Source organism: Bradyrhizobium sp. Unk1 (assembly GCF_059512345.1).
Window position 1 is genome coordinate 56,816 of record NZ_JCAMOP010000010.1, and the last position, 57,671, is coordinate 114,486.

At 64.5% G+C, this 57,671-nt stretch carries 42 protein-coding genes and 1 pseudogene (2 of these 43 running past the window's edge); 20 read left to right on the top strand and 23 right to left on the bottom strand.

Annotation, left to right across the window (positions count from 1 at the left end):
* A protein-coding gene (locus tag AC5ZFO_RS14730) for an MFS transporter (protein WP_282522469.1) crosses the window boundary here: on the bottom strand, nt 1-528 show its beginning. Its footprint begins 810 nt before the window's first position; 528 of the gene's 1,338 nt are visible here — the first part of the coding sequence; the start codon lies at nt 526-528; the stop codon falls past the left edge of the window.
* Nucleotides 529-674: 146 nt separating this feature from the next.
* Between AC5ZFO_RS14730 and AC5ZFO_RS14735 the strand changes: the two genes are divergently transcribed.
* The 4 genes from AC5ZFO_RS14735 to AC5ZFO_RS14750 are packed head-to-tail and all read left to right on the top strand — an operon-like array spanning nt 675 to nt 5,273.
* Nucleotides 675-1,328 carry an ABC transporter ATP-binding protein gene (locus AC5ZFO_RS14735; protein WP_282522470.1) on the top strand — a complete coding sequence of 218 codons (654 nt, stop codon included), beginning with the start codon at nt 675-677 and terminating at the stop codon, nt 1,326-1,328.
* The gene (locus AC5ZFO_RS14740; RefSeq protein WP_282522471.1) at nt 1,325-3,787 is read left to right on the top strand and encodes an FtsX-like permease family protein; all 2,463 of its coding nucleotides are present in this window, start codon (nt 1,325-1,327) and stop codon (nt 3,785-3,787) included. The genes AC5ZFO_RS14735 and AC5ZFO_RS14740 overlap by 4 nt, the downstream gene beginning before the upstream one ends.
* Nucleotides 3,777-4,859 carry a lipocalin-like domain-containing protein gene (locus AC5ZFO_RS14745; protein ID WP_496122194.1) on the top strand — a complete coding sequence of 361 codons (1,083 nt, stop codon included), beginning with the start codon at nt 3,777-3,779 and terminating at the stop codon, nt 4,857-4,859. The genes AC5ZFO_RS14740 and AC5ZFO_RS14745 overlap by 11 nt, the downstream gene beginning before the upstream one ends.
* A 27-nt stretch (nt 4,860-4,886) precedes the next feature.
* Nucleotides 4,887-5,273, top strand: a complete 387-nt coding sequence (locus tag AC5ZFO_RS14750) for an MAPEG family protein (protein WP_282522473.1) — start codon at nt 4,887-4,889, stop codon at nt 5,271-5,273.
* A 159-nt stretch (nt 5,274-5,432) separates the two neighbouring features.
* Here the strand turns inward: AC5ZFO_RS14750 and AC5ZFO_RS14755 are convergent, their stop codons facing one another.
* The 3 genes from AC5ZFO_RS14755 to AC5ZFO_RS14765 form a co-directional block, all read right to left on the bottom strand.
* Nucleotides 5,433-6,626: an ABC transporter substrate-binding protein gene (locus AC5ZFO_RS14755; protein ID WP_496122195.1), complete on the bottom strand. Its 1,194-nt coding sequence runs from the start codon at nt 6,624-6,626 to the stop codon at nt 5,433-5,435.
* 291 nt (nt 6,627-6,917) lie between these two features.
* Nucleotides 6,918-10,088: an efflux RND transporter permease subunit gene (locus AC5ZFO_RS14760; protein WP_282522474.1), complete on the bottom strand. Its 3,171-nt coding sequence runs from the start codon at nt 10,086-10,088 to the stop codon at nt 6,918-6,920.
* Nucleotides 10,085-11,308 (bottom strand): efflux RND transporter periplasmic adaptor subunit, encoded by a 1,224-nt coding sequence (locus AC5ZFO_RS14765; RefSeq protein WP_496122196.1) that lies wholly within the window; start codon nt 11,306-11,308, stop codon nt 10,085-10,087. Before AC5ZFO_RS14765 ends, AC5ZFO_RS14760 begins: the two co-directional genes overlap by 4 nt.
* A gap of 499 nt (nt 11,309-11,807) precedes the next feature.
* Here AC5ZFO_RS14765 and AC5ZFO_RS14770 point away from each other — a divergent pair, with 499 nt between their 5' ends.
* The 7 genes from AC5ZFO_RS14770 to AC5ZFO_RS14800 all read left to right on the top strand — a co-directional run bounded on the left by AC5ZFO_RS14770 (nt 11,808) and on the right by AC5ZFO_RS14800 (nt 20,368).
* On the top strand, nt 11,808-12,962 hold the full coding sequence (locus tag AC5ZFO_RS14770) for an iron-containing alcohol dehydrogenase (protein WP_282522476.1): 1,155 nt from the start codon (nt 11,808-11,810) through the stop codon (nt 12,960-12,962).
* An 18-nt stretch (nt 12,963-12,980) separates the two neighbouring features.
* Nucleotides 12,981-14,531 carry an AMP-binding protein gene (locus AC5ZFO_RS14775; RefSeq protein ID WP_496122197.1) on the top strand — a complete coding sequence of 517 codons (1,551 nt, stop codon included), beginning with the start codon at nt 12,981-12,983 and terminating at the stop codon, nt 14,529-14,531.
* A 365-nt stretch (nt 14,532-14,896) separates the two neighbouring features.
* On the top strand, nt 14,897-16,495 hold the full coding sequence (locus AC5ZFO_RS14780; RefSeq protein WP_496122198.1) for an ABC transporter substrate-binding protein: 1,599 nt from the start codon (nt 14,897-14,899) through the stop codon (nt 16,493-16,495).
* Between the two features lie 32 nt (nt 16,496-16,527).
* The gene (locus AC5ZFO_RS14785; RefSeq protein ID WP_282522479.1) at nt 16,528-17,475 is read left to right on the top strand and encodes an ABC transporter permease; all 948 of its coding nucleotides are present in this window, start codon (nt 16,528-16,530) and stop codon (nt 17,473-17,475) included.
* Between the two features lie 9 nt (nt 17,476-17,484).
* Nucleotides 17,485-18,378: an ABC transporter permease gene (locus AC5ZFO_RS14790; protein ID WP_282522480.1), complete on the top strand. Its 894-nt coding sequence runs from the start codon at nt 17,485-17,487 to the stop codon at nt 18,376-18,378.
* Nucleotides 18,378-19,385: an ABC transporter ATP-binding protein gene (locus AC5ZFO_RS14795; RefSeq protein ID WP_282522481.1), complete on the top strand. Its 1,008-nt coding sequence runs from the start codon at nt 18,378-18,380 to the stop codon at nt 19,383-19,385. Before AC5ZFO_RS14790 ends, AC5ZFO_RS14795 begins: the two co-directional genes overlap by 1 nt.
* Nucleotides 19,382-20,368: an ABC transporter ATP-binding protein gene (locus tag AC5ZFO_RS14800; RefSeq protein WP_282522482.1), complete on the top strand. Its 987-nt coding sequence runs from the start codon at nt 19,382-19,384 to the stop codon at nt 20,366-20,368. The genes AC5ZFO_RS14795 and AC5ZFO_RS14800 overlap by 4 nt, the downstream gene beginning before the upstream one ends.
* Here AC5ZFO_RS14800 and AC5ZFO_RS14805 read toward each other — a convergent pair.
* The 8 genes from AC5ZFO_RS14805 to AC5ZFO_RS14840 form a co-directional block, all read right to left on the bottom strand.
* Nucleotides 20,340-21,152, bottom strand: a complete 813-nt coding sequence (locus AC5ZFO_RS14805) for a hypothetical protein (RefSeq protein ID WP_282522483.1) — start codon at nt 21,150-21,152, stop codon at nt 20,340-20,342. The two genes, AC5ZFO_RS14800 and AC5ZFO_RS14805, sit on opposite strands and share 29 nt — an antisense overlap.
* 248 nt (nt 21,153-21,400) lie before the next feature.
* Nucleotides 21,401-23,377, bottom strand: coding sequence for an acetyl/propionyl/methylcrotonyl-CoA carboxylase subunit alpha (locus AC5ZFO_RS14810; RefSeq protein WP_282522484.1), 1,977 nt, complete (start codon nt 23,375-23,377; stop codon nt 21,401-21,403).
* Nucleotides 23,374-24,990, bottom strand: coding sequence for an acyl-CoA carboxylase subunit beta (locus AC5ZFO_RS14815; RefSeq protein ID WP_282522485.1), 1,617 nt, complete (start codon nt 24,988-24,990; stop codon nt 23,374-23,376). The genes AC5ZFO_RS14810 and AC5ZFO_RS14815 overlap by 4 nt, the downstream gene beginning before the upstream one ends.
* A 114-nt stretch (nt 24,991-25,104) precedes the next feature.
* Complete coding sequence (locus AC5ZFO_RS14820; protein ID WP_028155241.1) at nt 25,105-25,971, bottom strand: beta-keto acid cleavage family enzyme; 867 nt, start codon at nt 25,969-25,971, stop codon at nt 25,105-25,107.
* 201 nt (nt 25,972-26,172) lie between these two features.
* Nucleotides 26,173-26,973, bottom strand: coding sequence for a helix-turn-helix domain-containing protein (locus AC5ZFO_RS14825; RefSeq protein WP_496122199.1), 801 nt, complete (start codon nt 26,971-26,973; stop codon nt 26,173-26,175).
* A gap of 193 nt (nt 26,974-27,166) precedes the next feature.
* Complete coding sequence (locus AC5ZFO_RS14830; RefSeq protein WP_282522487.1) at nt 27,167-27,823, bottom strand: glutathione S-transferase family protein; 657 nt, start codon at nt 27,821-27,823, stop codon at nt 27,167-27,169.
* The gene (locus AC5ZFO_RS14835) at nt 27,823-28,986 is read right to left on the bottom strand and encodes an acyl-CoA dehydrogenase family protein (RefSeq protein ID WP_282522488.1); all 1,164 of its coding nucleotides are present in this window, start codon (nt 28,984-28,986) and stop codon (nt 27,823-27,825) included. The genes AC5ZFO_RS14830 and AC5ZFO_RS14835 overlap by 1 nt, the downstream gene beginning before the upstream one ends.
* A 123-nt stretch (nt 28,987-29,109) precedes the next feature.
* Nucleotides 29,110-30,246 (bottom strand): acyl-CoA dehydrogenase family protein, encoded by a 1,137-nt coding sequence (locus AC5ZFO_RS14840; protein WP_282522489.1) that lies wholly within the window; start codon nt 30,244-30,246, stop codon nt 29,110-29,112.
* Between the two features lie 265 nt (nt 30,247-30,511).
* Here AC5ZFO_RS14840 and AC5ZFO_RS14845 point away from each other — a divergent pair, with 265 nt between their 5' ends.
* Together AC5ZFO_RS14845 and AC5ZFO_RS14850 are read left to right on the top strand one after the other, a co-directional pair.
* Nucleotides 30,512-32,062: an acyl-CoA synthetase gene (locus AC5ZFO_RS14845; RefSeq protein WP_496122200.1), complete on the top strand. Its 1,551-nt coding sequence runs from the start codon at nt 30,512-30,514 to the stop codon at nt 32,060-32,062.
* Nucleotides 32,063-32,150: 88 nt separating this feature from the next.
* Nucleotides 32,151-33,371, top strand: coding sequence for an ABC transporter substrate-binding protein (locus AC5ZFO_RS14850; protein ID WP_282522491.1), 1,221 nt, complete (start codon nt 32,151-32,153; stop codon nt 33,369-33,371).
* 79 nt (nt 33,372-33,450) lie between these two features.
* Here AC5ZFO_RS14850 and AC5ZFO_RS14855 read toward each other — a convergent pair whose 3' ends face one another.
* Nucleotides 33,451-34,221 (bottom strand): helix-turn-helix domain-containing protein, encoded by a 771-nt coding sequence (locus AC5ZFO_RS14855; RefSeq protein WP_282522492.1) that lies wholly within the window; start codon nt 34,219-34,221, stop codon nt 33,451-33,453.
* 187 nt (nt 34,222-34,408) lie between these two features.
* On the opposite strand from AC5ZFO_RS14855, the gene AC5ZFO_RS14860 reads away from it, so the two are divergent.
* The 5 genes and pseudogenes from AC5ZFO_RS14860 to AC5ZFO_RS14880 all read left to right on the top strand — a co-directional run bounded on the left by AC5ZFO_RS14860 (nt 34,409) and on the right by AC5ZFO_RS14880 (nt 41,009).
* On the top strand, nt 34,409-36,673 hold the full coding sequence (locus AC5ZFO_RS14860) for a marine proteobacterial sortase target protein (RefSeq protein WP_496122201.1): 2,265 nt from the start codon (nt 34,409-34,411) through the stop codon (nt 36,671-36,673).
* Nucleotides 36,674-36,845: 172 nt separating this feature from the next.
* Nucleotides 36,846-37,415, top strand: coding sequence for a class GN sortase (locus AC5ZFO_RS14865; RefSeq protein ID WP_282522640.1), 570 nt, complete (start codon nt 36,846-36,848; stop codon nt 37,413-37,415).
* A gap of 42 nt (nt 37,416-37,457) precedes the next feature.
* Nucleotides 37,458-37,601: pseudogene (locus AC5ZFO_RS14870) on the top strand (glycosyltransferase); the annotation flags it as partial.
* 213 nt (nt 37,602-37,814) lie between these two features.
* Complete coding sequence (locus tag AC5ZFO_RS14875) at nt 37,815-40,034, top strand: acetate--CoA ligase family protein (protein WP_496122202.1); 2,220 nt, start codon at nt 37,815-37,817, stop codon at nt 40,032-40,034.
* Between the two features lie 144 nt (nt 40,035-40,178).
* On the top strand, nt 40,179-41,009 hold the full coding sequence (locus tag AC5ZFO_RS14880) for an MlaD family protein (RefSeq protein ID WP_282522496.1): 831 nt from the start codon (nt 40,179-40,181) through the stop codon (nt 41,007-41,009).
* Nucleotides 41,010-41,186: 177 nt separating this feature from the next.
* Here AC5ZFO_RS14880 and AC5ZFO_RS14885 read toward each other — a convergent pair whose 3' ends face one another.
* From AC5ZFO_RS14885 to urtA, 9 genes are all read right to left on the bottom strand, one after another.
* Nucleotides 41,187-44,129, bottom strand: a complete 2,943-nt coding sequence (locus tag AC5ZFO_RS14885) for an autotransporter outer membrane beta-barrel domain-containing protein (RefSeq protein WP_496122203.1) — start codon at nt 44,127-44,129, stop codon at nt 41,187-41,189.
* Nucleotides 44,130-44,510: 381 nt separating this feature from the next.
* Nucleotides 44,511-45,551, bottom strand: coding sequence for an aliphatic amidase (locus AC5ZFO_RS14890; protein WP_063979998.1), 1,041 nt, complete (start codon nt 45,549-45,551; stop codon nt 44,511-44,513).
* 55 nt (nt 45,552-45,606) lie between these two features.
* A complete protein-coding gene (locus AC5ZFO_RS14895; protein WP_282522498.1) occupies nt 45,607-45,984 on the bottom strand; it encodes an FmdB family zinc ribbon protein in 378 nt (125 codons plus the stop codon).
* A 93-nt stretch (nt 45,985-46,077) separates the two neighbouring features.
* On the bottom strand, nt 46,078-47,307 hold the full coding sequence (gene fmdA, locus AC5ZFO_RS14900) for a formamidase (RefSeq protein ID WP_282522499.1): 1,230 nt from the start codon (nt 47,305-47,307) through the stop codon (nt 46,078-46,080).
* Nucleotides 47,308-47,335: 28 nt separating this feature from the next.
* Nucleotides 47,336-48,025: an urea ABC transporter ATP-binding subunit UrtE gene (gene urtE / locus AC5ZFO_RS14905; RefSeq protein ID WP_071909047.1), complete on the bottom strand. Its 690-nt coding sequence runs from the start codon at nt 48,023-48,025 to the stop codon at nt 47,336-47,338.
* Nucleotides 48,026-48,277: 252 nt separating this feature from the next.
* Nucleotides 48,278-49,033 (bottom strand): urea ABC transporter ATP-binding protein UrtD, encoded by a 756-nt coding sequence (gene urtD / locus AC5ZFO_RS14910; protein WP_007615920.1) that lies wholly within the window; start codon nt 49,031-49,033, stop codon nt 48,278-48,280.
* Between the two features lie 64 nt (nt 49,034-49,097).
* Entirely contained in the window at nt 49,098-50,240 is a 1,143-nt protein-coding gene (urtC, locus tag AC5ZFO_RS14915; protein WP_282522500.1) for an urea ABC transporter permease subunit UrtC, read from the bottom strand.
* Nucleotides 50,241-50,258: 18 nt separating this feature from the next.
* On the bottom strand, nt 50,259-51,185 hold the full coding sequence (gene urtB / locus AC5ZFO_RS14920; protein ID WP_014491162.1) for an urea ABC transporter permease subunit UrtB: 927 nt from the start codon (nt 51,183-51,185) through the stop codon (nt 50,259-50,261).
* A 124-nt stretch (nt 51,186-51,309) separates the two neighbouring features.
* The gene (urtA, locus tag AC5ZFO_RS14925) at nt 51,310-52,569 is read right to left on the bottom strand and encodes an urea ABC transporter substrate-binding protein (RefSeq protein WP_282522501.1); all 1,260 of its coding nucleotides are present in this window, start codon (nt 52,567-52,569) and stop codon (nt 51,310-51,312) included.
* 171 nt (nt 52,570-52,740) lie between these two features.
* Here urtA and AC5ZFO_RS14930 point away from each other — a divergent pair, with 171 nt between their 5' ends.
* Together AC5ZFO_RS14930 and AC5ZFO_RS14935 are read left to right on the top strand one after the other, a co-directional pair.
* A complete protein-coding gene (locus tag AC5ZFO_RS14930) occupies nt 52,741-56,112 on the top strand; it encodes a hybrid sensor histidine kinase/response regulator (protein ID WP_282522502.1) in 3,372 nt (1,123 codons plus the stop codon).
* A complete protein-coding gene (locus AC5ZFO_RS14935; protein WP_282522503.1) occupies nt 56,096-57,022 on the top strand; it encodes a response regulator in 927 nt (308 codons plus the stop codon). The genes AC5ZFO_RS14930 and AC5ZFO_RS14935 overlap by 17 nt, the downstream gene beginning before the upstream one ends.
* A gap of 235 nt (nt 57,023-57,257) precedes the next feature.
* Here AC5ZFO_RS14935 and AC5ZFO_RS14940 read toward each other — a convergent pair whose 3' ends face one another.
* On the bottom strand, nt 57,258-57,671 hold the 3' portion of the coding sequence (locus tag AC5ZFO_RS14940; protein WP_282522504.1) for a flavin-containing monooxygenase. The gene runs 1,089 nt beyond the window's last position; the window shows 414 of its 1,503 coding nt (coding positions 1,090-1,503); its start codon lies off the right edge, out of view; the stop codon is at nt 57,258-57,260.

Consider the following 57,671-nt stretch of genomic DNA (forward strand, 5'->3'; position numbering starts at 1 on the left):
ATTGACGATGACCCAGTTCAACGCCGGCACGGCCAGGATGACGCCGAAGGCCGAGCCTTGCGACAGGATCGCGGTCGGCAGCGTGCGCTTCTCGTCGGGGAACCATTTGTAGATGGCATGGGCTGCGACCGAGAAGGCAGGTCCCTCGCCCGCGCCGAGCACGATGCGGCAGATCAGAAGCGTGGTGAACGAGACGGTGCCGACCATCGGGAACTGCGCCAGCGCCCAGATCACCGCCAGCGTCAGCAGCACCCAGCGCGTCGGCACCTTGTTGACGATGAAGCCGACCACGATGGCCGAGATCGAGAACAGGAAGAAGAACGAGGAGCCGAGCAGGCCGAATTGTTCGGCATCGAGCTTCAAATCGGTCATGATCGGCACGCCGGCGAGACCGACGACGATCTTGTCCGCGAAGTTCACCACCATGAAGAGAAAGAGGAGAAAAGTGACGGTCCAGGCGCCCTTCGGCGTTGCCTTGGCTTCCCCTGCCGTCCTGCCCGCAACGTCGGGCGTTCCCTGAGCGCTCATCATTCTCCCCGTATGTCTTTTTGTCGGCACGTTTTTGATTTGGCCGTCTTGGGAGCTAACAACGGCTTCAAGGCCAACGCAACCCCGGCATTTCCACGGCAAGTGTGCTACGCAGCATTGAGTTAATTCCGTCCGGCGCATTGACCTTGCTGAGCATCCGAAACCTCTCAAAGACCTTCTCCTCGGCCGGCGAGCCGGTCCATGTGCTGCGCGGTGTCGATCTCGACCTCCAGGCCGGCGAGCGCGTCGCGCTGACCGGCGAGTCCGGCAGCGGCAAGAGCACGCTGTTGCACCTGATCGCGGGTCTCGACGCGGCCGACAGCGGCACAATTCGCCTGGAGGACACCGAGGTCACCAAGCTCTCGGACGCGGGCAGGGCCGAGCTGCGGCGCGACCGCATCGGCCTGGTTTTTCAGCAGTTCAATCTGATCCCGAGCCTCTCGGTCGCCGACAATCTGGCCTTCCAGGCGCGGATCGCCGGCCGTCACGATGCGGCATGGTCAAAGGAGCTGATCGAGCGGCTCGGGCTCGGCAATCTGCTCAAGCGTTATCCAGAGCAATTATCAGGCGGCCAGCAGCAGCGGGTCGCGATCGGCCGGGCGCTGGCGACAAAGCCGTCGCTGCTGCTCGCGGACGAGCCGACCGGCAATCTGGACGAGGATACCGCCGACGACGTGCTGGCGCTGACGCGCGATCTCGTCACGCGCACCGGCTGCGGCTTCCTGATGGTGACGCACAGCCTGCATCTCGCCGGCACGCTCGACCGCCACGTCACCTTGCATGCGGGGCGGATCGCATGAGGCGCGCGCTGTGGGTCCTCGCGGTGCTGCTGAGCCACTGGCGACGGCACAAGATGCAGTTCGCGACGCTCCTGATCGGGCTGATCGCGGCGACCGCACTGTGGAGCGGCGTACAGGCGATCAACCAGCAGGCCCGCAATGCCTATGATCGCGCGGCGGCGACGTTCGGCGGCGTGCGCACGGCGATGCTGGTGGCGCCTGATGCCGCGACCTTTTCGCAGGAGCTGTTCATAAAACTTCGCCGCGCGGGCTGGCCGGTCTCGCCGGTGCTGGAAGGCCGCGTCCAGGTCAATGGGCGTTCGGTGCGGCTGCTCGGCATCGAGCCGGTGACGATGCCGGCCGACGTCGGCAACGCGCCGCGCCTCGGCGCCTCGGATTTGAGCAGTTTTGTTGCGTCGCCCGGCCAGACATTGGTGGCGCGGGAGACGCTGAGCGATCTGCAGGAACAGGAAGGCGCGGCACCGCCGATCAGCAGCGGCGCAAAACTGCCGCCGCTGCGCGTGCTGCCGCAGCTCGTGTCCGGCGTACTCGTCGTCGACATCGGCGTCGCGCAGCGGCTGCTGAACAAGCCGGACCAGGTGTCGCGGCTTTTGGTCGGCAAGCCCAGGGGCAAGCCAGCGCCGCTGGCGAGCGTCGTTGGCGAGCAGTTGCAGCGGGTCGAGCCGAATGCGGAGACGGAGCTGGAGCGCCTCACCGACAGCTTCCATCTCAACCTGACCGCCTTCGGCCTGCTGTCCTTCTTCGTCGGTCTCTTCATCGTCAACTCCGCCGTCGGCCTCGCCTTCGAGCAGCGGCTGCCGATGCTGCGCACGTTGCGGGCCTGCGGCGCCTCGGCGCGTCTGGTCAACACCGTGCTGGTGGTCGAGCTGGTGGCACTGGCGCTGGTCGCAGGGCTGATCGGGCTCGCCTGCGGCTATTTCATCGCGGCTGCGCTGCTGCCCGACGTCGCGGCGTCGCTGCGCGGGCTGTATGGCGCGCAGATCCCGGGCCAGCTCACACTGCGCTCCGAATGGTGGCTTGCCGGTATCGGCATCAGCATTGCGGGTGCACTCGTGGCCGCCGCGACCAGCCTGATCAAGGCGATCAGGATGCCGGTGCTGGCGACTGCCCAGCCGTACGCCTGGCAGCAGCGGCAGCGCCGCTGGCTGGTCCTGCAGAGCGGCGCGGCCTGCGCCGTGTTTGCGGTCGCGCTGTTGTTGCTTCACTACGGACAGTCGCTGATTGCGGGATTCGGCGTGCTCGGGGCGCTGATGCTGGGCGCGGCGCTGATCCTGCCGGCATTCCTCGAGATCATCCTGCTCGTTGGCCAGCGCTGGGCGAAGGGGCCGCTGGCGCTGTGGTTCTGGGCGGACAGCCGGCAACAGCTCTCCGGCTTGTCGCTGGCCCTGATGGCGCTACTGCTCGCGTTGGCCGTCAATGTCGGCGTGTCCACCATGGTGGAGACCTTCAGCCGTACCTTCGTCGGCTGGCTCAACGGGCGGCTTGCCGCCGACGTCTACATCAGCGCCTCCGACAATGCGCAAGGCGTAGCGATCCGGGGCTGGCTGAAGGAGCGCAGCGACGTGCAGGCGATCCTGTCGGGCGGACGCGCCGATACGCAGGTGCAGGGCCAGCCGGTGGAGCTGCTCGGCCTGCCCGATCACGCGCTCTATCGCGAACGCTGGCCGCTGCTGGAGACCGCGCCGCGCGCCTGGACCCAGCTCGTGCCGGGCAATGCCGCCTTCATCAGCGAGCAGTTGAGCCGCCGCCTCAACGTCCGCGTCGGCGATGTCATCGAGGTGCCGGCACCGGGTGGCACCTGGGAGCTCGACATCGCCGGCATCTATGCCGATTACGGCAACCCCAAGGGGCAGCTCGCGGTGAATGTCGCGGCGTTGATCCGGCACTTCCCGCAGACGCCGCAGACGCGGATCGGCCTGATCGTCGCGAAGGAAAATATCCCCGGCCTGATCGCAGCTTTGCAGAAGCAGTTCGCGCTCGACGACCGCAGCGTCGCCGACCAGGCGACCGTGAAGGCGGAATCGATCCGGATCTTCAACCGCACCTTTGCGGTGACGTCGGCGCTGAATGCCTTCACGCTCGGCGTGGCCGGGATCGCGCTTTTGACCAGCCTGCTGACGCTGGCAAACTCGCGCCTGCCGCAGCTCGCGCCGCTGTGGGCGATCGGCATCACGCGGCCGCGCCTTGCCGCGATCGAATTGACCAAGACATTGTCGGTTGCGCTGTTCACCTCGCTGCTGGCCGTGCCGCTCGGATTGCTGGTGGCGTGGTGCCTGATCGTGATCGTCAATGTGAAGGCGTTCGGCTGGCGGCTGCCGTTCCACGTGTTTCCGCTGCAGCTGGTCGAGCTGGTCGCGGTCGCGCTGGTCGCTTCGCTGCTTGCCGCCCTGCTGCCGATGATACGACTGGCGCGGATGCAGCCGGCGAGCCTCGTCAAGGTGTTTGCCAATGAGCGCTGACAGGATTTCGCGGCGCGCCTTCGCCGGCGGTATCGCCGCCCTCGCGGCTGCACGCCGCGCCGGCGCGCAAGGCTATGCCGGGCTCGGCGAGACCGCCGACGGCTTTGCGAAGGTGACACCGGGAAAGACGTTCAGCTTCCCGGCCGATCACGGCCCGCATCCGGAGTTCCGCATCGAATGGTGGTATCTCACGGCGAACCTCGTCGATAGCAGCGGTGCGGCCTGCGGCCTGCAATGGACGCTGTTCCGCCAGGCGGCGCAGCCGGGCCCGCAAGGAGAGGGCTGGGCCAATCAGCAGATCTGGATGGCGCATGCGGCAGTGACGCGCGCCGAGACCCACCGCTTCAACGAGGTGTTTTCCCGCGGCGGCATCGGGCAGGCCGGCGTCACGGCAAAGCCATTTGCGGCGTGGATCGATGATTGGGAGATGAAGGGTTTTGAGCGCACCGACGATCGCGCCCTGGCACCGCTGGCGCTGAAAGCATCGGGCCCCGACTTCAGCTACGCGCTGACGTTAGAGGCCGATCGACCGGTGGTGTTGCAAGGTGATCACGGTTACAGCCGCAAGTCCGAGCGCGGGCAGGCGTCCTACTATTACAGCCAGCCGTTCTACCGCGCGCGCGGCAGCCTCATGATCGACGACAAATCCGTCGATGTCTCGGGCCAGGCCTGGATGGACCGCGAGTGGAGCAGCCAGCCGCTCGATGCCGACCAGACCGGCTGGGACTGGCTGTCGCTGCATCTCGCATCCGGCGACAAGCTGATGCTGTACCGGCTGCGCCAGAAGGACGGCCAGGACTATCCATTCGGCAATTGGATCAGCGCCGCGGGCGACACGCAGATGATCGCGGGTGGCGATATCCAGATGAGTCCGAAAGCGACCGCCGAGATCGCGGGTCGCAAGCTTCCGGTGGAATGGCAGATCGCGATCCCCTCACGATCGCTCTCGATTGCCTGCAAGCCGCTTAATCCAAAAGCCTGGATGGGGACAGGCTTCTCCTATTGGGAAGGGCCAATCAGCTTTGCCGGCACGCATGACGGCGTTGGCTATCTCGAGCTGACCGGCTATTGAAGCGCGACCTCCTCAGAAGGATCCGCGATGTATCATCTCACCGCCCTCGTCACACTGCTGGCGATCGCATTTTATATGTTCACCTGCATCAACGTCTCGCGCTCGCGCACCAAGACCGGTGTCAAGGTGCCGGCGATGTCGGGCCACCCTGATTTCGAGCGCGCCTTCCGCATCCAGGCGAACACGCTGGAATGGATGCCGGTCTTCCTGCCGGCGCTCTGGCTGTTCGCGATCTATGTCGGCGACGCCATTGCAGCCGGGATCGGCGCGGTCTGGATCATCGGCCGCATCGTCTACTTCATCGGCTATTCGAAGGCGGCGGCAAAGCGCGGCCCGGGCTTTGCGATCCAGGGCATCGCAGCGATTGCGCTGTGGGCGGGGGCATTGGGGGCGGTGGTGTTGCGGATGGTGTGAGGGGGCGGCATCACGTGCGCCCGTGTCCCGGGCGCGGTGCAGCGTGTAACGCTGCGCCGCTGAACCGGGACCCAGTCTGGCCGCGACCCGTGGAGAAGTGTGGGTCCCGGCCCTGCGCAGCAGCGTTTCACGCTGCAGCGCGTCCGGGACACGAGAGCCTCACTTCGTCAGCGGGCAGCCGCTGTCCTTGGCGGCGAAGAACGCCTTGTCGCCGGGGACGGTTGCGAGCAGCTTGTAATAGTCCCACGGCTTCTTCGATTCCGACGGCTTCTTGACCTCGAACAGATACATGTCGTGGACCATGCGGCCGTTCTCGAGCACCTTGCCGCCCTGCGCAAAGTCGTCGTCGACCGGCAGCTCCTTCAGCTTCTTGGCGACCGCGTCAGGGTCCTTGGTGCCGGCGGCCTTGACCGCCTTGAGATAGCTCAGCGTCGCCGAATAGGTGCCGGCCTGGATCATGTTCGGCATCCGGCTGGTGCGCTTGAAGAAGCGTTCGCCGAAATGGCGGGTGCGGTCGTTGAGGTCCCAGTAATAGCCCTCGGTCAGCACCAGGCCTTGCGCGGCCTGCAAGCCGAGACCATTCACCTCGGCGAGCGTCATCAGGAGGCCGGCAAGCTTCTGGCCGCCGGAGACGATGCCGAACTCGGCCGCCTGCTTGATCGAGTTGGTGGTGTCGAGGCCGGCATTGGCGAGGCCGACGATCTTCGCCTTCGAGCTCTGCGCCTGGAGCAGGAAGGAGGAGAAGTCCGACGAATTGAGCGGCACGCGGACAGAGCCGGCCACCTTGCCGCCATTGGCGGTGACGATCTCGCTGGTGTCCTTCTCCAGCGCATAGCCGAAGGCGTAGTCGGCCGTGAGGAAGAACCAGGTGTCGCCGCCCGCTTTCGTCAGCGCGCCGCCGGTGCCGACGCCGAGCGCACGGGTGTCATAGGCCCAGTGGAAGCCGTAGCGCTGGCAGGCATCGCCGGTGAGGCGCGAGGTCGCGGCGCCGACGACGATGTCGATCTTCTTCTTTTCCTTGGAGAGCTCATGGATCGCGAGCGCGACCGAGGAGGTTGTCAGCTCCGTGATCATGTCGACGTTCTCGACGTCGTACCAGCGCCGCGCGATCGAGGTGGCGAGATCCGGCTTGTTCTGGTGATCGGCGGTGACCATCTCGATCTTCTGGCCAAGCACTTCGCCGCCGAAATCCTCGATCGCCATCTTGGCGGCTTCGACCGAGTATTTGCCGCCGTAGTCGGCATAGACGCCGGACTGATCGTTGAGAATGCCGATCTTGACGCCTTGGGCGGAGGCCGGCGCAGCGAGCAACAGAGCAGACGTTGCGACAGCGGCCAAAAGTGCTGATTTCATATGTTGGCTCCCAGCAGTTTTCTGTTTTGAAATCGCGCGGATACTAGTGAAGAACCCCGCGCCTGCCCATCCATTTCATGTTGGTCGTTAGTATGGAGGATGGTGCGACAAATCGAGCTGTCGTCCCGGGGCGCGCGTAGCGCGAGCCCGGGACCCATAACCACAGGGAGAGATTTGGCGAAGACTCGTGGTTACGAGCTTCGCCCCATCTTTCTTCCTGGGGGTATGGGTCCCCGCCGACGCGGGGACGACAGCGGGGGGTGTGGATACGCTGGCGGCCGCCACCGACAATTAGGGGGCCACCACCTCCGGCTTCTTCCCCTCGTTCCGCCCCTCCGCCAGGTTCCGCACCACCACATAGAAGATCGGGGTGAACAGCAGGCCGAACAGGGTGACGCCGATCATGCCGAAGAACACGGCGACGCCGACCGCTTGCCGCATCTCCGAGCCGGAGCCGGACGAGATCACCAGCGGCAAGACGCCCAGGATGAAGGCGAAGGACGTCATCAGGATCGGCCGCAGGCGCAAGCGGCAGGCGTCGATCACGGCCTCCAGCCGCGGCTTGCCTTCTTTCTCGATGTCGCGTGCGAACTCGACGATCAGGATCGCGTTCTTTGCAGCTAACCCCACCAGAACGACGAATCCGATCTGGGTGAGGATGTTGACGTCCTGCCCCATGATGCGCACGCCGATCGTGGCCGCCAACAGGCACATCGGCACGATCAGGATCACCGCGAATGGAAGCGTCCAGCTGCCATATTGCGCGGCGAGCACGAGATAGACGAACAGCACGCAGATCGGGAACACGAGCAGGCCCGCATTGCCGCCGGTGACCTGCTGGTAGGAGAGGTCAGTCCATTCGAAGGTGAAGCCGCTCGGCAAGATATCGTCCGCGAGCTTCTTGATGGTGTTGAGCGCCGTGGTCGAACTGACGCCCGGCGCTGGCTCGCCCTGGAGCTCTGATGCCGCATAGAGATTGTAGCGCGCGACACGGTCGGGACCGGAGACGTCCTTGAACTCGACCACGCTGCCGAGCATCACCATGTCGCCGGAGGCGTTGCGCGTACGCAGGCGCGAGAGATCGCTTGGTTCTTTCCGGAACGGGAAGTCCGCCTGCGCCGTGACGTGATAGGTGCGGCCGAACAGGTTGAAGTCGTTGACATAGGTCGATCCGAAATAGGTCTGGATCGTATCGTTGATGTTGGCGATCGGCACCCCGAGCTTCTGCGCCTTGGTCCGGTCGATGTCGACGAAGAGCTGCGGGGTGTTGGCCGAGAACGGCGAGAACACTGTGGGGCCGAGCAGCAAGGGCGATTTGCGCGCCGCGGCGACAAGCTCGTCGGTGGCCGCGGCGAGCAGCTCCGGCCCGCGGCCTTGGCGGTCCTGAATGCGGATGGTGAAGCCGCCGCCGGTGCCGATGCCGGGCACGGCCGGCGGCGGAATGACGATGATGAACGCGCCCTGGAGCACGGCGAGCCGCTTGCGCAGCTCGGCCGTGATGGCGTTCGCCGTCAGCCCCTTCTTCAGCCGCGCTTCGGGCTCGTCGAACACCGGAAACAGCGCCGCTGCGTTGCCCTGCTGCGTGCGCGTGGCCCCCGAGAATCCGGCGAAAGCGGCGACGCGGACGATGCCGGGCGTGTCCAGCGAGATCCGCTCGATCTCACGCACAATTTCCGTGGTGCGCGCCAGCGACGCGGCGCCGGGCAATTGGACGGAGATGATGACATAGCCGCGATCCTGCGCGGGAATGAAGCCCTGCGGTGTGGTCGCGATCAGCCAGCCGGCGCTGCCGATCAACACAACGTAGATCAGGATCATCACCACGGCGTGCCGGATCACGAAATTGGCGAGGCCGGCGTAGCCGTGCGAGAGCCGGTCAAACACGCGGTTGAACACACCAGTGAAGCCGTTCCAACCACGCGCGATCAGATTCCACGCGGCAGGTGGCCGCTTCTCTGCGTGGGGCGTGAGGATCAGCGAGGCCAGTGCCGGCGACAGCGTCAGCGAGCAGAAGCAGGAGATCGCGGTCGCAACTGCGATCGTGACGGCGAATTGCTGGAAGAACTGGCCGGAAATGCCGCCGATGAATGCGGTCGGCACGAACACCGCGCATAGCACCAGCGCGATCGAGACCAGCGCGCCGCCGACCTCCTCCATGGTCTTGAGCGCGGCATCGCGCCGGCTCAAACCGTGCTCGAGATGCCGTTCGACATTCTCGACCACGACGATGGCGTCGTCGACCACGATGCCGACGGCGAGCACGAGGCCGAACAAAGTGAGGTTGTTGATGGAGAAGCCGAGCGCCGCCATCACTGCAAACGTGCCGACCAGCGAGACCGGAATCGCAATGATGGGAATGATCGCCGGCCGCCAGCCCTGCAAGAACACCAGCACCACGATGACCACCAGCAGCATGGCCTCGTAGATGGTCTTGATCAGCTCGTGGACCGATTGCGCGATGAACTCGGTCGGGTTGTAACCGATATTGTAGTCGAGGCCCTTCGGAAAGCTCTCCTTGAGCTTCGTCATCGTGTCGGAAATACTTTTCGCAGTCGCGAGCGCATTCGATCCCGGCCGCTGCGTCACCAGCATGGCAACCGCCGACTTGCGCAACAGGAAGCTGTTGGTGGAATACGCGAGAGCACCAAGCTCGATGCGCGCGACGTCGCGCAGCCGCACCGTGCGGCCGTCGGAGCCGGCCTTGATCAGGATGTCCTCGAACTGCTTCTGGTCCTTCAAGCGCCCGGTGAAAACGAGGTTTGGCTGGAAGGCGCGGTCGGCGATCGGCGGTTCGGCGATCTGGCCGCCCGCGATCTGGACGTTCTGGGCACGGATCGCGGCCAGCACCTCGGTCGAGGTCAGGCCGAGATTGGCGATACGGTCGGGATCGAGCCAGAGCCGCATCGAATAGTCGCGTGCGCCGAAGATCTGGATATCGCCGACGCCGTCGATCCGCAGCAGCTGGTCACGGACCTGGAGCAGCGCGTAATTCGAGATGTAGAGCTGGTCGAACGTATCGTCCGGCGACAGCATGAACACGACCATCAGGATGTCGGGCGAGTTCTTGCGCGTGACGACGCCGTTGCGCTGCACTTCGTCCGGCAGTTGTGGCTGTGCGATCGCGACGCGGTTCTGCACCAGCACCTGCGCCTTGTCGAGGTCGGTCCCGAGCTTGAAGGTGACGGTGATCGTCAATTGCCCGTTCGAGGTCGCCTGGCTGTAGAGATACAGCATGTCCTCGACGCCGTTGATCTGCTGCTCGATCGGAGCTGCGACGGTGTCGGACACGGTCTGCGCCGAGGCGCCGGGGTATTGCGTGGTGACGACGACGGTCGGCGGCACCACTTGCGGATATTCGGAGACCGGCAGCGTGGTATAGGCGAGCGCGCCGACGATCAGCAGCACGATCGACAGCACCATCGCCAGGATGGGCTGGTTGATGGAGAGACGGCCAAGGTTCATGACTTGTCACCGGGCTTGCCGCCGGCTGGCGCGGGAGACGGAGCGACCTTGGCGCCGACGCGGGCGCGCTGGATGCCGTTGACGATGACGCGGTCCTCCGCCTTCAGCCCCTCGCGGATCACGCGCAGGCCCTCATCGAGCGGACCGAGCACCACGGGGCGCGCCTCGACGGTGTCGTCCGGCTTCACGACGAACACGATCTTGCGGGACTGGTCGGTCGCGACCGCGACGTCGGGAATCAGCAGCGCCTCATAGGGCGCGCTGCCGATCAGCCGGACGCGGCCGAACTGGCCGGGCAGGATCGAGAGATCGGTGTTCTTGATCACGGCGCGGCTGCGCAGCGTGCCGGTTGAGACATCGAGGCGGTTGTCCAGGAAGTTGATGGTGCCCTCATGCGACGGCTTGGTCTCGCCGGCGAGCGTCACCTGCACCGGGTTCGCGGTGTCGCGCGAGCTCGGACGGCGGCCTTCGAACCACAGCTTGCTGTATTTGATGAAGGTCGCCTCATCCATGTCGAAATAGACGTAGATCGGATCGAGCGCGACGATCGAGGTGAGCAATGTCGAGGTGCCGGTATCGCTGCCCTGCACGAGATTGCCGGGGCTGACGAGATGGCGACTGACGCGGCCGGTGAGCGGCGCGGTCACATGGGTGAACTCGATATTGAGCCGGGCAGCCTTCAGCGCGCCTGCGGCCTGCGTCTCCGCGGCATGCGCCGCCTGCAGGGCCTGGCGGCGCTGGTCAACGGCCTGCTCTGAGACCGCGCTGGTCTGGACCAGGTTCAGACCACGGTCGAGCTCGCGCTTGGCAAGCTCCACCTTGGCACGCGCGTCGGACAACTGGCCGTCCGCCTGCTCGGCCACCGCCTCGAACGGGCGCGGGTCAATGACGTAGAGCAGGTCGCCCTGATGCACGATCGCGCCGTCCTGGAACTCGACAGAGTTGACGAAGCCGCCGACACGGGGGCGCACCTGCACCTCCTCGACCGCCTCGAAGCGGCCGGTGAACTCGTCCCAATCGGTGACGGTGCGCTTGACCGGCTGGGCGACGGTCACCGGCGCGGGCGGTGGCGCCGACGCTTGCGTGGCGGGCTGCCCACAACCGGCGAGCGCGAACGCCGCTGCGAGAAGGCCGGCAATTGCATAAGGCATTGCGCAGGGCCGGGTCTGAACGAAATCGTGCTTTTTGACAAACTGCTCGCTTCCGTCCGGTCCAGTCATCCCAGGTCCTCGCATAAGAGCCGCCGAAAAACGCAGGGTACGCCTCTACCCGCGGGCGCCACAAGATGGTTGGCAATGATGAACTCTTCAAGACCGATGCACGCGCAATGCTTCGAAGAATGCCCTGGCCTGATGGCGGGTTGACAGGAAGAGTGATGATGGCAAGCGGCCGCTGATGCGCGTCGGTGCGCAAGCTTGGCGATCAAGGCGCACGCTCACCACCCTCCCCTGGAGGGGTCCGGGACGAGCGTACCTCGCCCGTGGGTCGGCTCACATGGAGCGCAAGCGAAATGTGAGACGGGGTGGGGTGATGGTCTCTCCGCGTTGAGCAGTGCCCGTGTTGAGAGATCACCCCACCCCGCTCGCGCTACGCGCGATCGACCCTCCCCCTCCAGGGGAGGATAAGAAGGCCGCCAGCGTCTTCGCACATGACGGACACCGTCCGCTCGGCTAGATTGCTCGTAGAAAAACAAAGCCGAATTGTCCTGGGAGGACAGGCGTGCACCAGGGACGTGTCGTTTACGGCGCGATCGAGGAGGTCGTGTTCGGCCATCCCGCGGCCGAGGCCGTCGTTGCGCAGATGGACCGGCTGGGAACGCGCCGCGCCTTCCTGATGGTCTCGGGCACGCTGAACCGGCAGACCGACGAAATCACGAAGATCAAAGACGCGCTCGGCGCGCGTTGCGCCGGCCTGTTCGACGCCATGCCGGCGCACACACCGCGCGAGGCGGTGATCGCGGCGACCAATGCGGCGCGCGAAGTGAACGCCGACCTGATCGTCACCGTGGGCGGCGGCTCGATCACCGACGGCGCCAAGGCGGTGCAGCTCTGCCTTGCGAACGGCATCGACGACGTCGACGGCATCGAGCGCATCCGCGTCCACAAGGGCGTCGCGCCCGAGATGACCGCCCCTGACGTGCGGCAGGTCAGCGTGCCGACCACGATCGCCGGCGGCGAGTTCAGCGCGATCGCCGGCGTCACCGACCGCGGCGCGCATGTGAAGCAGATGCTGCGGCATCCGCTCACGGTGCCGCGCGCGACCATCCTCGATCCCGCCATCACCGTGCACACGCCGGAATGGCTGTTTCTCTCGACCGGCATCCGCGCCGTCGACCATTGCGTCGAGGCGATCTGCTCGCGCGAGACGCACCCTTATGCCGATGCGCAGTCGGTGAAGGGCCTTGCCATGCTCGCCGACGCGCTGCCGCGGGTGAAGGCCGACCCTGCCGACCTCGACGCCCGCATGGATGCGCAGATCGGCACCTGGCTGTCGATGGGCGCGCTCGCCGCCGGCGTGCCGATGGGCGCGAGCCACGGCATTGGCTATGTGCTGGGAGCGGCCTTCGACGTGCCGCACGGCTACACCTCCTGCATCATGCTGCCGGCGGTGATGCGCTGGAATGCGCGCGACAACGCCGAGCGCCAGATGATCGTCGCCGCCGCGATGGGTTTTCCCGGCCACAACGCCGGCGACGTGCTCGATGCCTTCATCCGCTCGCTCGGCATGCCGCGCAGCCTCGCCGACGTCCGCGTCTCGCCCGAGCATTTCGACGCCATTGCCGAACAGGCGATGCGCACGAACTGGATCCCGCGCAACCCGCGCAAGATCGACGGCCCCGCCGACATTCGCGAAATCCTGCTTCTCGCCGCATAATTTCAAGCCGGAGGACTGATGTATCCAGGTCAGCATGCCCGTCTACGCCCGCTCCAGCCCGCCTTCATCATGGCTGCGACCGGCGAGGCCGTCACCTATCGCGAGCTCGATGCGCGCAGCAACCGCCTTGCGCAACTGTTTCGCAAGCACGGCTTGAAGCGGCTCGACCATTATTCGATCTTCATGGAGAACAATTCGCGCTACCTCGAAGCCTGCGGTGCGGGCGAGCGCTCCGGGCTGTACTACACCTGCATCAACTCGTTCCTGACGCCGGGCGAGCTCGCCTATCTCCTCGTCAACAGCCAGTCGAAAATCCTGATCACCTCCGTTGCGAAACTCGACATCGCCCGCGAGGCGATCAAGGCCTGTCCGGACATCAAGCTCTGCATCGTCGCCGACGGCCCCGGCGAGAGCGACCGCATCGTCGGCCTCGCCGAGGTGACCGCCGACCTGCCCGAGGCTCCGATCGCCGATGAATGGCTCGGCACCGCCATGCTCTATTCATCCGGCACGACCGGACGGCCGAAAGGCATCCTGCGCCCGCTGCCGGAGGAACCGCCAAAGCACAATCTGCCGCTGTTCGATTTCCTGACAAAACTTTGGCACTACCGCGAGGGCATGGTCTATCTCTCGCCTGCCCCGCTCTATCACTCCGCGCCGCAAGCCGCGGTGAACCTCACGATCCGCATGGGCGGCACCGTGATCATCAAGGAGACGTTCGATCCCGAACGTTATCTCCAGCTCGTCCAGCAATGGGGTATCACCCACACTCAGCTGGTGCCGACGATGTTCTCGCGCATGCTGAAGCTGCCGGAGGAGGTGCGCGACCGCTACGACCTGTCGTCGCTGGAGATTGCGATCCACGCCGCAGCGCCCTGCCCGGCATTGGTCAAGGACGACATCATCAAATGGTGGGGGCCGATCATCCACGAATATTACGGCGCGACCGAAGGCCTCGGCTTCACCGCCTGCAACAGCGAGGAATGGCTTAGCCACCGCGGCACCGTCGGCAAGGTGCTGCTCGGCGACCTCCACATCCTCGACGAGAACATGAGGGCGTGCCCGATCGGCACGCCGGGCCAGGTCTGGTTCAAGACGGCATCGTCGTTCGAATATTTCAACGACCCCGAGAAGACCAGGGAGGCGCGCTCGGCCGACGGCAGCATGAGCACGGTCGGCGACGTCGGCTATGTCGACGAGGATCGTTTCCTCTATTTGACCGACCGCGCGACCTTCATGATCATCTCCGGCGGGGTGAACATCTATCCGCAGGAATGCGAGAACCTGCTGATCACCCACCCGAAGGTCGCCGATGCCGCGGTGTTCGGCGTGCCCAATCCCGATCTCGGCGAAGAGGTGAAGGCGGTGGTGCAGCCGATGCCCGGCGTCGTGCCGGGCGAGGCGCTCGCCGAAGAACTGATCGCCTTCTGCGGCCAATCGCTGTCGCGGCAGAAGGTGCCGCGCTCGGTCGATTTCGAGAAGGAACTGCCGCGGCTGCCGACGGGCAAGCTGTACAAGCGGCTGCTGCGGGACCGCTATTGGGGGAACAAGACGTCAAGGATCGTGTGAGCCCCACTGTCGTCCCGGGGCGCGACGAAGTCGCGAACCCGGGACCCATAACCACCGGCGGGAGTCGTCGCGCGAGCAGGTAACTCCGAGTCATCATCAAACGACTTCCTGTGGTTATGGATCCCGGATCTGCGCTTCGCTTGTCCGGGACGACGGCGAAGTTTGTTGAGGCAGCTGCGCGCACAGGAACCATCCCTTCGCACCTGCACTCTCACATGAAGAGAGTGTGAACGCCTGCGGCCTTCCGTCATCCGAATTGTCGAGGCGGCGAGCGGCCTTGCCGGTTGCCTCGCTGCACGCGCGTCGCTATCGTCTGACAAACAGGCCGCAAAGGCCCAAAAGACGAATGTCCAGGGAGGATGAGCATGCGGAGCGTGTGGGCGCTCGCCGCAGTGGCGGCGCTATCTGTGCTGACGGCCTCGACCACCACGCTCGCCGGCGGGCCCAAACAGGGCGGAATCCTGCGGATGTACCACCGCGACAGCCCCGGCAACGCCTCGATCCATGAAGGCGCGACCTACTCGCTCAATGTTCCCTTCATGCCCGTGTTCAACAACCTCGTCATCTACAAGCAGGACGAGGCGCAGAACAGGATGGACAACATCATTCCGGAACTCGCCGATAGCTGGGCCTGGGTCAACGACAACAAGACGCTGACCTTCAAGCTGCGCCCGGGCGTGAAATGGCATGACGGCAAGCCGTTCACCTCCGCGGACGTCAAATGCACCTTCGACATGTTGATGGGCAAGTCGCAGCAGAAGTTCCGGCAGAATCCGCGCAAGACCTGGTACGAACAGGTCAACGACGTCTCCACCAACGGTGACCTCGAAGTTTCCTTCAACTTGAAGCGGCCGCAGCCGTCGCTGCTGGCCCTGCTCGCCTCGGGCTACACGCCGGTCTATCCCTGCCACGTCTCGCCCGGCGACATGCGCACGCACCCGATCGGCACCGGCCCGTTCAAATTCGTCGAGTTCAAGGCCAATGAATCGATCAAGCTGACCCGCAATCCCGATTATTGGCGCGAGGGGCGGCCCTATCTCGACGGCATCGAGTTCACCATCATCCCGAACCGTTCGACCGCGATCCTCGCCTTCGTCGCGGGCAAGTTCGACATGGCGTTCCCGACCGAAGTGAGCATTCCGCTGTTGAAGGACGTCAAATCGCAGGCGCCGAACGCGGTCTGCGTGGTCGAGCCCAACAATGTCGCCACCAACATCATCGTCAACTCGTCTGCGCCGCCGTTCGACAATATCGACATCCGCCGCGCCATGGCGCTGTCGCTCGACCGCAAGGCGTTCATCTCGATCATGTTCGAGGGCCAGGGCGATGTCGGCGGCACCATGCTGCCGCCACCGAACGGGCTGTGGGGCATGCCTAAGGAGATGCTCGAGAGCATTCCCGGTTACGGCCCCGATGTGAACGCCAACCGCGAGGAAGCCAGGAAGCTGATGCAGAAGGCCGGCTACGGGCCGGACAAGCATCTCGCCGTCAAGGTCTCGACCCGCAACATCCCGGTCTATCGCGATCCCGCGGTGATCCTGATCGACCAGCTCAAAAGCATCTATATCGACGGCGAGCTCGACGTGGTCGAGACCGCGAACTGGTTCCCGAAGATCGCACGCAAGGACTACATGCTCGGGCTCAACCTGACCGGCAACGCCGTCGACGATCCCGACCAGTCGTTCTACGAGAACTATTCCTGCGGCTCCGAGCGCAACTACACCAATTACTGCAACAAGGAGATCGAAAAGCTGTTCGACGTGCAATCGCAGGAGACCGACGTCAACAAGCGCAAGAAGCTGGTGTGGGACATCGACAAGAAGCTGCAGGAGGACGTCGCCCGCCCGATCATCTTCCACGCGCGCACCGGCTCCTGCTGGCAGCCCTATGTCAAGGGCGTAACGGTGATGTCGAACAGCTCCTATAACGGGTATCGCTACGAGGACGTCTGGATGGACAAGTAGCGCAGGCGGACGGTTTCGACAGGAGGCGATGCATGTTTGCCTATCTGGTGCGGCGCCTGTTCCTGATGCTCGTGACCCTGTTCGGGATCTCGGTCGTCATCTTCTTCCTGCTGCGCATCGTGCCCGGCAACATCGTCGACATCCTGTTTGCCGCGGCCGGCTATGTCGATCCCGCCGACAAGGCCAATCTGGAGAAGGAGCTCGGCATCGACCAGCCGCTGGTCGTGCAGTACTGGCACTGGATCAGCGGCTTTCTGCGCGGCGATTTCGGCTACTCCTATGTTTCGGAGAAGCCCGCGCTTCAGGAGATCCTGCCGCGGATCCCGATCACCGCGCGGCTTGCCGGGCTGGCGCTGTTGTTCTCGGCGTCGATCGGCATTCCGCTCGGCGTCATCAGCGCGGTGAAGCAGGGCACACGGCTCGATTACGCGTTGCGCGTCGTCAGCCTCAGCGGATTGTCGCTGCCCTCGTTCTGGCTCGGCCTGCTGATCCTCACGGCGTCTGTGGCGATGTTCAACCAGATGCCGATCTTCAATCCCAATCCGCAGACCTGGCTGGAGGCATTCGCAACCTACGCCGTGCCGGCCGCCGCCGTCGGCTTCCGCAGCGCGGCGCTGACCATGCGCATCACCCGATCCTCGATGCTCGAGGTGCTGCGGCAGGACTATATCCGCACCGCGCGTGCCAAGGGGGCGTCCGATGCGGCCGTGAACTATCATCACGCGCTGAAGAACGCGATCCTGCCCGTCATCACCGTGATCGGCATCGAGGCCGCGTTCCTGATCGGCGGCCTGATCGTGACCGAGACCGTGTTCAACATCCCCGGCGTCGCACGCTTCCTGGTCGAGGCGATCCGCTGGCGCGACTACCCGATCGTGCAGAACCTCGTGATGCTGATTGCGGTCGTGGTGGTGAGCGCGAACTTCATCGTCGACATGCTCTACGCGGTGTTCGATCCGCGCATCCGGTATACGGATTAGGAGATCAGCTTGACCGCGATTGACTATGATCTCGAACTGAGGCGGGCCGGCGCACATGCGACTGGCGGTTGGCGGCGCGTGCTGTATTTGGCGCAGCGGCATGTGCTGGGCGCGGCCGGACTGATCATCATGACGCTGTTCGTGTTCACGGCGATCTTTGCCGACTTCATCGCGCGCTACGATCCCCTGACCATCGACGCCGCCCGTGCGCTGGCGCGGCCGAGCGCGACGCACTGGATGGGCACGGATTCCTTCGGCCGCGACGTGTTCAGCCGCATCATCCACGGCGCGCGGATCTCTCTGGCCGTCGGCATCGGCTCGACGGCACTTGGCGGCACGATCGGCGTCATCGTTGGCCTCACTTCCGGCTATCTCTCGGGCTGGGTCGATCTCGTGTTCCAGCGCGTCTCCGACATCCTTCAAGCGCTTCCACTGCTGGTCCTGGCCTTGATCATGACGGCGGCGCTCGGTCCGTCCCTGCCGAACGTCATCATCGCCATCGCCATTCCGCTGATCCCGACCGTGTCGCGCGTCATTCGCGCCAACACGCTGGCGCTACGCGAACTGCCCTTTGTCGAGGCCGCCAAGTCGATCGGCATGAGCGAGGTGCGGATCGCGCTGCGCCACGTGCTGCCGAACACGCTGGCGCCGCTGATCGTGCTCGCGACCGCGCAGCTCGGCTCGACCATCCTCACCGAGGCTTCCCTATCCTTCCTCGGCCTCGGCATTCCCGAGCCCTATCCGTCCTGGGGCCGCATGCTCTCGGAATCCGCCGCCGAATATGTCCGCACCGCGCCGTGGCTGGTGATCTTCCCCGGCATCGCGATCAGCCTCGCCGTGTTCGGCGCCAATCTGTTCGGCGACGCCCTGCGCGACATCCTCGATCCCCGGCAGCGCGGCTGATGGCAGACAAATCCGATCTCGTGCTCGATGTGAAGAACCTGAAGACGGTGTTCTTCACGAACTCCGGCCTGTTCAAAGCCGTCGACGATGTCTCCTTCACCGTGAGGCGCGGCGAGACGCTGGCGATCGTCGGCGAATCCGGCTGCGGCAAGAGCGTCACCGCGCTGTCCCTGATGCGGCTGGTGCCCGATCCGCCCGGCCGCATCATCGGCGGATCGGTCACGCTCGAAGGCACCGAGCTGCTGGCGCTGGATGAAGCCGAGATGCGCGCCGTCAGGGGCAATCGCATCTCCATGATCTTCCAGGAGCCGATGACCTCACTCAATCCGGTGATGCGGATCGGCGACCAGATCGTCGAGGCGGTGCGGTTGCACCGGGCGATGCCGGCCAGAGAAGCCCGGGACATCGCGGTCGAGATGCTGCGGCTGGTGCGCATCCCCGAGCCGGCGCGGCGGGCGCGGGAATATCCGCATCAGCTTTCCGGCGGCATGCGCCAGCGCGCGATGATCGCGATGGCGCTCGCCTGCAGGCCAGCGCTGCTGATCGCGGACGAGCCGACCACCGCGCTCGACGTCACCATCCAGGCGCAGATCCTGGCGCTGATCCTCGACCTTCAGAAGGAGCTCGGCACCGGCCTCGTGCTGATCACGCATGATCTCGGCGTCGTCGCGCAGACCGCGCAGCGGGTGATCGTGATGTATGCGGGGAAAAAGGTGGAGGAGGCAACGGTGGAAGCGCTGTTCGCGGCGCCAAAGCATCCCTATACGCGCGGGCTGATGGCCTCGATCCCGGCGGTGCCGGCGTCCGGCATGCCGGCGCAGGCTCGGCTGAACGAAATTCCCGGCACCGTGCCGTCGCTGGTGCGGTTGCCGAAAGGCTGCGCCTTCGCGCCGCGCTGCAAGCTCGCGATCAAGCGTTGCGAGGCCGAATATCCGCCGCTCGCGGATTGGGGCGGCGGCCATCTCGCGGCGTGCTGGCGCGCGGCGGAAGTGGCGGAGGTGGCATGACCGAGGCGCTGCTCGAAGTCACCGATCTCAAGAAGCACTATCCGGTGCGCGCCGGCGTGTTACGGCGGCAGGTCGGCACCGTGCATGCGGTCGACGGCGTCTCGTTCTCGGTTCATACCGGCGAGACGCTCGGCCTTGTCGGCGAATCCGGCTGCGGCAAGTCGACGGTGGCGCGCAGTGTGCTGCGGCTGGTCGAGCCGACTTCGGGCCAGATCCGCCTTGACGGAGAGGACATCACCCGTCTCTCCAAGACCGCGCTACGACCGCATCGCCGCTCGATGCAGATCGTGTTCCAGGATCCCTTTGCTTCGCTCAATCCGCGCATGACCGCCGGCGACATCGTCGGCGAGCCGCTCGCCGTTCACGGGCTCGCAAGCGGCAAGGAGCTGGAAGCGCGTACCGCAAAACTGTTCGAGCAGGTGGGCCTGCGGCCTGATCAGATGCGCAACTTCCCGCATCAATTTTCCGGTGGCCAGCGCCAGCGCATCTGCATCGCACGCGCGCTGGCACTCGGGCCACGCCTGATCGTCTGCGACGAACCGGTCTCCGCGCTCGACGTCTCGATCCAGGCGCAGGTGATCAATCTCCTGATCGACCTGCAAAAGCAGCACGGCTTCTCCTATCTCTTCATCGCGCATGACCTCGCCGTGGTCGCCCATATCAGCCATCGCGTCGCCGTGATGTATCTCGGCCGCATCGTCGAGATCGCCGACAAGGACGAGCTATTCCGCAATCCGCGCCATCCCTACACGCAGGCCCTGCTCGCGTCAGTGCCGGTTGCGAACCCGTTTGCCAAGAAGCTCGCGCCGCTGGTGGATGGCGACGTGCCGAGCCCGGTCAATCCGCCATCTGGCTGCGCGTTTCACACCCGCTGCCGGTTTGCGATCGAGCGGTGCAAGACGGAGCGGCCGGCGCTGGTGGATGCCGGCGATGGGCACCAGGTGGCGTGTTTGCTCAACGGGGGGACGGGGCGGGGTCAGTAGGCCTCAACGCCCGGATCACCGGCCAGGCCGCCAGCGCGGCGGCCAGATGCTTGAGCGTGTGGCCCGAGACAATGTGGCCTGTCGCTTCGAAAATGGTCGCATCGCCGAGCTCGAAAAGCTTGGCCAGCACGTAAAAGAAGATCACGCCGCCGAGCGACACGCCAAGTGCGCCGGGCCGGGGCCGAGTCATCGCCAGCCCCAAAGCGAGCGCCATGCCGCCGAACTGCACGACCACCCATGGCGTGAGGTTCGCGTATGCGACCCAGGCCGCGAGCAGGCCTGCGACTGTCACCAACACGACCACCGCCTGACCGGCACGCACGCTGACGCGCTCGCTGGCCGCAATGCCCAAAAAGCCCGCGAACGCCACCGCCATGCCGAGACGATCGGCCACCAGCCGCTGCGGCGCTTCGGGATCCAGATGATAGACGCACGATCCTATGCACGTGAGGATCAGACCCACGAAGAGGCAACCTGCACCCGCGGGCGCATCAGGGTGGGCACGCAGGCGCAGCAAGCCCCAGGCGCCCATCGCCAGGAAGGCAAGATTGCTCAGCACGTCGCCGGCGTTGGGCACGCCCAGCCACATGCGAGTGTCGACGAAATGCGGGATGTGCCAGGTGGATGCGGGCAGCGCCGGCGCGAGGAGCGCCACGAGCGTCAGGACGAAGAGTGCGCCGATCAGATATTTTTCGCGAACTTGCGGCGCGGCGAACGAGAACCGGCGGGACACTGACGGCAGTAGGGCATCGGTCTCTCGGGCGTGGTGATTTGCGCGCAACATGCAGGCCTCCACATGATTTGACATCGCTCAGTATTAGTAGCCTGGAATTGAACAATGTTCAATAAAAATCGTGAGCGAGATCAAGCAGGCAATATCATATTGGAATATTTGGATTTATTGGGACGCTCGAGTGCAGTGTCGTAGGGTGGGCAAAGCGACGCGTGCCCACCGTGCAGGTATACCGACCGGATGGTGGTGGGCACGGCGCTCCGCGCCTTTGCCCACACTACGAGACCGCGTTCGCGGCGCTACCCCGTCGCGATCTCCACGACGATCCTGCCCGTGGTGACCTGCTCACCTTCAGCGACGTCGATCGCGGCGACCACGCCGTCGATGCCGGCCTTGTGGACGTGCTCCATCTTCATTGCTTCCAAGGTCATCACCGGTTGACCGGCGGTGACGCGGTCGCCGGGCTTGACCAGCACGGCGACGACGCGGCCGTTCATGGCGGCGCGGACTTTGCCATCTCCGCCATTGCTCGCAGCCGCCTTCGGTGCGGCGAGGGTGAGATCGGTGACCGCAAGCGGGATGCCGCGATGCTGGAGGTAGAGCCGGTCGCCATCGCGCAGGAATCTTGCGCTGTCCATCACGCCGTCGTGGCGGAAGCGGATGGCGTCGGGATCGAGCTGGTCGATCTCGAACTTGTCCTGACGGCCGTCGGCGGCGACGATGTAGCCGCCATCACGCTCACGCGTGATTTCGAGCTCGTGAGTGTGGCCGGCGATCTCGACTTTCGCCGGCAGCGGGAATGTTGCCGCCAGGCTCCGGCCGGCTTGCCATAACGGCGCGCGCGGATTGGTGACATAGAGCAGCAGGCCCGCCAGCGCCGTGTCGAATGCAGCATTCACCGGCGGCGCCAACAGTTCGTCGCGATGTGCGCCGATGAAGGCCGTCGTCGCCTCGCCCCTGGCAAATCCGGGGTGGCGCAGGCAGGACATCAGGAACGCCTGATTGCTGGTCACGCCAAAAGCAGTGAGTTGCTCCAGGCCGACGATCAGCCGCCCCCTCGCCTCCTCCCGTGTCGCGCCATGGCTGATCACCTTGGCGATCATGGAATCGTAGAACGGCGGGATCTCCGCGCCCGATTGCAGCGCGTGCTCGACGCGGATGCTGTCAGGCACCTGCCAGCGCGCCATGCGACCGGACTGCGGCATGAAATCCTGCGCGGCATCTTCCGAGCACAGCCGCACCTCAATGGCGTGGCCTGAGAACTTGATGTCCTGCTGCTTCACCGGCAATGGCTCGCCGCGCGCGACGCGCAATTGCAGCTCGACCAGATCGAGCCCGGTGATGGCTTCGGTCACGGGATGCTCGACCTGGAGACGCGTGTTCATCTCCATGAAGTAGAACTCATCGCTGGCGTCGAGCAGGAATTCCAGCGTGCCGGCGCCCTCGTAGCGCAGCGCCTTGACCGCGGCGACAGCGACCTCACCCATTTTCGCGCGCAACGCGGGCGTGACCGCCGGCGATGGTGCCTCCTCGATCAGCTTCTGATGTCGCCGCTGCACCGAGCAGTCGCGCTCGCCGAGATGGATGGCGTTGCCGTGGCTATCGCCGAACACCTGGATTTCGATGTGCCGCGGGTTCTGGATCGCTCGCTCGAGGATAACGGTCGGATCGCCAAAGGCGGCGTTTGCCTCCGACCGCGCACTGCGCAGCGCATCGGGGAAGGACGCGGCATCGGTGACGAGCCGCATGCCGCGTCCGCCGCCGCCGGCAACCGCCTTGATCATCACGGGGAAGCCGATCTTCCTGGCTTCCGCGAGCATGACCTCGTCGCTTTGGTCGGCGCCCTGATAGCCGGGCACGCAGGGCACGCCGGCCTTCTTCATGATCTCCTTGGCGCCGGCCTTGTTACCCATCGCCTCGATCGCCTGCGGCGAGGGGCCGATGAAGACGAGGCCCGCCTCCTTGCAGGCCTGCGCAAAGTCCTCGTTCTCGGCGAGAAAGCCGTAGCCGGGATGCACGGCATCCGCGCCGCTCACCTTGGCCGCGGCGATGATCGCGGGAATGTTGAGATAGGATTGCGCCGGCAGGGCTTCGCCGATGCGCACGGCCTGGTCGGCCTGCCGGACATGAAGCGCATCGCGATCGGCATCCGAATAGACCGCAACGACGCCGAGGCCGAGCTGCCGCGCGCTACGCATCACGCGCAGTGCGATCTCGCCGCGATTGGCGACCAAAACCCTGAAGAACGGCCGGTGCTGCACTGATCCGTTCCTCATGGGCGGGCCACCGAGAATTGCATGCGCTGGGGCGTGCGCGCGTCGCCCTCGCGGCAGATCGCGAGCACCTCGGAGAGCACTCCGCGGGTATCGCGCGGGTCGATCACACCGTCGTCGAGCACGCGTGCGCTGGTCGAGAACACGTCCATCTGGCCATCGAACACGCCGATGATCTGCGCCTTCATCGCGTCGAGCTTTTCCTTCTCGACCAGCTTGCCGCGGCGCGCGGCGGCGGCCTCGGTCACGATCGCCATCGTCTCAGCGGCCTGCTCGCCGCCCATCACGGCGGTCTTGGCGTTGGGCCAGGAGAAGCAGAAGCGCGGATGGAAGCCGCGCCCGCACATGCCGTAATTGCCGGCGCCGAACGAGGCGCCGCAATAGATGGTGATCTGCGGCACCGTCGCCGACGTGACAGCCTGGATCATCTTCGAGCCGTGCTTGATCATGCCGGCTTCTTCATAGGCTCGGCCTACCATGTAGCCGGTGGTGTTGTTGAGATAGAGCAGCGGCGTGCGGGTCTGGCAGCAGGCCTGGATGAAGTGCGTCGCCTTGTTGGCGCCGGCGGGATCAAGCGGGCCGTTGTTGGTGATGATGCCGATCGCCTGCCCTTCGATGCGGGCATGGCCGCAGACGGTGGCGGGGCCGTAATTGGGCGCCATCTCGGTGAAGTCGGAATCGTCGACGATGCGCGCGATCACCTGCTTCATGTCGACGGTGCGCTTGTGGTCCATCGGCATGATGCCGAGCAGTTCGTCCTGGTCGTAGCGCGGCGGTTTGAACTGTGAAGCCGCTCGGCCTGGCCGCTCCCATTCCAGCGCCGCCATGATCTCGCGCGCAATGCGCAGCGCATCGCGGTCGTCCTCCGCGAGATAATCGCCGAGGCCGGAGACCTGGGTGTGCATCTCGGCACCGCCAAGCTCTTCCTCGGTCGCGATCTCGCCTGTGGCGGCCTTCAGCAGCGGCGGCCCGGCGAGGAAGGCGCGGGTGCGGCCGCGGACCATGACGATGTAATCGGACAGGCCGGTCTGGTAGGCGCCGCCGGCGGTGGACGAGCCGTGCGTGACGGTGACGACCGGGAGGCCGGCCGCCGAGAGCCGCGCGAGATTGCGAAAGATATTGCCGCCGCGGACAAAATCCTCGACGCGATAGCGTAGCAAATTGGCGCCGGCGCTTTCGACGAGCTGGACGTAAGGCAGCTTGTTCTCCAGCGCGAGCTCCTGCACGCGCAGCGTCTTGTCGAGGCCGTATGGCTGGAGTGCGCCCGCATCGATGCCGGCGTCATTGGCACTGACCATGCAACGGATGCCGGAGACGAAGCCGATGCCGGCGATGACGCCGCCGCCGGGCACGCTCTTGTTCGCATCGGATACGTCGAACATGTAGCCGGCGAGCGTCGACAGCTCGATGAAGGGCGCGCCGGGATCAAGCACCAGCGCGACGCGTTCGCGCGGCAGCAGCTGGCCGCGCTTGTGGAAGCGATCCTTTGCCGCCGCCGATGCGCTACGCGTGCGCTCTTCCAGCGCCCGCATGCGGTCGATGAGACCGAGCATGCCGTCACGATTGGCGTGGTAGGCGGCGCTACCGGGGGAAATGGTGTTTTCGAGAATGGACATAATTCTATCCTGCTCGTCATTGCGAGGAGCGAAGCGACGAAGCAATCCAGATTGCTTCAACGGAAAGATACTGGATTGCTTCGCTTCGCTCGCAATGACGGGTGAGGCGATACCTTACCTGTTCGTCCCAAAGATCTTCCGCGCCTCGGCGGGGCTTGCGATCTCGCGGCCCGCACGGCGGGCACAGGCGGCGATCGCTTCGATCAGTTGACCATTCGACGTCACCTTCTTGCCGTCGGCGAGATAGAAGGCGTCCTCCAGGCCGGTGCGGAGATGGCCGCCGAGTTCGGCGCAGCGCTGGTGCAGTGGCCAGATCTCTTCGCGGCCGATCGCCGTGACCTGAAAATGCGCCTCGGGGCGCTTCAGCTTGATCAGAATCGGCAGCAGATCAGGATCGGACGGCATGCCGGAAGCAACGCCCATCACGAAATTATATTCGAGCGGACCTTTGTACATGCCGACCTGGTGGTACATGCCGACGCAGCGGACGATGCCGACGTCGAAACATTCGAACTCGGGGATGGTCCCGACCGCGTTCATGACGTCGAGATAGTCCTTCACCTTCTCGACCGCGTTGTCGAACATCATCGGCGGCCAGGCCCAGGTGTTGTCGGCTTTCACCTTCAGATAGTTCAGCGAGCCGGCGTTGCAGGCCGCGATCTCCGGCCTGGTCTCGCGGATGCAATCGAGCGCGCCGCTGTAGTTCGGCCCCGAGACGCCCGAGGTGTGATTGATGATGACGCCGGGGCAGGCCTCGCGGATGGCCTGCTGAATCTCCTTGCTGACGCTCACGTCCCAGGACGGCAGATGTCCCTTGTCCGGCGCCTGCTGGCGCAGATGGATGTGCATGATGCTGGCGCCGGCATCGAACGCAGCCTTGGCTTCGCGCGCCATCTGCTCGGGCGTCACAGGCACGTTGTGCTGCTTCGGGTCGGTGAGCACGCCGTTCAGCGCGCAGGTGATGACGGCCTTGTCGCTCATGCCAAAAATGTCTCGCACGTTGAGAATTCAACGCTTGTGATCATGTGACGCGCGGGCATGCGGCTTCTTGCGCGGAGAAGCTGAAGAAAGGGCAAGAGATCGTAGGGTGGGCAAAGCGCAGCGTGCCCACCAACTTTGCCAATTGCTGAGAGGTGGTGGGCACGGCGCAAGAGCGCCTTTGCCCACCCTACGGAAGCGACGCTAGCTCGCCTCCGCGAGCCGCACCGTCTCGGTGCTGCGGTAGATCGCGAGGTCGCGCGAGCCGACGAAGATCGCGCGCGGCTTCAATCCATAGAAGCGGCGGATCGAATGGCTGAAATGGGTCGAGTCGGGATAGCCGATGTCCTGCGCGAGGTGGGCGAGATTGAGGTCCTGGTTGGCGAAGTGCAGCAAATGCCGCGCGCGCTTCCAGGCGCGGAAGGAGCGGAACGAGATGCCGGTCTCCTCCTTGAACAGATGCAGGAAGCGCGAGGCCGAGAGCCCCGCTTCCGCCGCGCAAGTATCCGCCGTCACCGGCTCGCCGGAGAAGCGGCCGATGCGGGCGACGGCGCGCATCACGCGCGGATCGAGCACGCGACGCGGCAACGCCTCGCCAAAGCACATCTCGTCGAATTCAGCGGTGGTGATGTCGCCATAGCGGCGCTGGCGCAGCAGGGCGTAGGCGGCGAGGATCTTGCGGGCATAGACGGCCCGGTCAGGTCCGGTCAGCCGCGCGGCCAGGGCCTCGATCACGCCGTCCGGCATGCTTTCCGGCTCGATCGTCACGCTGATTGCAGTGCGGTAGTCGCTGGCGATGGAATGCCGCTGGTTCGGCAGGGTCACGAACAGCTCGCCGGTGGCGAGAACGTCGTCGATCGTCAGATGCAGGCTGCCCTTCACCGCGACATAGACGTGGCAGCAGCCGGGGGTGCGCTTGCGGGGACGGCCGAGCAGGCCGGCATAGAATACCCGCTCCGGCGTGATCAGCATCAGATGGTCGGATTCGCGACCGTTATCTTCCATTGGGATCCTCCTCGCGCGGCTCTTTGGCCGCTGCGGACGGAGGTCACCTTAGCGGAAATTTGGGCGCTGTCACGGCGCGATAGCGCTGTCATGGAAACATGCGTTATCGTTCCGGGGCGGTCCGCCGGACCGGTCCCGGAACCTCGAGATTCCGGGTTCGGCGCTTCGCATCACCCCGGAATGACGGCGTCCCTTACCCCCTCACGCGCGCCGCAACATTCTGCTCGACGGCGGCCTTCTGTTCCGCAGCAACCGCGCGCTTGAATCCGTCGCGCTGCTGCAGCCGCGCCCAATAGGCTGCGACATTTGGCCCGAAATCCTTGGCGAGGCCGACGTTGTTGGCGAGCCGGAGCGCGTAGCCGATGACAATATCAGCGGCGGTGAAACGCCCTGCGCACAATGTTTCGGCATTGGCCGTCGCCGCCTCGACCGCGCGCAGGCGCCCCAGGAACCATTTCGCATAGTCCCCGGCGACCTGCGGATTGCGGCGCTCTTCCGGCTCGAGCTGGGTGTATCGGAGCACCAGCGTCTGCGGGAAGGTCAACGTGGCATCGCTGAAATACATCCAGTTCAGGAACGCGCCATAGGCGGGATCTTCGGGTCCGACCATCAACGGCGTCGGCCCGTGCTTGATACCGAGATAGTGGCAGATGCCGGAGGACTCGGTCATCTTGGTCTCGCCGTCGATTAGGAAGGGGATCGTGCCGAGCGGATTGAGCGCGAGATACTCCTTGGCGAAGACCCGCGGCGGGAACGGCAGCATCTTCAGTTCGTAAGGAAGCCCCATCTCCTCCAGCATCCAGAGCGGACGGAACGAGCGCGCGGCGTCGCAGTGATAGAGCGTGATCATCAGGAAATACCTTTACTGCCGGGCAGCGTACCCATCATCTTGCACAAGACCATCAGCATGACCTCGTCGGCACCGCCGCCGATCGACGTCAACCGGCTGTCGCGATAGGCCCGGCTGACCGGCGTCTCGTTGGTAAAGCCCATTCCGCCCCAATATTGCAAGCAGGCGTCGGTGAGCTCGCGCCCGAGCCGGCCGGCTTTCAGCTTGGCCATGGTCGCAAGCTTGGTCACGTCCTCGCCGGCCACGAGTTGCTCGGCGGCGCGATAGATCAGCGCGCGCAACAACTCGACTTCGGTCTGCATCTCCGCGAGCTTGAAGTGCACGACCTGGTTGTCGAGGATCGACTTCCCGAAGGCTTGGCGGTTACGCGTGTACTCGATGGTCTGATCGATGATGTATTCATGCGCCTTCAGGCAGGCCGCCGCGCCCCAGAGCCGTTCCTCCTGGAACTGGATCATCTGGTAGGTAAAGCCCTTGCCCTCCTCGCCGATCCGGTTGCGCTTGGGCACGCGGACATTGTCGAAAAAGATCTGCGCGGTGTCCGAGGAGCGCATGCCCATCTTGTCGAGCTTTCGTGCCACCGTGACGCCCTTGCTCCTCATGGGCACGCAGATCAGCGACTTGTTGCGGTGAACCGGCCCATCGCCGGTGTTGGCAAGCAGGCAGATCCAATCGGCCTGGGTGCCGTTGGTGATCCACATCTTGCCGCCATTGATGACGTAGTCATCGCCGTCCGAGCGCGCATTGGTCTTGATCGAGGCGACGTCGGAGCCGGCGCCGGGCTCGGAGACGCCGATGCAGGCGACGTAATCGCCCGATATCGAGGGGCTGAGAAATTCACGCCGCACCTCGTCCGAGCCGAACCGCGCCAACGCCGGCGTCGCCATGTCGGTCTGCACCCCGATTGCCATCGGCACGCCGCCGCAGGTGATGGCGCCCAGCTCCTCCGCCATCATCAGGGCGTAGGAATAGTCGAGGCCCGAGCCGCCGAACGCGACCGGCTTGATCAACCCGAGGAAGCCGAGGCTGCCCATCTTCTTGAACAGCTCATGCGCCGGGAAGATGTCAGCCTTCTCCCAGTCATCGACATGAGGGTTGATCTCGTTGGCGATGAATTTTTGTAAGGAGCGGCGGATCTCGTCGTGGTCGGCGGTGAATAGCATCTCTTTCCCTTCGTCATTCCGGGGGCATCGCGCAGCGATCAACCCGGAATCCATTCCTCTACGACATCTGCGGCACAATGGATTCCGGGCTCGCGCTACGCGCGCCCCGGAATGACGGTGAGGTCACAACCCCATCTGCCGCGACGCCAGATCCTTCATGATCTCCTCGGTGCCGCCGCCGATGGCGTTGACCTTGACCTCGCGATAGATGCGCTCGGCCTTGATGCCGCGCATGAAGCCGGCCCCGCCGAAGATCTGCACGGCTTCCGAGGCGCAGAACGCCATGGTCTGCGTCGCCTGGTTCTTCATCATGCAGATTTCGGCGACCGGGCTCTCGCCCTGCTCCAGCCGCCAGGCCAGCATTTCGAGCATCGCTTGCGAAGCCGCGACCTTCTGCGCCATGTCGACGATCTTGTGACGGATGACCTGGTGCTGGGCGAGCGGCTTGCCGAAGGTCTTGCGTTCCTTGGCATAGGCGATGGCTTCGTCGAGGCAGACCCGCGCGAAGGCGGTGCAGCCGGCCGCCATGCCCATGCGCTCGCTGTTGAAATTCCGCATGATGATCTTGAAGCCCTGCCCCTCCTCGCCGATCAGATTTTCGACCGGCACGCGGCAGTCGTCGAAATGCAGCGTTGCGGTGTCGGAGGCCCACCAGCCCATCTTCTTCAGTTTTGTCCTGGACAGGCCGGGCGTGTCGCCCTCGACCAGGAGCAGGCTGACGCCGCCGGCGCCCTCGCCGCCTGTACGCACCGCAACGGTCAGATAGTCGGCGCGCATCCCTGAGGTGATAAAGGTCTTCTCGCCGGTCACGACGTAGTGATCGCCATCGCGCCGCGCCCTGGTGCGAAGGTTCGCGACGTCGGAGCCGCCACCCGGCTCGGTAATCGCCAACGCGGAGATCTTCTCGCCCGACAGCACTTGCGGCAGCACGCGCGCCTTGATCTCGGGTCGTGCCGCCCGCGCGATCGGCGGCGAGCCGATGGTATGGCTCATCAGACTGGCGCTGACCCCGCCCGCCCCGGCGCGCGCCAATTCCTGGCTGGCGACGATCTTCATGAACTGGTCGGCAGCGATCCCGCCATATTCCTCGGGGAATCCGAGCCCCAACAGGCCAATCTCGGCCGCCTTGCGATAGAGCATGCGGGGAAATTCGCCGGCCTCGTCCCATTCATGGGCAAAGGGCGTGATCTCCTTCTCGACAAAGCGGCGCATCACCTCGCGGAAGGCGTCATGCTCGGCGGTATAGAACGGGCTCTTCATCGTCGTCTCGCCCTGCTGGCGGATTCGTGTTGTCCACCATGGCCGGAACATTTGCCGTTCACTTGCGCAGAGTGGCTGACCGGGGGAACCGCTCCACGCAGCCTAAGGCCTAGCAACTCAACGCAAGACGATTTTCGCCCCTCGCAGGCCAACTCCGGGTCAAAAAAAGACGTGGCACACAAACTCCGGCTGGCCCCAGGGCCACGCCGGGCATGGTGCCGGCAATAGGGACGCAGGCGGCACAAGACCGCCGAGGGAGGGATTTTTGGCCGTTCGTTATTACGACTGGATCGTCCATCACGGCCGCCGCTCGCCCGATAAGGTCGCGGTGATCGACCTCGCGAGCGCGCGCCGCTTCACCTATTCGCAGCTCGAGGCCCGCGTCGCGCGCCTGGCCGGATTTTTCCGTGACGTGCTCAAGGTGTCGCGCGGCGACCGCGTCGCGGTGCTGGCGCTGAACACGACCGATACGCTGGAGGTGCAATTCGCCTGCGGGCGGCTCGGCGCCGTCTTCGTGCCGCTGAACACCCGCCTCACCGTTCCCGAGCTCCAGTTCATCACCGGCGATTGCGCGCCGAAGGTGATGATCCACGACACTGATCTGGCCGAGACCGCGCTGAGCGTCGCGAAACTCTGCAACGTCGCGACCAGCCTGCTGCTCGGCCCCGGCGGCAGCTATGAGGCCGGCATCGCGTCCGCCAAGCCGCTCGCCCGCGCCGAGGAGGTCACGCTCGATGACGTCTCGACCATCATGTACACGTCGGGCACCACGGGCCATCCCAAGGGCGCGACCATCACCCATGGCATGACGTTCTGGAATTGCGTCAATCTCGGCGGCCCCGCCTGCATCGGGCCGGCCTCCGTGCTGCTGACCGTACTGCCGCTGTTCCACACCGGCGGGCTCAATTGCTACACCAACCCGGTGCTGCATGCCGGCGGCACCGTGATGATCATGCGCGCCTTCGATCCCGGCACGGCGCTCGGCCTGATCAACGATCCCGCGCAGGGCATCAACGTCTTCTTCGGCGTGCCCGCGATCTACCAGTTCATGGCGCAGCATCCTGCCTTCGCGACCACCGACCTGACGCGGCTGATCGTCTGCGGTGTCGGCGGCGCGCCGATGCCGGTGCCGCTGCTCAAAGTGTGGGAGGCACGCGGGGTCGCGCTCCAGCAGGGCTACGGCATGACCGAGACCTCGCCGGCCGTGCTGGTGCTCGATCGCGAGGATGCAGCACGCAAGGCGGGTTCGGCCGGCAAGCCGGTGCTGCACACGGAAGTCCGCATCGTGCGCCCTGATGGCAGCGACGCCGCTATCGGTGAGCTCGGCGAGCTCTGGGTCAAGGGCCCGAACATTACGCCGGGCTACTGGAACAGGCCGGAGGCGAACAAGACGTCCTTCACCGACGGCTGGCTGCACACCGGCGATGCGACGCGTGTCGACGAGGAAGGCTTCTACTATATCGTCGACCGCTGGAAGGACATGTACATCTCGGGCGGCGAGAACGTCTATCCGGCCGAGGTCGAGAACGTCCTGCATCAGCTCACCGCGATCGCTGAGGCCGCCGTGATCGGCATTCCCGATCCGCAATGGGGCGAAGTGGGGCTCGCCATCGTCGCGGCCAAGCCCGGTCAGCGGTTGACCGAGGCGGATGTCTTTGCGCACTGCGCGGCCAATCTCGCGCGCTTCAAATGCCCGCAACAGGTGCGCTTCGTCGATGCGCTGCCGCGCAACGCCACCGGCAAGATCCACAAGCCGACGTTGCGGAAAGAATTCTCGGTCGCGTCCGAAGTCGACAAGAAAGTCGCCAGCGCCTGATCAAAGCGCCCCTTGCGGGCGCTTCTTCGTTTCTGACGTGCCTACTCCAACCCAGAAGAAACCCCAAAGAAAACCCCAAGGAATTTTCATGAACAAGAAACTCTCCCTGCTTGCCGCAGCAACGGCGTTGACGCTGCTTGCGCCCCCATTCGCGTATGCGCAGAAGGCGTACGACACCGGCGTCACCGACACCGAGATCAAGATCGGCAATGTCGAGGCCTATTCCGGTCCTGCGTCCGCCTACGGCATCATCGGCAAGACCGAGGAAGCCTATTTCAAGATGATCAACGACCAGGGCGGCATCAACGGCCGCAAGATCAACTGGATCTCCTATGATGACGGCTACTCGCCGCCGAAGACCGTGGAGCAGGTTCGCAAGCTGATCGAGAGCGACGAGGTCTTCCTGGTCTTCAACGCGCTGGGCACGCCGACCCAGACCGCCGTGCAGAAATATCACAATTCCAAGAAGGTGCCGCAGCTCTTCCTCGCCACCGGCGCCAGCAAGTGGAACGACCCGAAGAACTTCCCCTGGACCATGGGCTTCCAGCCCAGCTACCGGGTCGAGGCCCAGATCTTCGCAAAGTACATTCTGAAGGAGAAGCCGGACGCGAAGGTCGCGATCTTCTATGCCAACGACGATTTCGGCAAGGACTACCTCGCCGGCATCAAGGACGTGTTCGGCGACAAGGCGTCGAAGCTGATCGTGGCCGAGGAGAGCTACGAGACCTCGGAGCCGTCGATCGATGCCCACATCGTCAAGCTCAAGGGCACCGGCGCCGATGTCTTCGTCAACATCGCGACCCCGAAATTCGCGGCCCAGGCGATCAAGAAGATCGCGGAGCTGGAGTGGAAGCCGATGCACCTGATGACCGACGTCTCGGTGTCGATCGGCGCGGTGATGAAGCCGGCCGGCCTCGAGGCATCCGAGGGCGTGCTGTCGGCCGGCTATCTGAAGGATGCTTCGGATCCGCAGTGGAAGGACGACGAGGGCATGAAGAAGTTCATGACCTTCATCGACAAGTACATGCCCGGTGCGAACATCTCGGACGCCAATCTGGTCTACGCCTATGCCGCGGCCCAGACGATGGTGCAGGTGCTGAAGCAGTCGGGTGACAATCTGACCCGTGAGAACGTGATGAAGCAGGCCGCTAGCCTCAAGGACTTCGTCCCCGATACGCTGATCCCGGGGATCAAGATCAACACCTCGTCCACGGACTTCGCGCCGATCGAGCAGCTCAAGATGTGGCGGTTCAAAAAGGGCCAGTGGGAGCTGTTCGGCGACATCATCAGCGCCGAAACGGGCGGTTAGGCCGCGGCAACTGTGCATACCTCGATAAAATAGCGGCCGAAAGGCCGCTATTTTTTTTGCATGGCGCCGCCAGGGCGAACTATCCCGGCAGGAATAACGCGAACGATTCGTCGACCGTGCGGCGCAGGTGACTGCGATACAGTGCGTGGTTGGCATCATCCGGCCCGATCCGCCCCAGGGACGGTTGCGGAACGTTGCTGAGCGGCACATACGCGATCGGCGCCGCGATCGGCGTCAGTTGCGAGCCGGGTCCGGCGCGGAGCGTCGAGATGATGCCGTACATCTCGCCGGCAACCGTCGGCCGCGACACCGTGATCACGCGATGCTGGCCGTGCTTGATGATGACGAGATAGATGAAGCCGGACTGATGCGGCACCGCAACCTCGCCGGTATGCTCATAGGCGGCATCGGTTCGCTCGCCCTCGCGGAACACCAGTGAAGACACCTTCGGCTCCCAGACGATCTCGGTGCGATAGGCGAAGATCGCATCCTTGTCGCCGAAGGACGGTCGCAGCGTGATGTAGACGTCCTCGAGCCAGGTCACCGCGCGATGCGCATAGGAGCCGAGGCTGTCGGGCGCGACATCGCTTGCGGCCGGAGGCGTCACCACGGCGGCGTTTTTGCGCAAGGAGACGCCCAGCGCCTGCTCCAGCCGCACGGTGGTTGCCAGCGTGAACGGCCGCCGGCCACCGAGCACCTTCTCCAATGTCGACAGGCTGAGCTTGGCCTGCTCGGCCAGCGCCTGCCGGGACATCCGGCGCCTGGCGAGCTCCTCGCGAATGGTCTCCGCGATCTCGCGGCTCTGCTCGTCCGAAAGCTGCCTGTCGGTGAATCTATCCTGCGTCTGCATCGTCAACCCCGCTCCACGGACGCCAGTCTAGCAGGGCGGACAAACCAGCACAAAACCGTACATGGCGATCCCGGCGTTGGCCTGCCGGGGCCGGCCGCGGCGGAACATTGCCGATCATTCTGCTCGCGCATTCAGGCGCTCCCGACCGATGCTCCGAGCCAGCGAACACCCTTCGGGAGCAGGCGAAATGGATAGCTACGACACAGCCGACAGCGACGAGCATCCCATGCTGGGGCGGCTGATCAAGCTCGGATTGTTTCTTCTGGTGCAGGGCATCGCGGTGATGCTGGTCGCCTTCGTGGCCCTGCTCGTGAGTCTTGAGCCCGGATGGTCGGCGACGACGGAGCAGGCCAGCCTGCTCCAGCCCGGCGACGCCAAATCCGGCACCCTTCTCCTGAAGGAGGACGGCGCCACCACGGAGGCGGTCCGCCTCGGCACCGACGTCGACATCACGGTATCAGGCCCGACACTGCGCGCCCGCGTCACCCAGGTCTTCCGCAATCCGACCAAGGACTGGGTCGAGGCGACCTACGTTTATCCGCTTCCCGCCGGCGGCGCCGTCGACACACTGAAGATGGTGGTCGGCGACCGCGTCATCATCGGCGACATCAAGGAGCGGCAGCAGGCACGCGTGATCTACGAGCAGGCGCGCCGCGCCGGCCAGAAGGCCGCGCTCACCGAGCAGGAGCGGCCGAACATCTTCACCAATTCGCTCGCCAATATTGGTCCCGGCGAAACCGTGCTGGTGCAGATCGAATATCAGGAGCCGGTGCATCAAGCCGGCAATGAATATTCGCTGCGGCTGCCGCTGGTGGTCGGGCCGCGCTACAATCCGGCGCCGATTGTGCAGAGCGTCGACTTCCGCCAGGATGGCTCGGGCTGGGGCATGTCCAATTCGGAGCCGGTGCCGGACCGCGACCGCATCTCGCCGCCGGTGCTGGATCCCGCCAGAAATGCGCCGGTCAATCCGACGAGCATCACGGTGCGCCTGAAGGCAGGCTTCGCGCTCGGCGAGGTCAGGAGTCACCACCATAACGTCAAGGTCGAGAGCCCGGACAATGCGACGCGAATCGTCACGCTTGCCGACAGCGCGGTGCCCGCCGACCGCGATTTCGAGCTGACCTGGAAGCCGGCCGCGGAGAAGGCACCGTCGGTTGGGCTGTTCCGCGAGCGTGTCGGCGATGCAGATTATCTGCTCGCCTTCGTGACCCCGCCCAGTGCCGAGCAGACGGCGCAAAAGCCGCTGCCGCGCGAGATCGTGTTCGTGATCGACAATTCGGGCTCGATGGGCGGTACGTCGATCGTTCAGGCCAAGGCCAGCCTGACTTACGCGCTCTCTCGCCTTCAACCGAACGACCGCTTCAACGTCATCCGCTTCGACGACACCATGGACGTGCTGTTTCCGGCCTCCGTGCCGGCCGACGCCACGCATGTCGGCGAAGCCACTTCGTTCGTCAGTGCCTTGCAGGCCCGCGGCGGCACCGAGATGGTGCCGGCGATGCGCGCGGCCTTGACGGACAAGGCTGGCGACACCAGCATGGTCCGCCAGGTGGTGTTCCTGACCGACGGTGCGATCGGCAACGAGCAGCAATTGTTCGAAACGATCACTGCGATGCGGGGCCGCTCGCGCGTGTTCATGGTCGGCATCGGATCCGCGCCCAACACCTATCTGATGACGCGCGCCGCCGAGCTCGGCCGCGGCGCGTTCACCCATATCGGCTCCGTCGAGCAGGTCGAGGAGCGCATGCGCGGCCTGTTCGCCAAGCTGGAGAACCCGGCAGCGACCGGCCTCAGTACAAAATTCTCCGAAGCGAAGGCCGACGTCACGCCGGCGATCATTCCCGACGTCTATCGCGACGAACCGCTGGTGTTGGCGGCAAAGCTCGACAAGCTCGCGGGCTCGCTCGAGATCAAGGGACGCGTCGGCGACCGGCCGTGGTCGGTGACGCTGCCGCTGCAAAATGCCGCCGAAGGCAAGGGCCTGTCGAAACTCTGGGCCAAGCGCAAGATCGGCGACGCAGAGGTGGCGCGTACCATGCGCGAGATGACGCCCGAAGACTCCGACAAGGCGATCCTGGCGCTGGCGCTCGACCACCAGATCGTCACGCGGCTCACCAGCCTCGTCGCGGTCGACAAGACGCCGAGCCGCCCCGAGGGCGAGCCGCTCAAGCTCAGCGAGCTGCCGCTCAACCTGCCGGCCGGCTGGGATTTCGAGAAGGTCTTTGGCGAGCGACCGCATCTGACGCCCACACAGTTGCGCGAACGCCATGCAGATGCGCGCAACCAGCCGGCCGCGAGGCGCCCGACACCTGCCGCGCCCGATGCGATCCGCCTGCCCAAGACCGCAACCTCGGCCGAGCTGAAGATGATCGCAGGCTTCATCCTGATCGTGCTCGCCCTGATCCTGTTCGTGTTCAACCGGCGTCGGCCCTTGCTCACCGACGCTGCTTGAGAGAGGAGCCCCCCGAACTCCTCTGTTAGCGCGCGCGGCTGCCCGTCCCACACTAACGGCCGCGCGCGCCTTTTTCCTACTGTCATTGCGAGCGCAGCGAAGCAATCCAGACTGCCTCCGCGGAAAGACTCTGGATTGCTTCGCTGCGCTCGCAATGACGAATGTCGAGACCATGCCCCGCCTCATCTCGCCCGTCGCTGTTGCACTTGTCGGCCTCCTCCTGTTCGGCGACGGCGCCTACATCCATGCCAAGGCCTGGCTTGCTCAGGTGCTGCTGGAGCGCGCGTTCGACAGAAGCCTAACGACCGGCGAGGTGGTCAAGCCGTGGTCATGGGCCGACACCTGGCCGGTGGCGCGGATCGAGGTGAAGCGGATCGGGGCCAGTGCGATCGTGCTGGAAGGCACCAGCGGCCAGGCCCTCGCTTTCGGACCCGGCCATATCCACCAAACGGCTGATGCCGGCGAGCGCGGCATTGCCGTATACGCTGCGCACCGCGATACACATTTCCGCTTCCTGCGGAATGTCGCCATTGGTGACGTAATCGATGTCACACGTCGTGACGGAAAGCACTTTCGCTATCGGGCGGATTCCTCCGCTGTGGTTCGCTTCGATGAGTCCGGCATCGATCCCGCGGCGCAGGATGTCGAGCTAGTGCTCACAACATGCTGGCCCTTCGACGCCGTCACGCCCGGACCCGAGCGCTACGTCCTGCATGCCACCTTGATCGAAACCGGCGAATAGCGGTTCGCAATCCGCCACGCGCTCAGGGAGATGGGCACCCTGGCGCTCAGGGAGATGGGCATCCTGCGGCGCCGCGTTCTCGGCTTCGATCCGACGCAGATGCAGATCCGGCGCGCCATCGCTCCCTACCTCGCGAAGCAATTAGCCTATCACTACGCCTACAAGCTGCGCCTGCTGCGCTACTGAACGACGGCAGAGGCATGATCACCATTTGAAAGAATAAGTGTCACGCAGTCGTGGCACGTCTCCCGATCGTTCGCACTTTCGCCAAAAGTCTGGTGATGCTAGCGTTGTCGCGAAGCACTCACCATTCCGCCACGCGGCATGGAGCCATCACGATCAGTCCCGCCGGACGCCGGCGCAAGACAGCGCTGCAACAAGAACAAGAGGTAAAGCGCCATGGAAGCCCAGGTACCTGCTGCGTCCGTTTCTCCGCGTCCATGGTCTCCAGCGCCCGATGCCAGCGACGTCGTCAAGGGCATCCACGCCATGCTGCACCCGCACAACATCGTGCTGGTGGGCGCGACCGACAAACCCGGCAATTATGCCGAACGCATCTGGAACAACCTCGTCAAGTACGGCTATGAGGGCGGGCTCTATCCGGTCAACGCCAAGCGCGACACTGTCTGGGGTGTGCCCTGCTACAAGGACTTTGCGAGCCTTCCGGAAAAACCCGATCACGTGCTGGTGCTGGTGCCCGCGCGCTTTGCCGTGCAGGTGATCCGCGACGCCGCCGCGGCCGACGCGCGCTCGGCCACCATCGTCACCTCGGGCTTCAGCGAGTTGCAGGATGAGGAGAGCCAGAAGCTCGCTGCCGAATTGCAAGCCGCGATACGCGAAACGGGGCTCGCCGTCACCGGCCCGAACTGCCTCGGCAATTTGAGCGCGGGCGAAAAGCTCTTCACCAATATCGACGACCGTGTCGTCACCATGGAACAGGGTGCGGTGGCGATCGCCGGGCAATCCGGCGCCATCGTGATGGCGATCCGGCAGGCGCTGGAGGATCGCGGCGTCGGGGTCGGTTACATGGTGACGACCGGCAACGAGGCCGGGCTCGAGACGCCGGACCTGATGCGCTATTTCGCCGAGGATCCGAGCATCAAGGTCATCGTGGTCTATCTCGAAGGTGTGCGCAACACCAAGGCGTTTCGCGACGCCTGCAAGGCCGCGCGCGCCGCGAGCAAGCCGGTCATCGCACTCAAGCTCGGTTCGTCCGAGGGCGGCCGCGCGGCGGCGATGGCGCATACCGGTGCGCTCGCGGGCTCAATCGAGACCTTCGACGCCATCGCGACCCGCGAAGGCGTGATCCGGGTCGGCGGGCTCGACGAGATGATCGAGACCACCGAATGCTTCGTTCACTCTGCCGTCCCCAAGGGCGACCGGCTCGCCGCGGTCACGCTGTCAGGCGGCAAGCGCGGCATGCTGCTTGACGCGTTCTACGCGGAAGGCCTGAACTTTGCGCCGCTGAGCCCGCACGTCGGCTCCGAACTGGCGAAGATGCTCGGGCCCGGCTCGATTGTCGGCAATCCGCTCGATGCGGGCTTTGCCGCGGTGGTCGATCCCTCCGTCTACATGAAGTCGATCAAGCTGATGATCGACGACCCCGATATCGACATCGTCATCGTCGATGCGGAGCTGCCCAAGACGCCGCACGAACTGCGAGAACGCAATTTGCGCATCGTCGACGAGATGGCGAGCCGGGCGTCGAAGCCGGTGATCTATATCAGCGCGATGTCTATCGGCTTCACCGAATTCACCAAGGGCTTGCGCAAATCGCTGCCGCATCTCGCGATCATGCAGGGCATGGACCGTGCGGTGACCGCAATCAAATCGCTGCTCGACTATGCGAAGCTGCGCAAGGAAGTGCCCGACATCGTCTCGAGCTCGAAGCCTGCCGCCCGCGCCGTGCTGGAGAAGGCGCTGAAATCGGCGAGCGGTGCCGCGCTCGACGAGGTCGCCTCGAAGAAGCTGCTGAGGGCCTATGGCATCCCAGTCTCGAAGGAAGCCATTGCGCAGACGGCGGCGGAAGCCGCGAAGATCGCGAAGCAGATCGGTTTCCCGGTCGTGGCAAAAGTCGTCAGCGCCGAGATCCTGCACAAATCCGACATCGGCGGCGTGGTGCTGAACCTCGCCAGCGCGGCGGAGGTGAAGAAGGCATTCGCCGACATCACCGCGCGGGTGACGAAGCTGAAGGGCAAGCCGAAGCTCGACGGCATCCTGATCGCGCAGCAGGTCAAGGCCGATCTCGAACTCGTGGTCGGCGCCTCGCTCGATGCCGAGATGGGTCCGGTCGTGCTGTTCGGCACCGGCGGCATCGACATCGAGCTGATGAAGGACGTCGCGCTTGCCGGCGCACCGCTGGACGAGGCTGAGGCCCGGCTCCTGATCGGCCGCACCAAGGCCGGTATCAAGATGCGCGGCTATCGCGGCAAGCCGGCCCTGCACGAGGCCTCCGCGGTGAAAGCGCTGGTCGGCCTGTCCAATTTGATCGCAGATGCCGGCGACCGGATCGCTTCGATCGACGTCAACCCGTTCCTGATCAACACCAAAACGGGCGTCGCCGTCGACGCCCTGATCGTGCTGAACAATGCTGCGGCAAAACGCGCCGCCGGGCATTGATGTCGCGTAAGGCGGATTGGCGGGTTACGCTTCCGCCTTCGCTCTTCGAGCTACGGCGGACAAGTCGTTAACCCGCCCGCTCTAGTATTGCGGCCGCAGCATCGTCCTTCCAACCATCCCGCTTTGGCCATAAAATCGCCCTGCATGGCACGCGCGAGCAACCTCGTAATCGGAACGGCGACGCTGGCGGTCATCGCCGTGGCGTTCGGCGGCGTGCTCGGCGTGCAGAAATGGCGCACCGCCCAGAGCCGGAGCCAGTTGCGCGTGGTGTTCGAGGGTGGCTCCGCCAGCGGCCTGCGTCGCGGCGGCCCGGTCAATTTCGACGGTGTTCCCGCGGGCCAGATCCTGTCGATCAAGCTGGATAATCCGCGCAAGATCGTGGCGCTGGTGATGCTCGACAACACCGCGCCGATCCGCAAGGACACGGTTGCCGGCATCGAGTTCCAGGGCCTCACCGGCGTCGCCGCGATCTCGCTGATCGGCGGCGCGCCCTCCGCGCCGCCGGTGCCGCTGGATACGGACGGCATCCCCATGCTGATCGCCGATCTCAGCGACGCCGAATCCATCGTCGACACCCTGCATAGCGTCGACCGCACGATCGTCAGCAATGCCCCTGCGATCAAGGACGGCCTGCGCACGTTCGAGAACCACACCGCCGATCTCAGGAGCAAGGGCGGCGAAATCGACTCCGTCATGGCCAAGGTCGACACTGCCTTCGCAGGCTTCGACAAGGCGGTCACCAAGATCGAAGGCGTGGTCCCCGGCTTCGCCGACGGCAACGCCGACGAGCTGTTCGAGAAGATCAGGGGACTGCACGAGCTCGCCGATGCCATGAAGAAGAAGTCGGCTGCTTACGTCGAGGACATCCGCCGCTCGCTGCTCGACGTCAGCGAAGCCGCCAACAAGATGGCTGGCACGCCCTTGCCTGCCGCCGCCCCGCGCCCCCCGCGCAAGCCTCCGCAGAAGAAACAGTGACGCTCTTTCTCATCCTCCCCTGGAGGGGGAGGATCGGATCGCATGCAGCAAAGCGAAATGCGATCCGAGGTGGGGTGAAGGTGCTTCCCAGCATGCAGTGTCCGAGTGGAGAGATCACCCCACCCCGCTCGCGCTTCGCGCGATCGACCCTCCCCTCCAGGGGAGGATGGCCTCGCCCTACCACGCGTAGCGCACGACGCCCTTGCCGGCGTAGGAGCGGGTGACGTTCGAGAACTCGCCCTCGAAGGTCGCCGACGCAGACCAGCCGTTCATCCAGCTCATCTGCACCGCCGCGGTGGTCAGTGCGGAATCGCGCGCCTGCGCTGCACCGTTCACGACGAAGGCCGATCCCGGCAGGGTCTGGAACACCGCGCCGACGCTGCGGTCCGGATTGTAATCATGCGCCCAGGCGACGCGGCCGCGCAGGGTCATCAGGCCACCGGCCGCGGCGAATGATTTGTCCGCGCGCAGTCCGAGCTCGGTGCGGGTGCTCGTCACGTCCTTGGCGGCATAGTTGAGCGCGAAGGTGTTGTTGCCGACCACCGCGAACTCCGAATAGTTCGGAAGGCTGAACATGGTGGCCTGTGCCGCCGCATAGGGCGTCAGGCCGATCCATTGCATCGCGTAGCGGGAACCGCCCTCGATCCGGCCCGAGAGGGCGTTGGCGTTGAACTGCGCCCGCAGCTGATCGACGCCGGCGGCCGTGACGATGCGGTTGGTCGTGACGTCCTGCCAGCCATAGGCCAGTGCCGCCGTGATATAGGCAGGTCCTGCCGTGTGACGAACGAAGGCGCCGGCCTGGAACAGGTCGGAGCGGCCCCAGCCGAGCCCGTTGACGTTGAAGCCGGTCGCACCGCCGGCAAGCGCAAAGCCGGCGATCGTCGACGGCGAGAAGCGATAGTCGAGGCCGACGGCCGTGCCATAAACGCTGCTGCTGGTGTTGTTCGAGCCGAGGGCAGCGTTGCCGTCGGTGGTCTGCGAGCCGCCATAGCCGGCCGCCCACACATCCCAGCGCTGCTCGAAGGTTGCGGCCGGTGCCTTGCGGTAGATCGAGGCGAAGGCGTCGCGCGTGGTCTTGTCACGCGCGCCCTTGCCGGTCGCGGCATAGGCGCTCGCGCTCGGCTCGCCGGCATATGGCGTCGCACCCGATGTGCCGCTGCGTCCCGAGCCGAAGACGTCGGTCAGCAGGCTCATGAACAGGTTCATCGCATTGAACGTCGTCTGCCGCGCCCCCGTTGCGGATTCGCCCGAGGCCTGCGTCAGGCCCTTGGGGCCAAGGCCTGCGAATTCGGCTTGCAGGAAACCGTTGGTGTTGAAGAAATTCTGAAGCGTCGTGGCGACGTTCTGCTGGTTGATGTTGAGCGCGTATTTCGCGCCATAGTTCAGCGTGAAATCGAGAAACACTTCGTTTGACCCGACCGTCGTCGTGCCGACCAGGCCACCCGGCGCGGCAACGCCGGCGAAATTACCGGTGGCGCTGCCGAAAAACTGCATGATCGAGTAGTGCTGCATTATCTTGCTGCCGGGATACAGCGCGACACCCACGGTCCCGTCCAGCGTGACGTTGCCGCTGACGAGCGCATGGCTCGTGCTGAATCCACTACCGGCCTGCACAACATAGACCGAGCCGGGCTGCAAGGTGAGATCGCCCTGGACCTGCATGCTTGAGCCCGGGCCGCCGTCGCCGGGCGCGTAGATACCGCCGTTGGCGATAAACGTGTTGCCGACGATGCCGGCGCCGAACAACGCACCGCCGGCATTCACGGTGGTCAGGCTCGATTGCGAGATGTCGCCATCAACCCGCAGGATGCCGCCATTCACCGTCGTGGTGCCGGTGTAGGTATTTGTGCCGGAGAGGATCAGCGTTCCGCTGCCGACCTTTTCCAACGAGCCGGGGCCGGCAGGACCGCAACTGCAGGGATCGTAGTCGCCAATGACGCCGCTGACCTCGGTCGAGCGGTTGTTGCCGCCAACGACGAGAGTGTTGCCGCCTCCGATGTAATAGAAGCCGCTGCCTTCGATCGAACCGGCCGTGATGCGGCCGTCGCTGTTCGGGCCGAGGCTAACCCCGAAATCGACAATGCCTGTGCCGGTGGTGATGAAGCGCGCGTTGCCGCCGGTGGAATGGTCGAAGAACTCGGTCTTGCCGCCGTCCTTGGTGATGATGGTGGCATTGCCGGCCGTGGTGAACGCGCCGAAATTGGTGCGGCCGTCGGCCTCGTTGATGATCGTCGCGTTGCCGGCGGTCGCGGTATCGGATCCGGCGAGACTGCCAAAGACGGTACCGCCGAAATCCTTGTTCAGGACGGTCGCGGAAGCGGCCGTCGATTGTTCGGTGAATAGCGTGCCGCCGCCGTTCTGGTTGGTGATATTGGCCTTGCCCGCACTTGTCTGGGCAAGGAAGATCGTGGCACCGCCGGCATTGGTAATGGTGGCCTGGCCCGCGGTCACCGTTTCGATCCCGCCGATCGTGCCGAAAAGTGTCTGGCCGCCGGCGTTCAAGATCGACGTGATGCCGGAGGTATCGGCGTTGACGATGTTGAATGTGCCCTCGTTGGTGACGGCACCGATGATGCTGGCGGTGTGGGTCGCGTCGCCAAGCTGCAATGAGCCGCAGTTGCAGATGAAAGTATCGCCGGTATAGGTATTGGCGCCGAGCAACGCCAGGATACCAGGACCCTGAACGTTGATCCCGCCGCTCCCGACGATGCGCGAGGCGATCACAGCCGACGGATCCACCGTGCCCGAGACGTTGTTGGTGATGAACGTGGTGCCGCTCGTGGCCAGCCGGAGGTCGCCGCCCTGAATGGTGTAGACCGAATTGTCGCCGGTGACATCGAAGCCCACAAGGCTGGTGAGCTGGACGCCGCCGGGGGTAACCGTCACCGTGCCGGCCGTTGCCGGCGTCGAGACTCCCGAGTAACCGAATATCGTGCCGGCTGACGAAGGATCGTAGGCGCTGCTGACCGAACCGAAGACGTTCGTCCAGTTCGTCGTGGTGGTGTCCCACACCCCGCCGCCGCCGTTGACGGCGCCGTTCGGCGTGGTCTGTGATCCGTTGAAGACCTGCTGCGCTCCGGCGGGGCTCGTCGCGGCGGCTGCCCCCAAGGCGAGGCTCATCCAGAATGCCGCGCGAATTGCCGCGGCACTCCGGCGCGAGTAACCCCGCCCCATCGATGGCAACCCAGCCCCCACGCTATTCCCTCACCCGCGGCGCTCCCAGCGGCGCCGCTAGGAACTTAGGCCATGAGGCTGGCCGGCAGAACTACGGTTCCTCGAGAATCAGCCAACGGGACCGCAACTTAGGCAGATTCAACAACTCATGTTGCAACCGAGCCACGGTTTTTGCCGGGCTCAATTCCTACCCCGCGCATGCGTCCATGCGTCAGAATGTCCGTTCCATGTACAACTGTTCACATCTTGGCTGATCATCCGGGGCCGCGCCGTGCCCCCGTTCCTCGGCGCATTCGCATGAATGGCAAGCACGCCGTCCGCAAGGGCTCAGTAATTGCTCGCCGCCGAGCCATTCGGGATGCCGTCGATCGGACATTCCTCCGTCCCCGGCGTGGAGCGGGTCATCGCCTCGACCATGTCCCGCGTCCCTTCCGGATCGGCGATCCAGTTCTTGTAGAAATCATAGGGGCACGCCGCGACGCCGCGCGGGCTTTCGCCGGAATTGATCATGCCGGTGTAGCCCCGGTGGACCAGCTTGTAGAGATGGTTCTGCGACTGGCCGTTGCGGCGCGCATCGCGGATCAGATGTTTCGACAGTTGGGCATATTGGATGCCGTAGTCCTCCTCGCCGCACTCGCCGAGCGTGCGGCCGTCGAAGCCGATGATCGCGGAGTGACCGAAGTAGGAATAGACGCCGTCGAAGCCGGCGGCGTTGGCGACGGCAACATAGACATTGTTGGCCCACGCCATCGCCTTGGAGATCATGACCTGCTGCTCCTTGGCCGGATACATGTAGCCCTGGCAACGCACGATCAATTCGGCGCCCTTCATGGCGCAGTCGCGCCAGATCTCCGGAAAGTTGCCGTCGTCGCAGATGATCAGGCTGACCTTCATCCCTTTCGGGCCGTCGGAGACATAGGTGCAATTGCCGGGATACCAGCCCTCGATCGGCACCCACGGCATGATCTTGCGGTACTTCTGCACGATCTCACCCTTGTCGTTCATCAGGATCAGGGTGTTGTAGGGCGCCTTGTGCGGATGCTCCTCGTGGCGTTCACCGGTCAGCGAGAACACGCCCCAGACTTTCGCCTTGCGGCAGGCCTCCGCGAAGATCGCGGTCTCTTCACCGGGCACCGCGGAGGCGGTCTCGTACATCTCCTTGGAGTCGTACATGATGCCCTGGGTCGAGTATTCCGGGAAGATCACGAGGTCCATGCCGGGCAGACCCGCCTTCATGCCCACCAGCATGTCGGCGATCTTGCGGGCGTTGTCGAGCACCTCGGCCTTGGTGTGCAGGCGGGGCATCTTGTAGTTCACCACTGCAACACCGACGGTGTCGTTGCTGCTTGAAATGTCACCGTGAAGCATTTTGAGCGCTCCTGTCTTTTATTTGTTTGGGGTTGCCGTCGATCGAGCGACCGAGTTAGTGGCTGATCATCCAGGGGCGCGCGGTCGGAAAGCCCTTGGCGCCGCTCCTGCTCTTGGTCATCAGCCGCGCGGGCTTTGTCTTGTCCGTCGAGCTCTTGTCCTTCACGGTCTTGCCCGACGAACAGCAGCCGCAGCCGGGGCCATGCGAGGCCTTGTATTGCGCGAGCGTCTGCGGCGCATGCGTGCTGCGCTCGTTGACGGCGTGAGCCTTGCGCTTCTCCGCCGGCATGCAGAAGAAATTCGGCGCAGTCAGGATCACCCGCGGCGCCATGGTCTCGCAGTGCGGACAGCTTTGCGGATCGTCGCATTCCGCCATCGGGCGCAGGTCCTTGAACGGCCCGCAATCGTCACAGAGATATTCATAGACCGGCATCGCATCATCCCTACGCTGTTGCCTGTGAGAGAATTCCGCGGCGGATGCGGGGCGGCAAAGTCGCGCCGTCCCGCATCCTGTCGCGCAGGGAGACTATTTGTCCGGCGAGATCGGCATCTGGATATCGCCGGTGATGTGCTTGATGGGTCCTGCCGCCGAGGGCATCACGTCGAAGTCGAAGATCTCGGTCGGCAGCCATAGCGTGGCGCAGGCATTGGGCACGTCGACCACGCCGGAGATGTGGCCCTGGCACGGCGCGGTGCCGAGGATCGAATAGGCCTGGGCGCCGGAGTAGCCGAACTTCTTCAGATACTCGATCGCGTTGAGGCAGGCCTGGCGATAGGCGATGTGGACGTCGAGATAGTGCTGCTTGCCGGCCTCATCGACCGAGATGCCCTCGAAGATCAGATAGTCCTTGTAGTTCGGCGTGATTGGCGACGGCTTGAAGATCGGATTCTTGATGCCGTATTTCGCCATGCCATCCTTGATCACTTCGACCTTCAGATGCAACCAGCCGGCCATCTCGATGGCGCCGCAGAAGGTGATCTCGCCATCGCCCTGGCTGAAGTGCAGGTCGCCCATCGAGAGACCGGCGCCGGGCACGTAGACCGGGAAGTAGATCTTCGAGCCGCGCGAGAGATCCTTGATGTCGCAATTGCCGCCATGCTCGCGCGGCGGCACGGTGCGCGCACCCTCGGCACCGATCTTGTCCTTGACGTCGCCCTTGGCGCGGCCGCCATGAGCGGTCGCCGCGAACGGCGGATTGGCAAGACCAGGCACGCGGGTCGGGTTGGTCGCGATCAGCTCGGCCTCGCGCTTGTTCCAGGTTTCCAGCATCTTCGGATCGGGCAGGCAGCCAATCAGGCCAGGATGGATCAGGCCGGCGAAGTTGACGCCGGGCACGTGACGCGACGAAGTGTAGAGACCCTTGATGTCCCAGATCGACTTCTGCGCCAGCGGGAAATGGTCGGTGAGGAAGCCGCCGCCGTTCTGCTTGGAGAAGAAGCCGTTGAAGCCCCAGAGGCTCTCCTTCATCGGGCCGACGTCGAGCAGGTCGACGACGAGGAGGTCGCCGGGCTCGGCGCCCTTGACGCCGATCGGACCGGACAGGAAGTGCACGATCGACAGGTCGATGTCGCGCACGTCGTCGGCGGAATCGTTGTTCTTGATGAAGCCGCCGGTCCAGTCATAGGTCTCGATGATGAAGTCGTCGCCGGGATTGACCCAGGCCACGATCGGGATGTCGGGGTGCCAGCGGTTATGCACCATGTCATTTTCGTAAGCCGATTTGGTGAGATCGACCTTGATCAGTGTCTCTGGCATCGAGATGCTCCCCTTTTTACACGGTTGGTTAGACGGACAGATATTTCGAGACCTGCGCGGCATCGACGGCGTCGCGCGGATCGTCGCGGACGATCTCGCCGTTCTCGATCACCAGCACGCGGTCGGCGATGTCGAGCGCGAAGCTCAGGACCTGCTCCGACACCACGATCGAGAGCCCCTTTTCGTCGCGGATGCGCTTCAGTGTGCGCGCCATGTCCTTGATGATCGACGGCTGGATGCCTTCGGTCGGCTCATCCAGCAGCAACACTTTCGGCTTGGTCGCGAGCGCACGCGCGATCGCAAGCTGCTGCTGCTGACCGCCGGAGAGATTGCCGCCGCGACGGCCCTTCATCTCCAGCAGCACCGGAAACAATTCGTAGATGTCGGCCGGAACCTCGGTCCCGCCGGAGACGACGAGGCCGGTCTCGATGTTCTCCTTCACCGTCATGGTCGAGAAGATCATGCGGCCCTGCGGCACATAGGCGAGGCCCTTGGCGACGCGCTCGTAGCTCGGCAGGCCGCCGAGCTCGGCACCGTCCATCGTCACCGAGCCGCTCTTGGCGGGAAGGATGCCCATCAGCGACTTCATCAGCGTGGTCTTGCCCATGCCGTTGCGGCCCATGATCGCAACGATCTCGTTGGGCGCGACCTTGACGTTGAGCCCGTGCAGCACCTCGCTCTGGCCGTAGGCGACGTGAAGATCGGAAATTGCCAGCATGATCGCTTCCTAAATCCGTGTGAATTCTGGTGAGGCCGCTCTGCCGTGAACTTTCTTCCTTCTCCCCTTGTGGGAGAAGGTGGCGCGGGCGAAGCCCGCGACGGATGAGGGGTCTGCATCCGCGGATACGAGAGGCAGCTTGACTCGCGGAGAGATACCCCTCACCCGGATCGCTCGCGCGATCCGACCTCTCCCACAAGGGGAGAGGTGGACCGTCATTTCCGCAGCAGACTCGCTCGACTTCATCATGTCTCAATGGCCCAGATAGACTTCGACGACCTTGGGGTCGTTCTTCACCTTCTCCATGGTGCCCTCCGAGAGGATCTGGCCCTGGTGAAGCACGGTGACCTTGTGCGCGATGTCCTCGACGAATTTCATGTCGTGCTCGATCACCAGAACCGAACGGTTCTTGATGATGCGGTTGAGCAGCTCGGCGGTCTTGGCGCGCTCGGACACGCTCATGCCCGCGACGGGCTCATCCAGCATCAGCAGATCGGGATCCTGGATCAGCAGCATGCCGATCTCGAGCCACTGCTTCTGGCCGTGGCTGAGCAGATCGGCGTTCACGTTGAGCCGATCCTTCAGGAAGATCATCTCGGCGACTTCGTGCACCCGGTCGCGCACGGCGGCGTCGCGGGTGAAGGTCAGCGCGCCGAACACCGAACGGCCGCGCGGATAGGAGATCTCCAGATTCTCGAACACCGTGAGGTCGTCGTAGATCGACGGGTTCTGGAACTTGCGGCCGACGCCGGTCTTGACGATCTCGTTCTCGCGCATCCGCGTCAGCTCCTTGCCACGAAACTGGATCGAGCCCGACGTCGCTTTGGTCTTGCCGCAGATCAGGTCGAGCACGGTGGTCTTGCCGGCGCCGTTGGGACCTATGATGACGCGGATCTCGTTCTCGTCGACGTAGAACGAGAGATCGTTGACCGCCTTGAACCCGTCGAACGACACGGTCAGTGCCTCGACGGCGAGCAGGAATTCCTTGGGCTGGTGACCGACGAGCATAATCTATCTCCTCACTGCCAGCGTGGCATCGGCATCGTGGTGACCTACGAGCATGATGATCTCCTCACTCGGCCGGGGCGCCGTCGGCGACCGAGCTGTCGGTCCACCCGTCGGGTTTCGGTTTGCGCGATGAGATCAGGCGATCGATGCGTGGCTGCACATAGTCGCCCCAGATCCCGGCAAGACCGTTCGGGAAGGCCAACACCACGGCGATGAACAACCCGCCGAGGCCAAACAGCCACAATTCGGGAAAGGTTTCCGACAGGCTGGTCTTGGCGAAGTTGACCAGCAGCGTGCCGTAGACCGCGCCGAGGATCGAGAGCCGGCCGCCGACCGCGGTGTAGATCACCATCTCGATCGAGGGCACGATGCCGACGAAGGACGGCGACATGAAGCCCACGTTGAGCGCGAACATGGCGCCGCCGATCGCAGCGAACATTGCGGCGATGCAGAAGGCGAAGATCTTGAAGTTCGCGACGCTGTAGCCGGAGAAGCGGACCCGGTCCTCCTTCTCCCGCATCGCGACCAGGATGCGCCCGAGCTTGGAGTGCCGGACGAACTGCGCGATCATGATGCAGGCGAACAGCAGTCCGACTTCGAAGAAGTACAGCACGATCTTGGCGTGGTCGGGCCGGATGTCCCAGCCCTTCAAGGTCCGCAGGTCGGTCATGCCGTTGATGCCGCCGGTGTAGCCCTGCTGTCCCACGATCAGGATGGTGAGGATGGCCGCGACCGCCTGGGTGATGATGGCGAAGTAGGTGCCGCCGACCCGGCGCTTGAACATCGCGGTGCCGATGATGAGAGCGAAGATGCCGGGCACGAGAATGATGGCGGCGATCGTGAAGGTGAGGCTGCTGAATGGCTTCCAGAACAGCGGCAGCGCGGTGATCTGATTCCAGTCCATGAAATCAGGGATACCCGGCGTCGACTGGATCTTGGTGTTCTCCACGCTCGAGGCCTCGAGCTTGAGGAACATCGCCATGCAGTAGCCGCCGAGCCCGAAGAACACGCCCTGGCCGAGGCTGAGAATGCCGCCATAGCCCCAGCAGATCACCAGCCCCAGCGCGACGAAGGCATAGGTCAGGTATTTCGCGACCAGATTGAGCCTGAAGACATCGAGTGTGAGCGGCAGGACCACCACCAGGAAGACCGCGAGCACCAGAATTCCGAAGAACTCCGATCGGTTGAAGAAGCGATTGTCGGTCATTGCATCAGCCCCAGTTTCTCACTTGCGGACCTTGAGGGCGAACAGCCCTTGCGGCCGCAGCATCAGGATTCCGACAACTGCGAGCAGCGTCAGCACTTTCGCCATCGAGCCCGACATGAAGAACTCGAGGGTGGATTGCGTCTGCGAGATCGAGAAGGCCGAGGCGATGGTGCCGATCAGACTGGCGGCGCCGCCGAACACGACCACCAGGAACGTGTCGACGATGTAGAGCTGTCCGGAGGTTGGCCCGGTGGAGCCGATCATCGTAAAGGCGCTGCCGGCGACACCGGCGATGCCGCAACCGAGACCGAAGGTGTAGCGATCGACCTTTTCGGTGTTGATACCCACCGCCCCGGCCATGATGCGGTTCTGCACGACGGCGCGGACCTGGCGGCCCCAGCGCGACTTGTACATGACATAGGCGACGCCGATGGTGATCAGCACGGTGAGGCACATCACGAAGACGCCGTTGATCGGCACCTCGATGCTGTCGGTGACGTGCAGCGAGCCGAGCATCCATTGCGGCAGCTCGACGCCGACCTCGCGCGCGCCGAACACGGAACGATAGGCCTGCTGCAGCATCAGGCTGAGGCCCCAGGTCGCAAGCAGCGTATCGAGCGGGCGCTTGTAGAGATGCCGTATCAGCACCCATTCCACCAGCATTCCCAGCGCGCCGGATGCGACGAAGGCCAGGATCATCGCCAGGAAGAAGTAGCCGCTGAACAGGCTCGGCAAATAAGCTTGGAAGAAATTCGACGTCATCCAGGTGACGTAGGCCCCGAGGATCATGAACTCGCCATGGGCCATGTTGATGACGCCCATCTGGCCGAAGATGATCGCAAGACCCAGCGCCATCAGGACGTAGACCGAGAACAGGATCAGTCCCGCAAAACCCTGCATGACGAAGATGGAGCCAAGATCACCAAGCGAGTAGTCGCCGAACATCGATGTCCTCCGTCAGGGATAAGGTCCCGCGTCGCGAGCAGGTTCGCGACGCGGGGGTCTTGGGCGTGGATTTGCGGTCCACGCCAGGGAGAGGCTTTGGAGAAAGCGCGACTGATGCCGCGACTTACTGATAGCCCTTGGGGAAAGGATCCGGCTCGACGAGATCGGCGGTCTCGTAGATCAGCTCGAACTGGCCATCGAGCTTGGCGCGTCCCACCCGGGTCTTCGACCAGAGGTGATGGTTTTCGTGGATGCGGACATAGCCTTCCGGCGCACCCTTGAACTCGACGCCGGGCGAGGCCGCCGCGATCTTGTCGACGTCGAACGAGCCCGCCTTCTCCACCGTCAACTTCCACAGCCACGGGCCGAGATAGGCAGCCTGGGTGACGTCTCCGATCACGGTCTTCTCGCCCCACATCTTCTTGAACGCGGGCACGAACGTCTTGTTGTTGGGATTGTCGAGCGACTGGAAGTACTTCATGCAGGCATAGGCGCCCGCGATGTTCTCGCCGCCGATGCCGTCGATTTCGTCTTCGGTCACCGAGATCGTCAGCAGCGCCTGCTTGGAGAGGTCGATGCCGGCCGCCTTGAGCTGCTTGTAGAACGCGACGTTCGAGCCACCGACGACGTCGGTGAAGATCACGTCGGGCTTGGTCAGCTTGATCTTGTTGATGACCGAGTTGAACTGGGTGTTGCCGAGCGGATAATATTCCTCGCCGACGACCTTGCCCTTGAGCACGTTCTCGACGTGCTTGCGCGCGATCTTGTTCGAGGTGCGCGGCCAGATGTAGTCGGAGCCGATGAAGAAGAACGATTTTGCGCCCTTCTCCTTGGCGATCCAGTTCAGGCCGGCGAGGATCTGCTGGGTCGCCTCCTGGCCGGTGTAGATCACGTTCTTGGACTGCTCGAGGCCCTCGTAGAAGGTCGGGTAATAGAGCATGCCGTTGTACTGCTCCATGACCGGCAGCACCGCTTTGCGCGAGGCCGAGGTCCAGCAGCCCATGATGGCCGCGACCTTGTCGTTGACGAGCAGCTTCTTGGCCTTTTCCGCAAAGGTCGGCCAATCGCTGGCGCCGTCCTCCTGGATGAACTTGATCTTGCGCCCGAGCACACCGCCCATGGCGTTGATCTGCTCGATGGCGAGCTTTTCGGCCTCGATCGAGCCGGTCTCGGAGATGGCCATGGTGCCGGTCGCCGAGTGCAGGATGCCGACCGTCACCTCGGTGTCCGTGACCGCCAGGCCCGTCGTGTTGACCGCCGAGGTCGCCGGGGCCTGCGCAAAGGACGCCCGCGGCAGCATCGTGATAGCAGGCAGGGCGGCCATTCCCATCAATAGTTTACGCCGGAGCGGCAACAACAGGCCCTTGTTTGCTTCGTCTGACATGAGCACCCCACTGTTTGTTCGAGGACACGCGATTGGTGCCGTGAGGATGGCTCGAATTTGTGCAGCGCAAGCATACGCAAGATCGCGTATACTGCACCGCAAAATACCGACGTAGGCTTTTGGTACGGAATTTGCGAGGCGTCCGGGTCCGTATCGGGAGTGGGGTCACGAGTGGCAGGGCGGCAGCGAATAGATCGCGTCAGGCGCCAGTACAACCAGTGGGTCGCCAACCAGACGCTGGAAGACTACGCGCTGCGCTTCACCGCCAAGAGCGCGCGCCGCTGGTCTGCCGCCCGCGTCGCCAACACAGCACTCGGTGCCATCTCCTTTCTGGCGCTGGAAGCGATCGGCGGCACCATCACGCTGAACTACGGCGTCACCAACGCCAGCGCCGCGATCCTCGTCGTCTCCACCATCATCTTCTTCTGCGGCGTGCCGATTGCCTATTACGCAGCCAAATGCGGCATCGACATTGACCTGCTCACCCGCGGCGCCGGCTTCGGCTATATCGGCTCGACCGTGACGTCGCTGATCTACGCCTCCTTCACCTTCATCTTCTTCGCCATCGAGGCGGTGATCCTGGCCACGGCGCTGGAGATGTGCTTCGGCATTCCGCGCCCGATCGGCTACCTCGTCAGCGCGGTGGCGATCATTCCGCTCGTGACCTATGGCATCACGCTGATCAGCCGCTTCCAGCTCTGGACGCAGCCGATCTGGATCATCCTGCACATCCTGCCCTTTGCCGCGATCGCCTGGGCCAACCCCTACTCGTTCACGGAGTGGCGCAAGTTCGCCGGCGAACATGGCGACCCGAGCGGGCATTTCGATCTGCTGCTGTTCGGTGTCGCATCCTCCGTGGTGTTCTCACTGGTGGCGCAGGTCGGCGAGCAGGTCGACTTCCTCCGGTTTTTGCCGCGCGACCGCCGCACGTCGCGAACGTCGTGGTGGATCGCCCTGCTGATCGCGGGCCCGGGCTGGATCATCTTCGGCGCACTGAAATTGTTGCTGGGCTCCTTTCTCGCCTTCTTTGCGCTGAGCCACGGCCTCTCGGGCGAGCTGGCGGCCGAGCCCGCGCACATGTATCTTGAAGCGTTTCGCTACGTGCTGTCGCAGCCGGACCTGGCGCTGGCGCTCACCGGCATGTTCGTGATCCTGTCGCAGCTCAAGATCAACGTTACCAACGCCTATGCCGGCTCGATCGCCTGGTCGAACTTCTTCTCGCGTCTGACGCACAGCCACCCCGGCCGTGTCGTCTGGCTGGTGTTCAACGTGATGGTGGCTCTGCTCCTAATGGAGATCGGCGTCTACAAGGCGCTGGAGCAGACGCTGGCGCTCTACTCCAACGTTGCAATCGCCTGGGTCGGCGCGCTCGTCGCCGATCTCGTCGTCAACAAGCCGCTTGGCCTGCGCCCGCCGCAGATGGAGTTCAAGCGCGCCCATCTCTACGACATCAATCCGGTCGGCGTCGGCGCGATGACGATCGCGACCATCGTGTCGATCGCGGCGTTTTACGGCCTGTTCGGCCCGACCATGAAGGCGCTCGCAGCCTTCGTCGCGCTGACGGTCGCCTTCGTCACCGCGCCTGTCATCGCCTGGCTCACCGACGGAAAATACTACATTGCGCGCAAGCCGAAGAAGAGCTGGGCCAATATCGAGTCGATCCAGTGCTGTATCTGCGAACACAGTTTCGAGCCGGAGGACATGACGTCCTGCCCCGCTTACGCCGGCCCGATCTGCTCGCTGTGCTGCTCGCTCGATGCACGCTGCCACGACCTCTGCAAGCCGCATGCGCGGGCACAGGTGCAGTTCGCCGAAGCGCTCGGCAAGATTCTTCCCGAACCGATCTATCGGCGGATCAACTCGCAGTTCGGCCACTATATCGGCGTGTTCGTGGTCTCCGCCGGCCTCGTCGCGCTGGTGCTGGGGCTGATCTATCTCCAGACCTCGGCGAGCGCGCCTGGCGAGAACATGCTTGTCTCGAACGTGCTCTGGAAGGTGTTCTTCTCGCTCAGCATCATCATCGGCGTGGTGGCCTGGCTGTTCGTGCTGGCGCAGCAGAGCCGCCGCGCCGCCGAGGCCGAGACGCGGCGGCAGACGACGCTGCTGATCCAGGAGATCGACGCGCACAAGCGCACCGACGCCGAGCTTCAGCGCGCCAAGGAGGTCGCCGAATCCGCCAACCTCGCCAAGAGCCGCTACGTGGTGGGGCTGAGCCACGAGCTGCGCTCGCCGCTGAACGCGATCAGCGGATATGCCCAGCTCCTGGAGCAGGACGCAACGCTCAGCACCAAGCCGCGCGACCAGGTCCGCGTGGTTCGCCGCAGCGCCGATCACCTCTCCGGCCTGATCGACGGCATTCTGGATATTTCCAAGATCGAGGCGGGGCGCCTGTATCTGTCGCGCGACGAGGTGCGGCTGAGCGATTTCCTCGACCAGCTCGTCGGCATGTTCCGTCTCCAGGCGGCCGCCAAGGGCATCGACTTCGTGTTCAGGCGGCCCGCGCATTTGCCGGTCGTGGTCTACGCCGACGAGAAGCGGCTGCGCCAGGTGCTGATCAATCTGCTCTCCAACGCGATCAAGTTCACCCAGACCGGCAGCGTGCAGTTCGTCGTGCACTATCGCAGCCCCGTTGCCGAGTTCGAGGTGATCGACACCGGCCCCGGCATCCAGGGCGACGACCTCGAGCGCATCTTTGCGCCCTTCGAGCGCGGCGCGCTCGGCGTCTCGCAGCCGCAAACCGGCACCGGGCTGGGCCTGACCATCAGCCGGCTGCTCGCCGGCGTCATGGGCGGCGACATCAAGGTCCTGAGCACGGTTGGCGCCGGGAGCACCTTCAAGGTCAAGATCCTGCTGTCGGAAGTCGCCAATCCGCTGCGCATCGCGCCGGTGGAGGCGCCGGTCTCCGGCTATCGGGGCGCACGCAAGACCATCCTCATCACCGACGACGACCCTGTGCATCGCGATCTCCTGCGCGAGGTGCTGGCGCCGCTCGGCTTCATCCTGCTCAGCGCACCCGATGGGCCAGGATGCCTCGCGCTGGCGCAGCATTGCCGGCCCGACCTGTTCCTGCTCGACATCTCGATGCCTGCCATGGACGGCTGGGCCGTCGCGGAGGCCTTGCGCGCAAGCGGCCATCACCAGGCGCGCATCCTGATGGTGTCGGCGAGCGCGCTGGAGGCTCACGGCACGCCGCTGGCGCAACCCTTCCACGACGGCTATCTGATGAAGCCGATCGACATTCCGCGGCTGCTGGAGACGATCCGCCAGCTTCTGAAGATCGAATGGCAGTACGGCTCGGACCAGATCGCGGTGCCGTTCTGGCGGCCCGAGAGCGGATCAAGGCCACCGGTGCGGCACATCGAGGCGCTGATGGGGCTCGGCCAGATCGGCTACGTCAAGGGCATCCAGTTGAAGCTGGACGAGATCGGCAGCGAGCACCCCGAGCATGCCGACTTCGTCGCGGAAATGCGGTCGCTGGTCGACCGCTTCGATCTCGACCGGTACATGGCCACATTGAAGACGTTGCATGCGCATGAGCATTGAGTCGAGGAAGCGCGATGTCGCGCTCGTTGTCGATGACTCCCCGGAGACGCTGCGGCTGCTCACCGATGCGCTCGACGGCGCCGGGATGACGGTGATGGTGGCGCTCGACGGCGCGGCCGCGATGCGCATCGTCGACCAGATCACGCCCGACATCGTGCTGCTGGACGCCGTGATGCCCGGCATGGACGGATTCGAGACCTGCCGCCGGCTCAAGCGCGATGCGGGCGTTGCCAACGTGCCCGTGATCTTCATGACGGGCCTTGCGGAGACCGAGCACATCGTGCGCGGGCTGGAGGCCGGCGGCGTCGACTACGTGACAAAACCGATTGTGATCGAAGAGATGCTGGCGCGCATCCGTGTCCATCTCGGCAATGCCCGCCTGACCCAGAGCGCGCGCGCCGCGCTCGACGTCTCCGGCCGCTTCCTGTTCGCGGTCAACCGCCAGGGCCACATCCTCTGGGCCACCCCGCAGGCGCAAAAACTGCTGGCCGATCACCATGACGCGCAGACCGACGACTTCGTCCTGCCGCCATCACTCCTGCAATGGCTGGAGCAGGCGAAGGACAAGGGCAGCTCGAAGTCGCAGGCGGCTCCCCTGCCCGACAATCCGCAACTGCGGCTCTACTACATGGGCGAAACCGCGCCGAACGAGTTCCTGCTGCGGCTGTCCAAGGAGTCCGGCTCGGCGCCGCCGCCCGAATTCACCAGCGAGCTCGGCCTCACCACCCGCGAGGGCGAGGTGCTGGCCTGGCTCAGCAAGGGCAAGACCAACCGCGACATCGCGCAGATCCTGGGCTTGAGCCCGCGCACCGTCGACAAGCACCTGGAGCAGATCTACGCCAAGCTCGGCGTGGAAAACCGGACCGCGGCGGCGGCGATTGCAACGAATGCGACGAGACGGAATTCGTGAGCATGTTGTTGAGTTGAACCGCCGCTCGCCTCACAAGCGGTGTCGTCCCGGACAAGCGCAGCGAAGCGAAGCGCCGATCCGGGACCCATAACCACAGGGAGTAGTTTGGCGAAGACTCGGAGTGGTCAGCTCGCTGTATAACCACTCCCTGTGGTTATGGGTCCCGGGTTCGCTTCGCGCCCCGGGACGACAGCCGTGTGTGTGGCGATCGTCCCCGCCTCTTACGCGAACTCCCTCATCCGTAAACAAACGCCCCGTCGTCCAGATCCGTCTTCGGGATCTCGTCCTTCTCGGTCCAGTAATCCTGGCTGTGCTGCCATTCCGGCTTGTCGCCGCGCTTGGGGAGCAGGTCCATGTTGCGCATGATGTAGCCGGGGTTGAAGTTTTCCGGATCGATCCAGGGCAGGATCGGCATGTTGTGGTCCTCAGGCCGCAGCCTGACCTCGACCTTCTTCGTGCCCTTGGCCTTCATATGGCCGAGCAGCCGGCAGACGAAATCGGCGACGAGGTCGACGCGCAGCGTCCAGCTCGCGCGGAAATAGCCGAACACCCAGACCATGTTCGGCACGCCCGTGAACATCATGCCGCGATAGGTCACGGTGTCGCCGAAGGCGAGCGGCTTGCCGTCGATCTCGAAGGCGATGTCACC

What these genes read in the sequence shown, in the direction of transcription:
- AC5ZFO_RS14740 (WP_282522471.1), top strand. Translation starts at nt 1,325, where the DNA reads ATGAGGCGCGCGCTGTGGGTCCTCGCGGTGCTGCTGAGCCACTGGCGA.
- AC5ZFO_RS14745 (WP_496122194.1), top strand. Translation starts at nt 3,777, where the DNA reads ATGAGCGCTGACAGGATTTCGCGGCGCGCCTTCGCCGGCGGTATCGCC.
- AC5ZFO_RS14750 (WP_282522473.1), top strand. Translation starts at nt 4,887, where the DNA reads ATGTATCATCTCACCGCCCTCGTCACACTGCTGGCGATCGCATTTTAT.
- AC5ZFO_RS14755 (WP_496122195.1), bottom strand. Translation starts at nt 6,626, where the DNA reads ATGAAATCAGCACTTTTGGCCGCTGTCGCAACGTCTGCTCTGTTGCTC.
- AC5ZFO_RS14760 (WP_282522474.1), bottom strand. Translation starts at nt 10,088, where the DNA reads ATGAACCTTGGCCGTCTCTCCATCAACCAGCCCATCCTGGCGATGGTG.
- AC5ZFO_RS14765 (WP_496122196.1), bottom strand. Translation starts at nt 11,308, where the DNA reads ATGACTGGACCGGACGGAAGCGAGCAGTTTGTCAAAAAGCACGATTTC.
- AC5ZFO_RS14775 (WP_496122197.1), top strand. Translation starts at nt 12,981, where the DNA reads ATGTATCCAGGTCAGCATGCCCGTCTACGCCCGCTCCAGCCCGCCTTC.
- AC5ZFO_RS14780 (WP_496122198.1), top strand. Translation starts at nt 14,897, where the DNA reads ATGCGGAGCGTGTGGGCGCTCGCCGCAGTGGCGGCGCTATCTGTGCTG.
- AC5ZFO_RS14785 (WP_282522479.1), top strand. Translation starts at nt 16,528, where the DNA reads ATGTTTGCCTATCTGGTGCGGCGCCTGTTCCTGATGCTCGTGACCCTG.
- AC5ZFO_RS14795 (WP_282522481.1), top strand. Translation starts at nt 18,378, where the DNA reads ATGGCAGACAAATCCGATCTCGTGCTCGATGTGAAGAACCTGAAGACG.
- AC5ZFO_RS14800 (WP_282522482.1), top strand. Translation starts at nt 19,382, where the DNA reads ATGACCGAGGCGCTGCTCGAAGTCACCGATCTCAAGAAGCACTATCCG.
- AC5ZFO_RS14805 (WP_282522483.1), bottom strand. Translation starts at nt 21,152, where the DNA reads ATGTTGCGCGCAAATCACCACGCCCGAGAGACCGATGCCCTACTGCCG.
- AC5ZFO_RS14810 (WP_282522484.1), bottom strand. Translation starts at nt 23,377, where the DNA reads ATGAGGAACGGATCAGTGCAGCACCGGCCGTTCTTCAGGGTTTTGGTC.
- AC5ZFO_RS14815 (WP_282522485.1), bottom strand. Translation starts at nt 24,990, where the DNA reads ATGTCCATTCTCGAAAACACCATTTCCCCCGGTAGCGCCGCCTACCAC.
- AC5ZFO_RS14820 (WP_028155241.1), bottom strand. Translation starts at nt 25,971, where the DNA reads ATGAGCGACAAGGCCGTCATCACCTGCGCGCTGAACGGCGTGCTCACC.
- AC5ZFO_RS14825 (WP_496122199.1), bottom strand. Translation starts at nt 26,973, where the DNA reads ATGGAAGATAACGGTCGCGAATCCGACCATCTGATGCTGATCACGCCG.
- AC5ZFO_RS14830 (WP_282522487.1), bottom strand. Translation starts at nt 27,823, where the DNA reads ATGATCACGCTCTATCACTGCGACGCCGCGCGCTCGTTCCGTCCGCTC.
- AC5ZFO_RS14835 (WP_282522488.1), bottom strand. Translation starts at nt 28,986, where the DNA reads ATGCTATTCACCGCCGACCACGACGAGATCCGCCGCTCCTTACAAAAA.
- AC5ZFO_RS14840 (WP_282522489.1), bottom strand. Translation starts at nt 30,246, where the DNA reads ATGAAGAGCCCGTTCTATACCGCCGAGCATGACGCCTTCCGCGAGGTG.
- AC5ZFO_RS14850 (WP_282522491.1), top strand. Translation starts at nt 32,151, where the DNA reads ATGAACAAGAAACTCTCCCTGCTTGCCGCAGCAACGGCGTTGACGCTG.
- AC5ZFO_RS14855 (WP_282522492.1), bottom strand. Translation starts at nt 34,221, where the DNA reads ATGCAGACGCAGGATAGATTCACCGACAGGCAGCTTTCGGACGAGCAG.
- AC5ZFO_RS14860 (WP_496122201.1), top strand. Translation starts at nt 34,409, where the DNA reads ATGGATAGCTACGACACAGCCGACAGCGACGAGCATCCCATGCTGGGG.
- AC5ZFO_RS14865 (WP_282522640.1), top strand. Translation starts at nt 36,846, where the DNA reads ATGCCCCGCCTCATCTCGCCCGTCGCTGTTGCACTTGTCGGCCTCCTC.
- AC5ZFO_RS14875 (WP_496122202.1), top strand. Translation starts at nt 37,815, where the DNA reads ATGGAAGCCCAGGTACCTGCTGCGTCCGTTTCTCCGCGTCCATGGTCT.
- AC5ZFO_RS14880 (WP_282522496.1), top strand. Translation starts at nt 40,179, where the DNA reads ATGGCACGCGCGAGCAACCTCGTAATCGGAACGGCGACGCTGGCGGTC.
- AC5ZFO_RS14885 (WP_496122203.1), bottom strand. Translation starts at nt 44,129, where the DNA reads ATGAGCCTCGCCTTGGGGGCAGCCGCCGCGACGAGCCCCGCCGGAGCG.
- AC5ZFO_RS14890 (WP_063979998.1), bottom strand. Translation starts at nt 45,551, where the DNA reads ATGCTTCACGGTGACATTTCAAGCAGCAACGACACCGTCGGTGTTGCA.
- AC5ZFO_RS14895 (WP_282522498.1), bottom strand. Translation starts at nt 45,984, where the DNA reads ATGCCGGTCTATGAATATCTCTGTGACGATTGCGGGCCGTTCAAGGAC.
- fmdA (WP_282522499.1), bottom strand. Translation starts at nt 47,307, where the DNA reads ATGCCAGAGACACTGATCAAGGTCGATCTCACCAAATCGGCTTACGAA.
- urtE (WP_071909047.1), bottom strand. Translation starts at nt 48,025, where the DNA reads ATGCTGGCAATTTCCGATCTTCACGTCGCCTACGGCCAGAGCGAGGTG.
- urtD (WP_007615920.1), bottom strand. Translation starts at nt 49,033, where the DNA reads ATGCTCGTCGGTCACCAGCCCAAGGAATTCCTGCTCGCCGTCGAGGCA.
- urtC (WP_282522500.1), bottom strand. Translation starts at nt 50,240, where the DNA reads ATGACCGACAATCGCTTCTTCAACCGATCGGAGTTCTTCGGAATTCTG.
- urtB (WP_014491162.1), bottom strand. Translation starts at nt 51,185, where the DNA reads ATGTTCGGCGACTACTCGCTTGGTGATCTTGGCTCCATCTTCGTCATG.
- urtA (WP_282522501.1), bottom strand. Translation starts at nt 52,569, where the DNA reads ATGTCAGACGAAGCAAACAAGGGCCTGTTGTTGCCGCTCCGGCGTAAA.
- AC5ZFO_RS14935 (WP_282522503.1), top strand. Translation starts at nt 56,096, where the DNA reads ATGCGCATGAGCATTGAGTCGAGGAAGCGCGATGTCGCGCTCGTTGTC.